Raw genomic sequence first — 56,123 nt, 5'->3', positions numbered from 1 at the left:
TCACCTCGCGCGGGGTGCGTTGCGCCGGTGCGACCGGTACGGCCCCGGTCGCGGGCTTGTCTGCCACTGAAGTCACGGTGTTTCCTTACGTCTTGCGCGTTTCACAAAGTTGATATTCAACAACTATATATTTTTGGTTGCATTGAGTCAACTTTGGACATCGGTCAACTATTCCCGCGTTCCGCGAATTCGATCCCGGATGCCGCGCGCCGGCGCTCCGCGGGTGAGGCCTAGTGCCTGCGGGGCGCGGCCAGTAGGCTTTCAGCCAGTCGAGCTGGGGGGCAAGATGGCGCGAGGTGGGTCGACCCGTCACGGCGGTCGATCGCGCGGCGCGCGCTCCCTGAACCTCCTCCGGCTCGCTCTCGCCGCCCTCGCCGTCACCGGCGCCGGGGCCGCGATCACCATGGCGGCCTGGACCGACAGCACGACGTTCACCACGACGGTCTCCTCCGGCACGATCAACCTGCAGGGCGGCGTCGAGTTCCTGGGCGGCGCGGAGACCGGCGCCGTGCCCGACGAGGTCGACTGGCAGGAGTTCCCCGGACCGGATCCCGCGAACAGCGGGGAGGTGGTGCGCTTCGTGCCGCCCGCCATCGACTTCCAGAACCTGGGTCCCGGCCAGACGCGGAGCGCGACGGTCTGGCTCCGCAACCAGGGCTCGCTGCCGCTCGGCCTGCTGTTCGACACGGCCGATGCATCCGACGTGTCCTGGTCGGGCGCCAACCTGTTCCCCGACCCGCCCGCCGTCGCCGTCTCGGCGATCGACCGGAACGGCACGGCGGTCCCCTCGGTCGACGGGTGGGTGCTCCGCGGCGGCGACTGGCTCACCGTCACGATCACCGTGACCACGCCCGAGGACTGGCCCCAGCAGAACGCCGGCCGCTCCGGGCGACTCGACCTCGTCTTCGAGGCGACCACCGAAGGGGTGACGGTCGACTGACCGACGGACTCCGGATGCCGCGGCATCCGCTCGATCACAACTGAACAACCACAGGCGGCCGCCCAGCCGGGCGGAGGCCGCGAACCTCGGCCGAACGGTCGGAGACGAAGGGAAATGCCATGTCAACGCGTACTCCCGAGCAGGCGCGCAAGCGTCGGCTCATCACCGGAATCTCACTCGCGGCCGTCGCCGTCCTCGGCGTCGGTGCTGCGATCACCACCGCGGCCTGGACGGATAACGTCTGGTTCAGCGCCACGGCGAACACCTCGGCCATCGAACTGTACGGGGCGGTCGGGGACACCGCGCCGGCCCCGGGCGACGCGGCCTGGGAAGAGGCAGACGAGCTGGGCACCGCGGTCGTGATCCCGGCCGCGTCCTTCGCCGACCTCGTGCCCGAGGAGACGCGCGCGGTGCAGATCTGGCTCTGGAACGACTCGGACGTCGACCTGAGCGTGGAGCTGGCCACCCTCAACCTGACCGGCAACCCGCTCTTCGACCCCTTGGTGACCGCCCCATCGTCGCCCGCGGCGATCGGCGTCTTCACCGACGAAGCCGGTACGGCCGCGTACGCGACGACGGTCATCCCGGCGAACTCGACGCTCGGCCTGTGGGTCGTGGTGCAGACGCCCGACTGGGTCTCGCCCGATGACGACCTGATGCAGAACGTGACCTCGCCCGCCGTGCCACTGCAGTTCATCGGTTCCACGGTCGCCCCGTAAGAGGAGACTCCTCGCCGCATCATTCGAGCTTGGATGTCGCGGCCGGCTGAGACGAGATCGCATGACGAGCATCCGCGCGCACCGCGGCGCCCTCACCTGGGCCGCCGCGATGATCGCCGTGCTCGCCGGGTCGCTCCTGCTCGCCGTCGGAGCGGCCGGTCCCTCGCGTGCGGCCGAGTCGGTCGAGTTCACGCTCGTCTTCGAGGACCTCGTGCCCGGTGAGCTCCGCACGCAAGCCGCGGAGGCCACGCTGGAACGCGACGCGACCCTCACGTCGATCGAGTGGGTGGAGCGCACCGGGCTGCTCGCCGACGGCTCCCTCGATGTGACGGTCTGCAGGGGAGGTGCGTGCACCGCCCTCTCGACCTTCGCGGAGACGCCCATGCCTGCGGGCGTCATCGAGGTGTCGGTCACGGTCGGCGTCGACGCGGACGCGCCGCGCGGGGTGGACGGAACGGCGCTCGGACGGCTCACCTTCGTCGCCGACGACGCCGCGCCCGGAGGCGTGCCCGGCGACGGCGGCGGCGACGGCGGGCTCCCCACCACCGGCGCGTCCCTCGTCGCGCTCGTGTGGGGAACCGCGCTGCTGGCCACCGGCGCCCTGCTGGCCGGCGTCGCCGCGAGCCGGTCGCGTGCGCGACGACCGGAGCGTCGCTCATGAGGGTGCTGCGCGGCATCGGGAGCGCCGCGCTCTGGATCCTGGCGGGGGTCGGCGTGCTGTCGGGCCTGATGTGGGGGGCGAGCGCGGCCGGGCTGCTGCATCCGCTCATCGTGGTCTCGGGGTCGATGCAGCCGGGCATCCGCACGGGCGACCTCATCGTGGGCGTGCCACGGGCCATCGAGGAGGTCGCCCCGGGCGACGTGATCACCCTGATGAGCACGCACACGCAGAAGCTCGTGACGCACCGGGTCGTGGCGATCGAACCCGCCCACGGCGGCTTCGCGGTCGTGATGAAGGGCGACGCGAACGACTCCGCGGACGGCGAGGCGTACCGGGTCCCTGCCGGCACCAGCGTGCCCACCCCGCTGTTCGTCGTCGCCGGGGGCGGATACGTCGTCGAGACGATCAGCCGTCCGCCCGTGGCGATCCCGCTGCTGATCGCCATCGCCGCCCTCGTGGGGCTCGCGATGCTGCCGTCGGGGCGCCGGGATGACGAGGACGAGGCGGATGCCGCGGCATCCGCCGAGGCGGCCGCGCCGGTCGCCGGCGGCGGCACGTGACCGCCCGGTCGCGCGTGTGGCGGGCGGTCGCCACGCTCGCCGCGGCTGCGCTGATGATCGGCGGGGCCGGGACGGTCGCGGAGACCACCGCGGCCTGGGTCGACGAGACGCGGTTCCACGCCGATGCGACGTCGCTCGCCTCGTTCCCTGCAGTGGCCGACACCTCGCACGACCCGATCGCGATGTCCCCGGGGCTCGAGTTCTCGCTCTCCGAACCCAGCCAGTCGCCGAACGATGCGGACATCTGCATCATGCAGATGTCCGTGACGAACACGACCGCGACGCCGCTCGAGTGGTGGGTCGAGTTCGACGTCGACCTGCCTCCGTTGTGGGGGTACGACCCCACGGTGCCGGGCGCCTTCGGCCTGTCCCGCATCGCGACGATCTCGTTCGACGCGGCGACCGGCGTCTGGCGCATCGGGGGAACCGCGAATGACACGGCTGTGCTCGCGCCAGGCGACACCAAGTCGGGTCTCGGATACTGCTCCATCGACAGCGGACCGCAACTTCCCGACGATCCCTCCCTTTACGAGGTCGAGGTGTTCAGGGACCCCCTCGGGATCGAGTCGTGCGTCTCGATCCACGTGGCGACGACCTTCCCATGGGCGATCGTCTGGAGCACTCGGGTCGACATGCTCGACTTCTACACCGAGGCCGAACTCGCCGGACGGACCACTCTCACCACGTCTCAGGCCGTGGCGACGCCCGTCAGCGACGAGCCGTACATCTACGACGTCATCGGCGACGACTCGTCGCGCATGATCGCCGCGCCATGGGGCGACCGCGATCTCGTTCGTGCGGTGTGCCTGCAGGCGCCGGTGACGCCGCTCCCGCTGTAGAGCGCCCGCTGGCCTCGATTTGGCCGTGCCCGCGGCATCCGGTAGTGTGTTCCGAAGCCGAAGACCGCTGGTTGTCGTGCGCATCGAAAGATGTGCCGACCGAAGTCTTGCGAAAGCAAGGGCCCGCGCAGGTGTGACGAAGACTTTCCGATGAGAATCGGGCCAGGCTCCGCGCAACTGCGCCGGAGCCTTTTTGCTGTCCGCATCACCTCGCCAGCTGCGATCCGAAGCCGTGCACCGCCACCGCGATGCACGTTGAGTACACAAGGAGTGGCCATGGCGAACAAGGAAGCCTCGGTTGCCGAACTCACGAACCTGTTCGAGAGCTCGACCGCCGTTCTGCTGACCGAATACCGCGGCCTGACGGTTGCCCAGCTCAAGCAGCTGCGCAACAACATCCGTCAGGACGCGTCCTACGCCGTGGTGAAGAACACGCTGACCAAGATCGCCGCGAACAACGCGGGTATCTCGACGCTGGACGACGACCTCAACGGTCCGTCCGCCGTCGCCTTCGTGCACGGTGACTTCGTCGCCACCGCCAAGGCCGTTCGTGACTTCGCCAAGGCAAACCCGAATCTTGTGATCAAGGGCGGCGTCTTCGAGGGCAAGTCCCTCGACGCCGACGAGGTCAACAAGTACGCCTCGCTCGAGAGCCGTGAGGTTCTGCTGGCGAAGGCAGCGGGAATGATGAAGGCGACGATGGGCAAGGCTGCCGCCACCATCGACGCGCTTCGCGAAAAGCTGGAGACCGCCGAGGCCGCGTAAGCGCCCGACGTTCTCGTTCTACAACCACAAAATATCTAGGAGATACATCATGGCGAAGCTCACCACTGAAGAGCTGCTCGAGCAGTTTGCCGGTCTGACGCTTGTCGAGCTCAGCGAGTTCGTGAAGGCGTTCGAGGAGAAGTTCGAGGTCACCGCGGCCGCTCCCGTCGCCGCCGCCGGTGGCGCTGGCGCTGCTGTCGAAGAGGTTGAGGAGAAGGATTCCTTCGACGTCATCCTCGAGGCTGCCGGCGACAAGAAGATCCAGGTCATCAAGACCGTCCGCGAGCTCACCTCGCTCGGCCTCGGCGAGGCCAAGGCCGTCGTCGACGGTGCTCCCAAGGCCGTGCTCGAGGGCGCGAACAAGGAGACCGCCGAGAAGGCGAAGGCTGCCCTCGAGGAAGCCGGCGCGACCGTCACCCTCAAGTAGTCGCCGCCCTCGCGAGAGGGTCGCAGCTTGAGGTGACCTGCGTCACCTGAACGAAAACGGATGCCCCGTGGCTCGTCATGAGCCACGGGGCATCCGTCGTTCGCGGAGCTCAGTCGTGCTCGCTCCGCAGGAGGAGGGCGGCCAGCCCGGCGTAGGTGTTCGGGCCGGCGACGCCGTCGATCGGCCCCGTGTATCCGCCGCGGACCGCGATGCGCTGCAGCGTTTTCCACGTGTTCGGGCCTTCGATGCCGTCGATGGGGCCGGTGTACCCGGCGCCCGTGAGCACGGTCTGCACGCCCTTCCAGGAGTTCGGCCCGAGGACGCCGTCGTAGGGGCCGAAGTAGCCGCCGATGCGGGCCAGCACCTGGAACGCCCGGTTCGTGTCCGGTCCCGGTGCGCCGTCGATCGGACCGGCGTAGCCGAAGCCCTCGAGGACGGTCTGCACGCCCCTCCACGAGGCGGTCCCCATGACGCCGTCGACGGGGCCGGTGTAGCCGCCGAGGGCGGCCAGTCGTTGGAGGGCGCGGAACGTGCCGGGTCCCGGCAGGCCGTCGACGGTGCCGGTGTAGCCGTAGCCCTTGGCGGCCTGCTGGAGGCCCCTCCAGGTGTTCGGCCCCGGAGCGCCGTCGTTCGGGCCGTCGTACCCGCCGGCCCGTGCGAGCCGCTGGAGGGTGATGCCGTCGGCCGATGAGATCGGAACGGTGGCGGCATGCTCGGTGGTCATGGTGTGCTCCTTCATCGGGGCATGCGACAGGGGGCCGCCGATCCGGATCCTACGACTCGGCGGCCGGGGCCGCCAGTGCCGCGGCGGTCGGTGTCGTTGGTGACCAAGGAAATTGCATAGCCAAGCTATGTATACTGGAGGCATGCCACAAGACCTCCGCACCGTGCTCGGCGACCTCGTCGCGGTGAACAGCCGACTCACCCGCCTCGCGGCATCCGCCAGCGGCAACACCGAGTCTCCCGCCATCTGGCGCACCCTCGCGGTGCTCCGCGACCTCGGTCCGGTGCGCCTCGGCGAGCTCGCCCGCGCCAGCCGCGTGAGCCAGCCGACGATGACCAAGCTCGTGCACACGCTCGACGAGCGCGGGTGGATCCGGCGCATCGCCGACGCGGGCGACGCCCGGGCCTGGCTCATCTCGGCAGACGCGAGCGGCGTCGCCGCGCTAACCGCGTGGCGCGACGAGATCGCCTCGGTGCTCGAGCCCACGTTCGACGACCTCACCGACGACGAGATCGCCACGCTCGCGGCATCCGTCGAGATCGTGCGAACGCGGCTCGAGCGCGCCCGTGCCGCGATGCAGGCCGGAGAGGTCGCGTGAGCGCCGGGCACGGCGCATCCGGGTCGATCCTGAAGCAGCCGAAGGCGGTCTGGGCCGTCGCGTTCGCGAGCGTGATCGCGTTCATGGGCATCGGGCTCGTCGACCCGATCCTCCCGGCCATCGCCGAGGGCCTGGAGGCCACGCCCACCGAGACCGAGATGCTGTTCACGAGCTACCTGCTCGTGACCGGCGTCGCGATGCTCGGCACCAGCTACATCTCGAGCCGCATCGGGGCGAAGAAGACCCTGCTCATCGGACTCGGCATCATCGTCGTGTTCGCGGCGGCGGCGGGCCTCTCGCAGAACGTCGAGTCGATCATCGGCTTCCGTGCGGGCTGGGGCCTCGGCAACGCCCTCTTCATCTCGACCGCGCTCGCGACCATCGTCGGCGCCGCCTCGGGCGGCTCGGGCGCGGCCATCATCCTCTACGAGGCCGCCCTCGGACTCGGCATCGCGATCGGCCCGCTCCTCGGCGGACTGCTCGGCAATCTCAGCTGGCGGGGCCCGTTCTTCGGCACCGCCGTGCTCATGGCCGTCGGCTTCATCGCCATCGTGGTGCTGCTGAAGGGCGCGCCCGACGACCCGCGACCAGAACCGACGCGGCTCTCGGCGCCGATCCGCGCGCTCGGCCAGCCGGCCCTCGCCGTGCTCGCCGCCACGGCGCTGTTCTACAACATCGGCTTCTTCGTGCTGCTCGCCTACTCGCCGTTCCCGCTCGGATTCGACGCCCTCGGCCTCGGCTTCACGTTCTTCGGGTGGGGGGTCGCGCTCGCGATCACCTCGGTCTTCGTCGCGCCGCTGCTCACCGCACGGATGCCGCGCACGCTCGTGCTGCGCATCGCACTGCCGCTCCTCGCGGTCGTGCTCGTCGCCGCCGGGCTCTCGATCGAGTCGCAGGCCTGGCTCGTGGTCTGGATCATCGTGGGCGGACTCGTGCTCGGCGTGCTGAACACCGTGCTCACCGAGTGCGTCATGGAGGCGACCGACCTGCAACGCTCGGTGGCGTCGAGCGCGTACTCGGCCGTGCGGTTCCTCGGCGGGGCGATGGCGCCGCCCGCCGCAGCGGAGCTCGCGCGGCTCATCTCGCCGCAGGCTCCGTACTACGCGGCGGCGGGTTCCGTGCTCGTCGCGACGCTCATCGTCGTGATCGGGCATCGCGCGCTCCGGCGGGTCGACCGGCCGGAGTCCGAGCCCGCGCTCGTCGAGGCCGAGGCGATCTCGGTGGGCGACGCGGCGTAGCGCTCAGGCCGTGGGCGGCTCGGCCGTCCACGGCGCGCCGAGCTCGCGGAAGGTCCTGCCTTCGAGCACCACGCGCTCCGACCACGCCTCGAGGTCCCGCACGACGCGGTGATCGCCGTCGGCGTCGGTCGTCCGGTCGACGTGCCGCGGATCGATCGGACGGGCGGCCTCGCCCGTGCGCACCGCCTCGAGCACGCGCATGAACGCCCCGGTGGCCGAGACGGGCACCAGCAGGGGCGTGCCGAGGCGCACGTGGTCGACGAGGTTCTCGAGCAGCCCGGTCCGCGCATGCGCCGTCGTCGTGGGCAGTGCGCTTCCGGGGCGGAACACCTGCACGAGGTCGAGCGTGTACCAGAGCACGAGTCGAGCCTCCGTGCCGCGCACGACGACGCACGGCTCGGCCCGGGCCCCGGCCGTGAGGCTCAGGGCGCCGGCCACCCGCGCCCCGTCGACCAGGTCGACGATGAGGGACGACGTGTCGTCGGCCTCGATGTCGTTCGCGCGGTAGAGGTCGAGTCGCACGTCGGCGACATCCGCCGTCGTGGTCGCACCGGCGACCGCCAGCGAGGTCGCCACGGCGTGCGCGAGCGGATTCGTCACCGCGCCGTCGACGACCGGCAGGCCGTCGAGCGTGCGGCGTCCGGCCCACGGTGCGCGCCGCCAGTACTGCTCGGTGCGCGGCCACGTGCCGAGCGCGCCGTACCCGACGGGTTCGCCGACCGCACCCGCGACGACCAGGTCGCGCACGGCGCCGATCGCCGATGACCCGAGGCTCTGGAAGCCGATCTGCACCGACCTCCCGGTCTCGGCGGATGCCGCGACGAGGCGTTCGAAGTCCGCCAGCGTCGGCGTCGGCGGCTTCTCGAGCAGCACGTGGGCGCCGGCCCGCAGCGCCGCGTGGGCGAGCGGGAGGTGCGTGTGCATGGGCGTGGACAGCACGACGACGTCGAGCGCCTCGCGGTCGATCATCTCCAGCGCGTCCGCATGCGCGACGACGCCCTCGAGCCCGCTCTCGGGCGGCCGGGGGTCGGCGACGGCGGCGAGCTGGATGCTCCCGGTGCGCTCGAGGGCGATCGCCGCGGCGACGTGGCTCGCGCCGTGTCCGTGGATGCCGGCGATGCCGACCCTGAGCGGAGCGTCGCTCATGCGCGCCCTGAGTCGACTGTCGCGCCCGTGGCCGCAGCGGGCGTGCGGATGCCGTTGGGATTCGCGAGCGCCGGCTTGAGGTCGAGGCCGGGGATGTCCGCGTTCGCCTCGGTCGCGAGGCGTTCGGCGAGCCGCTCGAGTTCGGCCGGGTCGGTGATGATCCGGTCGACGATGAGCGCGTCGATGCCGAGCTCGAGTCGCCCGCCCTCGGCCACGTGCACCTCGTCGTCCCACGCGATCGCCGGTCCGATGCCGAGGTACTCCGAGACCCTGGCGAACCATGCGAGCGGCTCTCGATCGGCCGGCTGCGCGAGCAACACGGTGATGCGACGCTGCGAGTCGACGACCGCGAGCCAGGGCGAGCGCGAGCCGTGCGCGGCGGCCTCGCCGACGCCGTCGCGCGTCACGACCGTCGCCTCCCACTTCGGGAAGCGCCAGAACAGTCCGCCGTATCCGGCGCCGTCGCGGCCGTTCGTCGCCGGCGAGCCGAGGCGGAGCGCCCCGAAGTTCGCGGCGAGGCTCGACCGCCATCCGAGCATCCACGCGTCGCGCTCGCCGACCCTCGTCGGCCGGCCGGTGATGCGACGCACCTCGCTGAGCTGCGCGACCTCGCGTTCGTCGATCCAGGTGAGGCGTTCGACGAAGGCGTCGCCGACGAGCTCGAGGTCGTCGCGGCGCTGCAGGCCCTGGTTCTCGAGCATGACCGATCCGACGCCCTGCACGTAGGTGCGACCGCCCCAGTAGGAGGTGCCGTTCACGTCGGGCAGGGCGATGCCGATGCCGTAGTGGTGCAGGTGGTCGGTCGGGTGCACGTCGGTGACGCGCACGCCGCCGAGCGACTCCACGGGGTGCAGGTAGGGGCGAGGCGAGAGCACCGAGTCGATGGTGCGTCCCTCCTCGTACCGGGCGACCACGCGGTCGCCGATGCGCAGGATCGGGCGGCCGGGCGAGAGCCATCCGGTCGCCTCGGGAGCGGGACCGGTGCTGCCACGGGCCTCCAGGATCGCTCGATAGGAGAGCGGATGCGTCGCCGGCGTGCCGGCCATCTCGTCGCGGAGGCGCCGCCAGGCCTGCGCGCCGAGCTCCACGCGCGGCACCGACATGGTCGTCAGCGGGGGAGCGGCGAACCTGGCGAGCGGCACGTCGTCGATGCCGGCGACCGACAGCTCACCGGGCACGTCGACGCCGAGCTCGCGGAGCCGTGCGAGCAGGCCGAGCGCGATGAGGTCGTTGAACGCGACGATCGCGGTGGCGCCGGAGGAGAGCACGTGCTCGGCCGCGCGATAGCCGTCTTCGATCTGGGAGCCGCCCGCGATGTCCTCGACCTGCACGTCGGCGTGGTGGGCGACGAACTCGGCGAGCCCGCGGCGGCGCAGCCCGTCGGCGTAGGACTGCGGCGGGCCGGCGACGTAGGCGAGCCGGGTGTGACCGAGTGAGAAGAGGTGCTCGGCGATCGCCCCGGCCGCATGGGCGTAGTCGATGGAGAGCTCGGCGGCGGGGTTGCTCGCGACGGGCCGGTTCACGACCACGATCGGCCCCGATCGGGCGAGGAGCGCCTCGAGGCGCTCGGCCGGCATGCGGGGGGAGACGAGCACGAGCGCGTCGCAGCGGGACCTCGCCTCGGCGGCGATCTCCTCCTCGTCGGCGACGCGCTCGGCGGTGTCGGCGACGAGCACGCGGTATCCGTCGCGCTCGGCTTCGCGGCTGAGGCCCTTGAGCACGCCCTGGAACATGGGGTTCTCGAGGTCGGGCACGACGAGGGCGACGGTGTTGCTGCGACCGCGCACGAGGTTGCGCGCCATCTGGCTGGGGGAGTAGTTGAGCTTGTCGATCGCGTCGAGCACCTTGGCCGCGATCGAGGGGTCGACCGTCGTGTTGCGGTTCAGCACTCGCGACACGGAGGCCTGCGAGACGCCCGCGTACTCGGCCACCTGGGCGATGGTGACCTGCCGGTGGGGCGGGTTCGGCACGTGGACCTCCGTCGGATGGTGATTCGATACTGCACCCGATGACGCGGGCGCACGGTTCCGGGCCGAGCGAGTCTCGGGCCGGGGGTGGAGGAGCGGTGGAGAGGACCACCGCCCCTCCGGGCGGATCGGATGCCGCGGCAGGCAGGTCGCGGCATCCGTTCCCTTGCGGGGACTGACGGTCCGGGAGGGCCGTCGGGGGTGGGGCGGGTCGCGAGGAGTTCCGTCTCACGACCCGCCCACATCTGCGGTGCGGGCGGGATGCCCGCGGATCAGATGGCTGCGTCGTCGAGGGAGCGCTGGAGCTCCTCGATGAACGACGTCGCCGCCTCTTCGGGCGTGAGTTCGCCGAACAGCACCTTCTGGGTGTGCTGGTCGATGATGGCCTCGATCGCGCCACCGCCCGGGGGCGTCGCCGGCGGTGCGGCGCCGATCTCGGGAGCGAGGTCATCGAGGAATCCGACGACCGTCTGGTTGGCCTCGTCGAGCTTCGGCGTGATGTACTCGCGGATCGCCTCGTTCGCCGGAACGCCGCGCTCGGCGAGCAGCAGGTCGGCCGCCTCCTCGCTGTTCGAGAGGAAGTCGAGGAACGTGGCGACCTCGGCCTGGTGCTCGGTCTTGGCCGAGGCCGACCAGAACATCGAGGGCTTGTAGTAGGCCCAGCCGTCGGACGCCTCCGCATCGGCGGGGACTCGCAGTGCGACGAGGTCCTGGCCGCTCGCGTCGCGCAGGGCCTGCACCTGGTTCGACCACCACGGGCCGAACGCCGAGGCGTTCGTCGCGGTGAACGACTCGGCGAGGCCGCCGGACTCGCGCTCGATCGTGGCGGCGGGGTCGGGCGTGGCACCAGACTCCGTCGCGTCGAGCAGGAACTGCCACCAGCTCGCGAGGCCCTCCTCGGTCGCGGCGACCTTGCCGTCGGCGGAGTAGAGGGATTCGCCCTGCTGACGGAGCCAGTTGTTCAGGCCGCCGTCCTCGAAGCCCCACGACTGCGTGCCGATCGTCGCACCGCCGGAGGCCTCGGCGACCTCCTGGGCGGTGGCGATGAAGTCGTCCCAGGTCCAGGTCGTGTCGTCGGGGAGCTCGACGCCGTACTGGGCGAGCAGGTCCTTGTTGGCCATGATCGTGTACGAGTTGATGCCGACGGGTACGCCGTACTGGGTGCCGTCGAGGGCGCCCGTGTCGAGGATGGTCTCGGGGAACTCCTCGGTCGAGAGGATCGACGAGAGCCCGGAGAGGTCGGCGAGGACGCCGTTGGACGCGTAGGTCGAGAGCTGCTTCTCGTCCATCTGGATGATGTCGGGGATGTCGCCGGCGGCGACCGACGTCGAGAGCTTGTCCCAGTAGCCGGCCCAGTCGGTGTACTGCGGCTCGATGGTGATGTTCGGGTGCTCGGCCTCGAACGCCGCGATGAGCTCCTCGGTGATCGCGTGGCGGGTGTCGTTGCCCCACCACGTGAACGAGAGGGTCACGGGCTCGTCGCTGAGCTCGAGTTCGGGGGCTGCGGCCTCGCCGCCGCCGGCGTCGTTGCCGGCGCACGCCGTGAGGAGAAGCGTCGCGGCGCCGATGGCTGCGACGAACCCGGCACGGCGTCGTGTGATGCCTCGCATGGTCGGATCCTTCCTGGTGCTGTCATGGATGTGCTCGGTGATGAGCGTGGTGCTGGTGGTGATGGTGGTGCGACCGGTGGGGCCGGTCACTTGATCCCCGTCGTGGCGATGCCCTTGATGAGGAATCGCTGGCCGAAGAGGAAGATCAGGAAGATCGGGATGAGCGAGACCACGCTCATCGCGAACAACTCGCCGAAGTCGGTCGAGCTCTGCGCGTCCTGGAACGCGTTGAGGGCGAGCGGCACGGTGTAGAGGCTCGGCTTCGTCAGGAAGATGAGCTGGCTGAAGAAGTCGTTCCAGGTCCAGATGAAGGTGAAGATCGTGGTCGTCGCGAGGGCGGGCACCATGAGCGGGAGGATGATCTGCAGGAAGATGCGCGGATGCCCCGCCCCGTCGATGCGCGCGGCCTCGTCGAGTTCGCGCGGGATGCCGCGGATGAACTGCACCATCAGGAAGATGAAGAAGGCATCGGTCGCGAGCAGCTTCGGCACGATGAGCGGCAGGAAGGTGTTGACCCATCCGAGCTGCGAGAACAGCACGTACTGCGGAACGATGATCACGTGGATCGGGAGCATGATGCTCAGCAGCATGATCGCGAACCAGAACCTCTTGCCCGTGAACTCGAGCCGCGCGAAGGCGTACGCCGCGAGCGAGCACGAGACGAGGTTGCCGATGATCGAGCCGATCACGACGAGTCCCGAGTTCACCAGGTACACGTTGAACGGGTACGTCAGGGCGTTCCATCCGTCGACGTAGTTCGAGATCTCGAAGCTGTCGAAGACGAGTCCCGCCTCGCGGAAGATCAGGTCGGTCGGCCGGAACGAGCTGACGACCATCCAGATCACCGGATACAGCATGAGCACTGCGGCGGTGATGAGGATCACGTGCCGCACGAGGCTCGTGAGGGGCTTGCGGAACACGCGGCGCCGGCGGCGCTGCTCCCGGACCGCGTCGGGACCGAGCCCCGTCACGACCGACTCGGTGAGCGGTGCGGTCCCCATGGTCGGTTCAGTCTTGGTCATCGTAGAACACCCAATACTTCGAGGCCCAGAAATTGACGGCGGTGAGCGCGGCGATGATCACCAGGAGCAGCCAGGCCATGGCGGAGGCGTACCCCATGTTGAGGTTCGTGAACCCCTGCTGGTAGAGGTACAGCGTGTAGAAGAGGGTCGAGTCCACCGGGCCGCCCGTGCCGCCCGAGACGACGAACGCCTGGGTGAACGACTGGAACGCCCCGATGAGCTGCAGGATCAGGTTGAAGAAGATGATCGGCGTGAGCATCGGCAGCGTGATGTGCCAGAACTGCTGCCGGCGGTTCGCGCCGTCGACCGCTGCCGCCTCGTAGTACATCGTCGGGATCTGACGGAGCCCGGCGAGGAAGATCACCATCGGCGCGCCGAACGTCCAGACGTTGAGGACCATGAGGGTGCCGAGGGCGGTCTCGGGGTTGGAGATCCAGCCCTGACCCTCGATGCCGAACCAGCCGAGCACGACGTTCACGAGGCCGTCGACGCCGAAGAGCTGGCGCCACAGGATGGCGATCGCGACGCTTCCGCCGAGCAGCGACGGCAGGTAGAACGCCGATCGGTACAGCGCGAGTCCGCGCAGGCCCCGGTCGAGGACGAGCGCGAGCAGGAGTGCGAGTCCGAGCTGCAGCGGCACCGAGATGAACACGTACTGGAAGGTCACGGCGAGGGCCGTGTGCAGCCGCTCGTCCTGGAACATGCGGACGTAGTTCTCGAAGCCGATGAATCGCGGCGGGCTCAGCAGGTTGTACCTGGTGAACGACAGCGCGAACGACGCGACCATCGGCCCGACGGTGATGAGCGCGAGTCCGATGAACCAGGGGAGCAGGAACAGGAAGGCCGCCTTGTTCTGCTTGCGCTGCTTCACCGCGGGCTGGGCCTTCACGCGGCGGAGTTCGCCGAGCGCGCTCATCGAGCAGCCTCGGGTGCGCCTCGGCCCGCGTGGCGGGCTCCGGTTCGGGTTGGGGAAACCACAGTGTCTCCAGTCATCGACGTTGATCACTCCGTTTTGAGAAAGCGCTATCTCAGCGCTTCGAGATGTTTCTACACGACGATTCAGCGGGGACGCAAGCGCTTTCCGAAGATTGGTGCCCGAAACGAGATGAAAATCGAGAAAGCGCTTTATCGGTCCGGCCCACCTCATCCGGGCAGGCCGTGACCGCCCCGCGGTCGAGCAGACGCAGGCGCGCCTCCGCAGCCTCGGCGCCACGGCAGCCGCGGTCGAGACCGCTCCGAATCAGACCGCGGTGGCGCGGGCCGTGCTGCCGCGGACCACGAGGCGGGTCGCCATCGGGGCGCCCGAGTCGGGCAGGGGATCGGCGAGCGCCTCGTCGCCCAGCATCCGCAGGGCCACCTCGACGGCGAGGCGGCCCTGCTCGGCCGGGGTCTGCGCGATCGTCGTGAGGTCGAAGAGCGCCGCGTGCTCGTGGTCGTCGACACCGATCACGGAGAGGTCGCGGGGGACCGACAGGCCGAGGCGTTCGGCGGCGCGGATCACGCCGAAGGCGATCTCGTCGGTCGCCGCGAACACCGCCGTCGGCCGGTGCGCGGGGTGCCCCAGCAGCTGCAGGCCGGCCTCGAACCCGCCGGGCATGCTCATGCGGGTCTCGAACACGCTCGCGTCGACGGGATGGGCGTCGCCGATGCTCGCCTCGACCGCGTCCCGGAAGCCGGCCGCGCGCAGGCCGGGCACGCTCCACGGATACGTCGCGGCACCGAGGCCCGCGAGGTGCGCGATGCGCGTGTGCCCGAGGTGCAGCAGGTGCTCGGTCGCGAGCAGTCCCACCGCCCGGTCGTCGATCGAGAGGCGGGCCGTGGCGTCGCCGCTGCCGCCGATGCACACGATCGGCTTCTCCCGCCGTTCGAGGCCCCGCACCTCGCCCTCCGACAGGTCGACCGCGATCACGATCACGGCGTCGACGCGCTTGCGGGCGAGGAAGAAGTCGAACACCCTGGCCCGGGCGGGCCCCTCCTCGGGCAGGTTGTAGAGCGTGAGGTCGTATCCGGCGCCGAGCAGCGTGCGCTCGATGCCCTCGAGCATCTCGCCGAAGAACCAGCTGTTCACGAACGGGATCACGACGCCGACGTTCTTCGTGCGCCCGGTGACGAGGCTCGCGGCATCCGGCGAGGCGATGTACCCGATCTCGGATGCCGCCTGCACGACCCTCATGCGGGTCTGCTCGGCGACGTGGCCGCGGCCCGACAGCGCGCGCGATGCGGTGGCCTTGGAGACGCCGGCGAGTCGCGCGACATCGCTGATCGCGGGCATCGCGCCTCCCTTCGTCGGGCAGCATCCGTACCCGATCGTAGTCGTCGCGTCGCGCACGTGTGGAACCGGTTCCGGCCCGGGCCCCCGCACGGGGGTGTCGGCGAGAGAGCGTTCTCATCCCGTGTCGGTGCGGAACCGAGCATGTGGCCGGATCGTGACCGCGGACGGGTTGTGCGCCTTCGCAGGCGTCCCCTACCGTGGACGATGGAACCGGTTCCGGCTTCCGACTGCGTCACAGTTCGCACTCAATGAGGAGATGACATGAGAAACACACGGCATCGTCGTTGGACGGCGTCGATCGTGGCGGCCGCAGCGCTCGGCCTCACGCTCACGGCCTGCACGGGTGACATCGCAGAAGAAGACGCCGGCGACGTCGACTGCTCCGACTACGAGGCGTACGGCACGTTCGACGGCGCCGAGGTCACCGTCGCGGGCACCATCCTCGACCTCGAGGCCGACCGCCTCAACGAATCGTGGGCCGACTTCGAGAACTGCACCGGCATCTCCGTCGAGTACCAGGGCTCGAGCGAGTTCGAGGCTCAGATCGCCGTGCTGGCCGAGGGCGGCAACGCCCCCGACGTCGGCATCGTGCCGCAGCCGGGCCTGCTCGCCCGACTGGCCGATGGCGGCTGGCTGATCCCGGCGTCCCAGGAGGTCGAGGCGAACATCGACGAGTTCTGGTCCGAGGACTGGAAGCAGTACGGCACCTACGACGACACCTTCTACGCGGCCCCGCTCATGGCGAGCATCAAGGGCTACGTCTGGTACTCGCCGGCCGAGTTCGAGGAGAAGGGCTACGAGATCCCGAAGACCCTCGACGAGCTCACCACGCTCTCCGAGACCATCGCGGCCGAGGGCGATCACAAGCCCTGGTGCGTCGGCCTCGAGTCCGGTGAGGCCACCGGCTGGCCCGGCACCGACTGGGTCGAGGACTACATGCTCCGCCTGAACGGCGCCGACGCCTACGACCAGTGGGTCACGCACGAGATCCCGTTCAACGACCCTCAGGTCGCTGCGGCGTTCGACGCGGTCGGCGGCTACCTCAAGAACGAGGACATGGTCAACGGCGGCATCGGCGACGTGTCGACGCAGGTCACCGAGGCGTTCCAGACCGCAGGTCTGCCGATCGTCGACGGCGAGTGCTCGCTGCACCACCAGGCCTCGTTCTACGAGACCTTCTGGAACCCCGACGGCGGCGACGCGGTGAAGGTCGCGTCCGACGGCGACGTGTTCGGCTTCCTGCTCCCGCCCGCCAACGCCGACGACCCGCTGTCGGTCACCGGCGGCGGCGAGTTCCCGGTCGCGTTCCGCGACGCCGAAGAGGTCGAGGCGTTCCGCGCCTACCTCTCCAGTGACACGTGGGCCAACAACCGCGTCAGCCTCGGCGGCGTGGTCAGCGCGAACAAGGGCGTCGACCCCGAGAACGCCTCGAGCGAGCTGCTCGTGCAGTCCATCGAGATCCTCCAGGATCCCGAGACGACGTTCCGGTTCGACGGGTCCGACCTGATGCCCGGTGCCGTCGGCGCCGACTCCTTCTGGAAGGGCATCGTCTCGTGGGTCGGCGGCGAGAGCACCACGCAGGTGCTCGACACCATCGAGTCCACCTGGCCGACCAGCTGATCGTCCTCGTGTCGGGCCCGGTGCACGCCGGGTTTGCGGCATAGTCGAGGGGTGGGGTTCTTCGAGCCCCACCCCTCGGCAACCCAGCTTCAACGTAGAACCCGGGAGGCACGATGACCACGGCCGATCTGCTCGGCAAGATCCTGCAGGTGGTGATGGGGCTCGCGGTCTTCGCCGCCATCGTCGGCCTCCTCATCTTCTTCATCGACAAGGCGCCCAAGAAGGGCCGCGACTACTGGCAGCTGGTGGGCTTCCTCGCACCGGCGCTGATCCTCGTGAGCGTCGGCCTCATCTATCCGGCCATCCGCACGAGCATCCTCGCGTTCCAGACCAATGACGGCGCCTGGACGTTCGACAACTTCGTCTGGGCGTTCACGCAGCCCGCAGCCATCCGCACGCTCATCAACACGGTCATCTGGGTGCTCCTGGTACCGACGTTCGCGACGGCGGTCGGACTCGCGTACGCGGTCTTCATCGACCGTTCTCGCGGGGAGAAGTTCTACAAGGCGATCCTGTTCATGCCGATCGCCATCTCGTTCGTCGGCGCCAGCGTGATCTGGAAGTTCGTCTACGAGTACCGCTCGGGTGACCGGGAGCAGATCGGCCTCCTGAACGCCATCGTCGTCGCATTCGGCGGCGAACCGGTGCAGTGGCTGCAGACCGACCCGATCAACACCATCCTCCTCATCGTCGTGATGATCTGGGTGCAGACCGGATTCGCGATGGTCGTGCTGAGCGCGGCGATCAAGGGCATCGCGACCGAGCAGCTCGAAGCGGCCCAGCTCGACGGCACCAACGGGTGGCAGCGCTTCACGAACGTGATCGTGCCCGGCATCCGCGGCTCGCTCGTCGTCGTGCTGACGACCATCTCGATCGCGACCCTCAAGGTGTTCGACATCGTGCGCACGATGACCGCCGGAAACTTCAACACCAGCATCGTGGCCAACGAGATGTACACCCAGGCGTTCCGGGCGAGCGAGATCGGTCGAGGTTCGGCCCTCGCGCTCATCCTCTTCGTCATGGTGCTGCCGATCGTGATCTACAACGTCAACGTGCTCCGCAAGCAGAGGGAGATCCGATGAGCATCGCCCCGCCCGACCTGCCGGTCGGCAAGAACCGAGGCGCGATCGACGCGACCACCGACGCCGAGGCTTCCGGGTACGCGGAGTCGAAGACGATGCGGGTCAAGAAGCGGCTCACGTCGCGCACGGCCACGGTCGCGTCGCTCATCATCGCGCTGCTCTGGACGATCCCGACGTTCGGCCTGTTCATCTCGTCGTTCCGGCCCGCCGAGCTGATTCGCACCACGGGCTGGTGGACCATCTTCACCAACCCCGGCTTCACGCTCGAGAACTACCAGAACGTGCTGCTGTCGACGTCCGCGTCCTCGCCGCAGCTCGGTTCCTACATCGTGAACTCGATCGCGATCGCGTTGCTCGCCACGATCATCCCGCTCGTGTTCGCCTCGATGGCGGCCTACGCGTTCGCGTGGATGCGGTTCCGCGGTGTGGGCGTGCTGTTCGTCATCATCTTCGCGCTGCAGATCATCCCGTTGCAGATGGCCCTCGTGCCCCTGCTGCAGATCTTCTCGACCGTGCTGCGGCCGATGCAGGCGTGGCTGCACGACATGATCCCGATCATCCCCGAGCAGAACTACCTGCCGCTGTGGGTCGCGCACTCGATCTTCGGGTTGCCGCTCGCGATCTTCCTGCTGCACAACTTCATCTCCGAGATCCCGGCCGACGTGATCGAGGCCGCGAGGGTCGACGGCGCGACGCACGGGCAGATCTTCTTCCGCATCGTGCTGCCGCTCTCGGTTCCGGCGATCGCGTCGTTCGCGATCTTCCAGTTCATCTGGGTGTGGAACGACCTGCTCGTGGCGTTGATCTTCTCCGGTGGCACGCAGGACGTCGCGCCACTGACCCAACGATTGGCGGAGCTCACCGGCACGCGCGGGCAGGACTGGCAGCTGTTGACCGCGGCAGCGTTCATCTCGATCATCATTCCGCTCATCGTCTTCTTCAGCCTCCAGCGCTACTTCGTGCGCGGGCTGCTCGCGGGATCGACCAAGGGGTAGGGCCGGTCGACCCCGGGTGGGGGAACGGATGCCGCGGGCTGGGGGGCCCGTGGCATCCGCTCTGCCGCGCCCCTGCCGGCGCCTTCCGGAGCCGACGTAGGGTTGGCCCATGAGCATGCACGGAGCGGGTGACGGGCCTCCCGGCGCCCAGACGGGGAAGTTCGGCAAGCCGCGGACCCGCATCTCGGCCGCCGACGAGTCGGCGCAGCGCGCCGCGAACGCCGATGCGCCCGTGATCCCGAACCTGCTCGGCCGCATCGCCGAGCTGTTCGCGCCGCACCGCGCGGCGCTGACGCTCACGGTGGTGCTCGTGCTGGTGGCCGCGGCGCTCAGCGTCATCCCGCCGCTGCTGACGCAGCGCGCGTTCGACGACGGGCTCTTCCCGGTCGACCCGTCGGGCGAGATCACCGCGCCGAACCTCTCCGTGCTCGCCTGGACCGTCGGCGCGATGATCGCGGTCTACCTCATCTCGGCGCTGCTCGCGGTGTGGCAGACGTGGCTCACCTCGACCATCGGCAACAAGGTGATGGGCGCGCTCCGCGTGCGCATGTTCACGCACCTGCAGTCGATGGAGCTCAGCTTCTTCACGCGCACGAAGACCGGCGTCATCCAGTCGCGCCTGCAGAACGACGTCGGCGGCGTGGCATCCGTGCTCACGAACACCGTGTCGAGCGTGCTCGGCAACACCGTCACCGTGATCTCCGCGTTCATCGCGATGTGGCTGCTCAACTGGCAGCTCACGCTCGTCGCGCTGGTGCTCATGCCGTTCATGGTCATCGCGCAGCGCCGGGTCGGCAAGGTCCGGGCGCGCATCGCGGGCCAGACGCAGGAGTCGCTGTCGGAGATGACCGCGATCACGCAGGAGACGCTGAGCGTCTCGGGCATCCTGCTCTCGAAGTCGTTCACCCGCCAGCAGAACGAGATCGACCGCTACGCCGACGAGAACCGCAACCAGATCGGCCTGCAGGTGCGCCAGCAGATGACCGGCCAGTGGTTCTTCGCGATGGTGAACATCTTCATGTCCTCGATCCCGGCGATCGTCTACCTCGTGGCCGGCCTGCTCATCGCGAACGGAGCGCCGGATGTCACGGCCGGCACGATCGTCGCCTTCACGACCGTGCAGGCGCGCCTGCTGTTCCCGCTCATGGCCCTCATGCGGGTCTCGCTCGACCTGCAGACCTCGAGCGCGCTGTTCGCGCGCATCTTCGAGTACCTCGACCTTCGCCCCGCGATCACGGATGCCCCGACCGCCCGCGACGTGGCATCCGGCCCGCTGCTCGGTCGGGTGGAGTTCGAGGACGTGACCTTCCGGTATCCCGACGCGACGGATGAGGCGACGCCGACGCTCGACGGTGTCAGCTTCGCGATCGAGCCGGGCCAGTACGCGGCGTTCGTGGGCCCGTCGGGCGCGGGCAAGACGACGGTGTCGTACCTGGTGCCGCGCCTGTACGAGGCGACGGGCGGCACGGTGCGCTTCGCCGGCGACGACGTGCGCGAGCTCCGGCACGGCTCGCTCGTGGACAGCATCGGCATCGTGAGCCAGGAGACGTACCTGTTCCACGCGACGATCGCCGAGAACCTGCGGTACGCGAAGCCCGATGCGACGGATGCCGAGCTCGAGGCGGCGGCGCGCGCGGCGAACATCCACGAGACGATCGTGTCCTTCCCCGACGGCTACGACACGACCGTGGGCGAGCGCGGGTACCGGCTCTCGGGCGGCGAGAAGCAGCGCATCGCGATCGCGCGGGTGCTGCTGAAGGACCCGCCCGTGCTGGTGCTCGACGAGGCGACGAGCGCGCTCGACACGATCTCGGAGCGGGTCGTGCAGCAGGCGCTCGACGATGCCGCGCGGGGTCGCACGACGATCGCGATCGCGCACCGGCTCTCGACGGTCGTCGCCGCCGACGTCATCTTCGTGGTCGTCGCGGGACGCATCGTCGAGCAGGGCACGCACGGCGAGCTCGTCGGCGCGAACGGCGTGTACGCGTCGCTCTACCGGCAGCAGGAGCACGTGCCGGTCCTGTCCGGCCCGTCCGCCGACGGCTGACCGCGGGTCGGTGCGTCGATCTCCGCGGGGTCGCGGTGCGCCGTGTCCCTCCTTCGGGGTTGGCGGTAGGCTCGGCAGGACGGCCGGGGAACGCCGATGAGGGCGAGGGGGATCCGATGAGTGGTGCGAAGAACGATGCGCAGCAGTTGCCGAAGGGCGTGAACCGGAAGGTCATCGGGCTCGCCGCGGCGGGCGCCGTCGGCGGCTTCCTCTTCGGGTTCGACTCCTCGGTGGTCAACGGTGCGGTCGACGCCATCCAAGACGAGTTCGCCCTCTCCGCGGCGGTGACCGGGTTCGCGGTCGCGAGCGCCCTGCTCGGCTGCGCGCTCGGTGCAGAACTCGCCGGTCGCCTGGCCGATCGCTTCGGCCGCATCCCGGTGATGATCATCGGCGCGGTGCTCTTCCTCGTCTCCTCGCTCGGCGCCGGTTTCGCCTTCGGCGTCGTCGACCTGATCTTCTGGCGCGTGCTCGGCGGCGTGGGCATCGGCATCGCGTCGGTCGTGGCGCCCGCCTACATCGCCGAGATCTCGCCGAGCGCGATCCGCGGCCGGCTCGCGTCGCTGCAGCAGCTCGCGATCGTCTTCGGCATCTTCGCCGCCCTGCTCTCCGACGCGCTGTTCGCCGCGGCCGCGGGCGGCGCCGACCAGCCGTTCTGGTTCGGGCTCGAGGCGTGGCGGTGGATGTTCATCGCGTGCGCCGTGCCGTCGATCGTCTACGGCGTGATCGCCCTGCTGCTGCCCGAGTCGCCGCGCTACCTGGTCAAGGCGGGTCGGGAGAAGCAGGCCGAAGAGGTGCTCGAGCGCATCGGCACACCCGACCCGGCGAAGGCCGTCGCCGACATCACCGGGTCCCTGCACAAGGACCAGGTCGCCGAGTCGCAGGGCACGCTGCGCGGCCCCGTGCTGGGCCTCAAGGGCATCGTGTGGATCGGCATCCTGCTGTCGGTGTTCCAGCAGTTCGTCGGCATCAACGTGATCTTCTACTACTCGACGACCCTCTGGAAGGCCGTCGGGTTCGACGAGTCCGACTCCTTCACGATCAGCGTGTTCACGTCGGTGACGAACATCGTGGTGACCTTCATCGCGATCGCCCTCGTCGACAAGGTCGGCCGGCGTCCGTTGCTGCTCATCGGCTCCACGGGCATGGCGGTGACGCTCGCCACGATGGCGATCGCGTTCGCGAACTCGGTCACCGTCGACGGCGAGGTGAGCCTTCCGGGCGCCTGGGGTCCGATCGCGCTCGTCGCGGCGAACCTCTTCGTGGTCGCGTTCGGCTTCTCGTGGGGGCCGCTCGTGTGGGTGCTGCTCGGCGAGATCTTCCCGAACAGCATCCGCGGGCGCGCGCTCGGCCTCGCGGCCGCGGCGCAGTGGATCGCGAACTTCCTCATCACGGTCTCGTTCCCGGCGTTGTCGGAGTTCTCGCTGTTCTGGACCTACTCCATGTACGCGGGATTCGCGGTGCTCTCGTTCATCTTCGTGCTCTGGAAGGTGCCCGAGACGAAGGGCATGGCCCTCGAGGACTCCGAGGCCGTGTTCGCGGCCGGCACGGCGCGCGACAAACGTCGGCGAGCGAGCCAGTCCGCCGCAGGGTAGGGTGTCTCTCGTGCTGCTCACGTGTTGTTGTTGTCGTCGCTCAGACCGACCATGACCTCTCGCGCCCTGCGCCCGCTGAGCGGGCCCTGCACGGCGCACCACGATGACGACACCCAGGGGAGAACCCTCCAATGAAGTACGCAGATTCCATCGTCGACCTCGTCGGCAACACGCCGCTCGTGAAGCTCAACCACGTGGTCGAGGGCGCCACCGAGGCGAGCGTGCTCGTGAAGCTCGAGTACCTGAACCCCGGCGGGTCGGTCAAGGACCGCATCGCCTCGCGCATGATCGAGGCGGCCGAGCGCGACGGCCTGCTGAAGCCGGGCGGCACGATCGTCGAGCCGACGTCGGGCAACACGGGCGTGGGCCTCGCGCTCGTCGCGCAGCAGCGCGGCTACCGCTGCATCTTCGTCGTGCCCGACAAGTTCGGCGAGGAGAAGCGCAACGTGCTCACGGCGTACGGCGCCGAGGTCGTCGTGACGCCGACGTCGGTCGCCCCTGACGGCCCCGAGTCGTACTACAGCGTCTCCGACCGCATCGTGCGCGAGACGCCGGGCGCCTACAAGCCGAACCAGTTCGCGAACCCGAACGGTCCGCGCTCGCACTACGAGACCACGGGCCCCGAGATCTGGGAGGACACCGAGGGTCGCGTCACGCACTTCGTGGCCGGCATCGGCACGGGCGGCACGATCACCGGCACCGGTCGCTACCTGCGCGAGGTGTCGGGCGACCGGGTGCGCGTGATCGGCGCCGACCCCGAGGGCTCGGTCTACTCGGGCGGCACGGGCCGGCCGTACTTCGTCGAGGGCGTCGGCGAGGACATGTGGCCCGACACGTTCGACCCCGCAGTGCCGCACGAGGTGCTCGCCGTCTCCGACCGCGATGCGTTCGAGATGACCAGGCGCCTGGCTCGCGAGGAAGGGCTGCTCGTCGGCGGCTCGAGCGGCATGGCGGTGGTCGCCGCGCTCCGCGCCGCGAAGGACGCCTCGCCCGATGACGTGTTCGTCGTGCTCCTGCCCGACGGCGGTCGCGGCTACCTCGGCAAGATCTTCAACGACAAGTGGATGCGCGCCTACGGCTTCTCGAACGCGCCCGAGGGGCACACCATCGCCGAGGTGCTCGCCACGAAGGCCGACCGCACCGCGCCGCTCGTCTACGTGCACCCCAGCGACAGCGTTCGCGAGGCGATCGACGTGATGGCCACGACCGGCGTCTCGCAGGTGCTGGTGCTCTCCGCCGAACCGCCCGTCGTGCTCGGCGAGGTGAAGGGCACCATCAGCGAAGACGTGCTGCTCGACCTCGTGTTCACCGGCAAGGTGAAGCTCACCGACGAGGTCGCGGGCGTCGTGGGCGACCAGCTGCCGCTCATCGGCGTCAACGAGCCGGTCTCGGTCGCGCGCGCCGCCTTCGCCGACGCGCAGGCGATGCTCGTCACCGACGGCGGCAAGGCGCTCGGCGTCATCACCCGCACCGACCTGCTCACCTACCTCTCGGCGTAGCCGCCGGCATCCGCGGCTCCTGAATCGACGGATGCCGCGAGCCGCGAACCTCGCCGAAACCGCAAGACCTTCCAGACGTCACTCGAACCAGAAACGGATGTCACGATGAACATCTCCGACCACGCCGGCTTCGACACCCTCGCGATCCACGCCGGCCAGGCGTTCGACCCCACCACGGGCGCGGTGATCCCGCCCGTGTACCTGACCTCGACCTACGTGCAGGACGGCATCGGCGGTCTCCGCGGCGGGTACGAGTACTCGCGCGGCGGCAACCCGACCCGCACGGGCCTCGAGGTGCAGCTCGCGGCGCTGGAGGGCGGCATCCGCGCGCTCTCGTTCGCGTCGGGGCTCGCCGCTGAAGACGCGCTGCTGCGCACGGTGCTCGTGCCGGGCGGCCACGTGGTCGTCGGCAACGACGTGTACGGCGGCACGCACCGGCTCATCCGCAAGGTGCACGGCGCCTGGGGCGTGCGGCACTCCACCGTCGACATGAGCGACCTCGACGCCGTGCGCGCCGCGATCGAGCCCGGCGTCACGAAGGTGCTGTGGGTCGAGACACCGTCGAACCCGCTCATGAAGATCTCGGATGTCGCGGCGCTGGCCGCGCTCGGACGCGAGGCGGGGGCGCTCGTCGTCGTCGACAACACCTTCGCGTCGCCGGCCCTGCAGCAGCCGATCGCGCTCGGCGCCGACGTCGTCGTGCACTCGACGACGAAGTACCTGGGCGGCCACTCCGACGTGGTGGGCGGCGCGCTCGTCTTCGCCGCCGGGCAGGAGGAGTTGGCCGAGCAGGTCACGTTCACGCAGTTCGCGGCGGGCGCGGTCTCGGGGCCGTTCGACGCGTTCCTCACCACGCGCGGCATCAAGACGCTCGGCATCCGCATGGAGCGCCACAGCAGCAACGCGCTCGCGATCGCCGAGCGGCTGTCGGAGCACGCCGGCATCGAGCGGGTCTACTACCCGGGCCTGTCGACGCACCCGGGCCACGAGCTCGCGGCGCGCCAGATGTCCGGCTTCGGCGGCATGATCTCGCTCGCGCTCGCCGGCGGCGGCGAGGCGGCGCACCGGTTCGCGGAGTCGACGACGCTGTTCCAGCTCGCGGAGTCGCTCGGCGGCGTCGAGTCGCTCGTGAACCACCCGTGGTCGATGACGCACGCGTCGGTGCGCGGCACCGAGGCCGAGGTGCCCGAGTCGATCGTGCGCCTCTCGGTGGGCATCGAGGACCCGGCCGACCTGCTCGCCGACATCGACGAGGCGCTCGCGCGCCTGTAGGGCGACGGATGCCGCGAGCGACTGCCGCGGCATCCGCTCGGCTCGCGCCGGCCGGGCATCGCCGGGTTCGCGGCGACCTCGCGGCGACCTCGCGGTCTCGCGGTGGGAGAATGGGAGCAGGCGCGCGGCACGTCACCGGCGCCCCGGGAGATGAGCTCTCATGGTTGCTCTCATCGTGACCCTGATCATCGTGGGCGTCCTCGTGATCGTCCTCTTCTTCATGTCGGTCAAGATCGTGAAGCAGTACGAGCGGGGCGTCGTGCTTCGCTTCGGCCGACTGCAGAGCGTGCGCGAGCCGGGAATCCGGTTCATCATCCCGATCGTCGACGTGATGACCAAGGTGTCGCTGCGCATCGTGACGCTCCCGATCCAGTCGCAGGGCATCATCACGAAGGACAACGTCACCGTCGGGGTGTCGGCCGTGGCCTACTACCGGGTGGCGGATGCCGTGAAGTCGGTGATCGCGATCGAGAACGTGAAGTCCGCGATCGAGCAGATCGCCCAGACCACGCTGCGGCGGGTCGTCGGGCAGCACCACCTCGACGAGACGCTCGCGGACACCGCCGCGCTGAACGCGAACATCCGCGAGATCCTGGATGTCACGACGCTCGACTGGGGCGTCGAGGTCACGCTCGTCGAGCTGAAGGACATCCTCCTGCCCGACTCGATGAAGCGGGCCATGGCCAAGCAGGCGGAGGCCGAGCGGGAGAAGCGGGCGAAGATCATCGCCGCCGAGGGCGAGTCGCTCGCGGCCGTGCAGCTCGGCGTCGCGAGCGACACGATGATGTCGCATCCGCTCGCCCTGCAGCTGCGCACCCTGCAGACGCTCGTCGAGGTCGGGGTGGACAAGAACACGCTCGTCGTGTTCCCCGCGCCGCTCATGAGCTCGATCGGCGAGCTCACGAACTTCCTCGATCGGGAGGCCGCGGTCGCACAGGTTCGGGGGGTGTGAGGCTTTGGCACGAAATCGATGAAGTGTGTCATGGCTGCCAGCGGCGCGTGTCGGGCGGATGCTCCAGAATGAGCGGGTGACTTCGAACCAGACGACCGTGGCGACCTCCGCCGCACCTGCCGCGAGCAGGGCTTCCGACGCCGCGGCGGGAGAACGGCAGCCTCACCACGGACGCCTCGGGCTCGTGCAGGGCACGGCGCTCTACATCGCGAGCGTGCTCGGCACCGGCATCCTCGTGCTGCCGGGGCTCGCCGCCGCGGCCGCCGGCCCGGCCTCGATCGTCGCGGTGGCCGTCGTGCTCGTGCTCTCCATCCCGCTCGCCGGCACCTTCGCCGCACTCGCATCGCGCTACCCCGACGCCGGCGGCGTCGCGAGCTACGTGCGCCGGGCCCTCGGCGACACCGCCGCGCGCATGGCCGGGTACTGGTTCTACTTCGGCGTCTGCATCGGCGCCCCCGTGCTCGCGGTCCTCGGCGGCGAATACGTGGTGGCGGTGCTCGGCGTCGACCGCTCGGCCGTGCCGATCATCGGCTTCGCGGTCTTCGTGCCGCCGTTCATCGTCAACTGGTTCGGCGTGCGCGTCGCCGGGTGGGTGCAGTTCGTGCTCACCGGGCTGCTCGTCGCGGTCGTGGTCGGCGTGGTCGCGGTCACCGTGCCCGCCGTCGAGGCGTCCAACTTCCAGCCGTTCCTGCCGAACGGATGGGGCGGGGTCGGCGTGGCGATCAGCCTCTTCGTGTGGGCGTTCGCCGGCTGGGAGGTCGGCACGCACATCGCGGGGGAGTTCACGAACCCGCGCAAGATCATCCCGCTCGCCACCGGCATCGCCGTCGTCGTGGTCGGTGCGAGCTACCTCGCGCTGCAGTTCGTCACCGTCGCCGTGCTCGGCGACCGTGCGGGCGACAGCCAGGTGCCGTTGCTCGACCTCGTCGAGTCGACCGCGCCCGGCATCGGGCCCGTGCTCGTCGCCATCGTCGCGGCGATCGTCACCCTCGGGGTCATGAACGCCTACCTGCCGGCGTTCGGCAAGCTCGGCGCCGCGCTCGGCCGCGACGGCGACCTCCCGAGGTTCTTCGCCAAGGGCGCCGCCGACGGCGAGGTTCCGCGCCGGGCGCTCGCCCTCACCGGGGTGCTCATCCTCGGCTACTTCGGCCTCATGCTGTTGAACGACCTCGACCTCTCGGGCTTCATCCTCATCCACACGAGCAACATGGTGGCCATCTACGCCGCGGGCATGCTCGCCGCGACCCTGCTCCTGAAGCGCTGGTCGTTCGGCTGGTGGCTCGCGGTCGTCGCGACGATCATGACCGCCGGGCTCCTCGTGCTCGCCTGGGCGAACCTCCTGGTGCCGCTCGTGCTCGCCGCCGCGGCCGTGCTCGTGACGATCGTGCGCCGCATCCGCGGCCGGCGTGTCACCACCTCAACCAGCGCCACCGACCCGAAGGACACCGAGTGACCGAGTACCGCGCCCACTTCGACGCCGACATCGCGTTCGCGAACGGGGGCGGGCTGCACGCCGAGGCCTTCCGCCTCGACCTGCCGTCGGCCGGCCTCACCGAGGCCGAGATCGGCGCGCTGCTCGTGCGCCACCTCGGACTCGCGCTCGTCGGCAGCGTCGAGCTCTCGAACCTCGAGATCGTCGAGGAGGCGCACAAGGGCTCGCGCGGCGTCGCGCCCGCACCGTCGCACAGCGCCGGGCGCGGCCGCATCGTCGATCTCAGCCACCCGATCCGCGCGGGCCTCGTCACGTATCCCGGCCTGCCGGTTCCCGAGATCACGCCGCACCTCACGCGCGAGGCGTCGCGCGGGGTCTACGCGCCGGGCACCGAGTTCGAGATCGACGTGATCCACATGGCCGGCAACACGGGCACCTACCTCGACAGCCCGTTCCACCGCTACGCCGACGGCGGCGACCTCGCGAGCCTCACCCTCGAGACCCTCGTGGGGCTGCCGGCCGAGGTGTTCCGGTTGACGGATGCCACGGAGCGCGGCATCCCGGCCGAGGTGTTCCTCGACCGCGAGCTCGCGGGCACGGCGGTGCTCCTGCACACCGGGTGGGACCGGCACTTCGGCACGCCCGAGTACGGCGCCGGGTCGCCGTTCCTCACCGAGGCCGGCGCCCGGCACCTCGTCGAGGCGGGCGTCGCGCTCGTGGGCATCGACTCGCTGAACATCGACGACACCGAGTCGGGCGGCACGCGCCCGGCGCACTCGCTGCTGCTCGAGGCCGGCGTCCACGTGGTCGAGCACCTCACCGCGCTCGAGTGGGTGCCCGTGCGCGGCGCGACCTTCACGGCCGTGCCGCCGCGCGTCGAGGGGTTCGGCACGTTCCCCGTGCGCGCCTTCGCCGAGGTGCCCTCGGCCTGAGCGCGCGGATGCGGCGGGCGCGAGGTCGATTCGAGCCCCGCCCGCACCGCGGCATCCGCTTGCCGAAGGCGCGCCGTTCGGCGCGTGCCGGTGGCTTCAGCAGCCGCGGTGCGTGAGGATGGGGGGATGACGCCCGAATACCCCCTGCTCGACGGAAACACCCTCCCAGCGATCGGGCTCGGAACCTACGGGCTCAACGAGCAGAGCGGCATCGAGGCGATCTCCACGGCCATCGTCGACGGGTACCGGCTGATCGACACCGCCTACAACTACGGCAATGAAGACGTCGTCGGCGAGGCGGTGCGACGCTCCGGCATCGATCGCAGCGATCTCGTGGTCGCCACGAAGCTCCCGGGCCGCCATCACGGGTTCGAGGAGACGCTCGCGAGCTTCGAGGAGTCGCGCGCGAAGCTCGACCTCGACTGGCTCGACCTCTACCTCATCCACTGGCCGAACCCCCGCATCGACAAGTACGTCGACAGCTGGAAGGCCATGATCCGGCTGCGCGAGAAGGGCCTCGCCCGGTCGATCGGCGTCTCGAACTTCACCGCGCCCATGCTCGAGCGGCTCCGTACCGAGACCGGCGTCGTCCCCGTCGTGAACCAGGTCGAGCTGCACCCGTACTTCCCGCAGGGCGAGCTTCGCGCCTATCACGCGGAGCACGGCATCCGCACCGAGAGCTGGAGCCCGCTGGGGCGCAAGAGCAACCTCCTCGAGGAGCCCGTGCTCGCTGAGATCGCGGCTGCGCGCGGGCTCACGGTGCCCCAGGTCGTGCTGCGCTGGCACGTGCAGCTCGGGTCCGTCCCGATCCCCAAGTCGTCGGATGCCGCGCGCCGGCGCGCGAACCTCGACGTGTTCTCCTTCGAGCTCGGCGAGGCCGAGACGACCGCGATCTCGGCTCTCGAGCAGGGCCGCATCTGGGGTGCCGACCCCGACACGCACGAGGAGCTCTGACCTCCGGCCCTCGACGTCGGCGGCACCACGTAGGCTCGATCGGGTGATGCGAGGCGACGGGGCGGCGAAAGACGAGATCGAGACGAGCGACCACTCGCTGGCACCGGCGGCCGAGGCGTACGTGTCGGCCGAGGCATCCGCTCACGAGTCGGCCGTTCACGAGGCCGCCGTTCACGAGGTCGCCGCGCACGGGGTCGCCGTGAACGAGGCGCCGGTGCACGAGGCATCCGTGGGCGATTCGGGCTCGAGTCCGCTCGATCGGCTGCCCGCCGCGAGGAGCCCGCTCTCCAAGCCGTACACGTGGCTCTCGATCGGCATGTTCGCGACGATCTTCCTCGCCGCGTTCGAGGCCATGGCCGTCACGACGATCATGCCGCTCGTCGTCGAGGACCTCGACGGGGTGTCGCTGTTCGCGCTCGCCTTCGCCGTGCCCCTCGCCGCGGGCATCATCGGCATGGTGCTCGCCGGCAACTGGACCGATCGCTCGGGCCCGCTCCCGTCGCTCATCACCGCGGCCGTGCTGTTCGTCGTGGGCCTCGTGATCGCGGGCACCGCGACCGACATGACGACCTTCATCATCGGCCGGTTCGTGCACGGCCTCAGCGGTGCGGCGGTCATCGTGCCGCTGTACGTCATCGTCGCCCGCGCGTATCCCGAGGCCCTGCGCGCCCGCGTGTTCGCCGGGTTCGCGGCGGCCTGGGTGATCCCCTCGATCGTCGGTCCCGCCCTCGCGGGCGTCGTGGCCGAGGCCTTCAGCTGGCATTGGGTCTTCCTCGGCGTCATCGTGATCGTCGTCCCGGCGGCCGCCATGATGGTGCCGCCGATCCTCCGCGTGCGCGACCTGGTGCAGGGGGACGCCTCCGTGCCCTGGAGCCTGGGCCGTGTCGGCTGGGCGGTCCTCACCGCCGCCGCGGCGCTGGTCGTCTCGCTGTCCAAGGAGCTCGACGACCCCTGGCGATGGGTGGCCGCCGGCGCGGGCATCGTCGTCGCGGCGGTCGCCGCGCGGCCGCTCCTGCCGCCGGGCACGCTGCATGCCGCGAGGGGCATGCCGGCGACGGTCGCCGTCAAGTTCGTCGTCGCGGGCGCCTTCTTCGGCAGCGAGGTGTACCTGCCGTACCTCTTCATCGAGCACTACGACATGTCGCCGAGCCTCGCCGGCGTCGTGCTCACGGGCGCGGGCATCACGTGGGCCGCGGCGTCCTGGCTGCAGGGCCGGCTCACCGACTCGATCAGCGACACGCGCGCCGTCCAGATCGGCGTTTGCACGCTCGTCATCGCCCTCGCGGTCGTGCTCGTCGTCGCGTGGCTCATGCTCTCGCCCGTCATCGCCTTCGTCGCATGGGCGCTCGCCGGCGGCTCGATGGGCTTCATGTACCCGCGGTTCTCGGTCTCGGTGCTGGCGCAGTCGCGGCGCGACGAGCAGGGGTTCAACAGTGCCGCGCTCACGATCTCCGAGTCCCTCGGCGCGTCGATCGCCCTCGCGGTCACGGCCCTCGTGTCGGCGTCGTTCGGTGCGGATGCGTTCACCGCCGACTTCGCGGTGACCCTCGGCATCGCGATCGTCGCGATGCTCATCGCGAGCCGCGTGCGGCCTCCCGCGAGGCTCGCCGGCTGAGGGTCAGAACGCCGGAGCGCCCGTCGAGGAGCGCACGATGAGCTCGGGCACGATCGATCCGCGGTGCTCGAGCGTCGAGGAATCGATGGTGCCGAGCAGCAGCGCGACGCAGCGGCGCCCGAGTTCGGCGAAGTCCTGGCGCACCGTCGTGAGGGGCGGCCAGAAGTGCGCCGCCTCCGGGATGTCGTCGAAGCCGATGATCGACACGTCGCGCGGGATCTCGAGCCCGGCGTCGCGGATCGCGTGCATGAGGCCGAGGGCCATCTGGTCGTTCGAGGAGAAGATCGCCGTGAAGTCGCGGATCGTCAGGAGCTCGCGACCGGCGTAGTAGCCGAAGTCGGCCGTCCAGTCGCCGAGGATCGGCGCCGTCGTCGGCACGTCGCTCGCGCTCATCTCGTCGAGGAAGCCGCGCATGCGGGCCTCCGCCTCGATCCAGTCCTGTGGACCCGCGAGGTGGTAGATGCTACGGTGCCCGAGTTCGATCAGGTGCCGGGTCGCGAGGCGGGCGCCGGCGATCTGGTCGACGGAGAGCGTGTGCTCGGGGTCGCGCCCCGTGGACTGCAGGCTCACGTACGGCACGTCGATGGAGCGCTCGGCGAGCGTGTCGAACACGCGCACCTGCGGCGCGATGACGACGAGGCCCTCGATGCCCTGGGCGATGAGGTGCGCGAGTCCGTCGGCGATCGAGCGATCGTCGGCCGCGTCGATGTTCGCGGTGCTGACCCAGTAGCCGGCCTCACGTGCTGCGGCCTCGATGGCGGCGATGCTCGAGGCTGGTCCGTACTGCGTGCTCGAGTCCGAGAGGACGCCGATGGTGTGCGATCGGCTCGTGACGAGCGCACGGGCGGCGCGGTTCGGCTGGTACTGCACCTCGGCCATCACGTCGAGCACGCGCTGCTTGGTCTCGGGCCGGATGCTCGGGTGGTGGTTGAGCACACGGGAGACGGTCTGGTGCGAGACCCCCGCCAGGCGGGCGACGTCTCGGATGCTCGGCGCGCGGCCCTTCGGGGTCTCCTCTGACACGGCCACGTCCTTGTTTGCGATCTCGGGCATGTGCACGGTCACACGCCTCCCTGCCCCTCATTATGCACGGGTGGGCCCGGATGTGACCGTCACATGTGTGACGGTCACATGACGGCACCCGCGCCGGCGACGGGTCCGTGGCCGTCAGGGAGGGCGCCATTCGTCAGGACTCCGAACGGTGCTGACGACCTCGCACGGCCTCGGTGGGCCGTCATCTCGCGGGATTTCGGGCCACTCGCCCGGTGGCCCCCGATCGGGGAGGGGTACCAGCGACGTTCGGGCCGGTCGTCGGCAACATGTCGGGGGCGTTACCGATCCGTGACCCGTGCGAGTTGACAGGCTCGGTCAACGTGGGGCTAACATGAGTGTCGCCATGTGAACGGTCACATCGACCGGCACATCGAGCAGGGATCGAGACCGGCGCAACCGCGCCAGCACCATCGACGAGGGAGTCAGTACCGTGAGCCGAGGCGAGCAGCGCGTCACCGGGGCCGATCTCGGCCTGTCCGGCGACCGGGTGCACCAGGTCCGCGCGATCGGTGCATCCCGCCTTTCGAGCCTCCCGGCGGTGGCCGCATGAGCTCGTACGGACCCCAGGCCGAAGTCGCCATCGCGCGTGTGCGTACCGAGGTGGCGAAGTTGCATGCGGAGTTGACGCGGTATGGCCTGGTGGTGTGGACGGGCGGCAATGTGTCGGGTCGGGTTCCGGGTGCGGATCTGTTCGTGATCAAGCCGTCGGGTGTCTCGTATGACGATCTGGCGCCGGAGAACATGATCCTGTGCGATCTGGATGGCCATGTGATCGCGGGCACGCCGGGTTCTGATCGGGCTCCGTCGTCGGATACGGCGGCGCATGCGTACGTGTATCGGAACATGCCCGAGGTCGGTGGTGTGGTGCACACGCATTCGACGTATGCGGTGGCGTGGGCGGCGCGGGGTGAGGAGATCCCGTGTGTGATCACGGCGATGGCCGATGAGTTCGGTGGTCCGATTCCGGTGGGTCCGTTCGCGATCATCGGGGATGACTCGATCGGTCGGGGCATCGTGGAGACGCTGTCCGGGCATCGCAGCCGTGCGGTGTTGATGGCCAATCATGGGCCGTTCACGATCGGTGCGTCGGCGAAGGATGCGGTCAAGGCTGCGGTCATGGTCGAGGATGTCGCGCGCACGGTGCATCTGGCGCGTGAGGCGGGCCCTCTGGTCCCGATCCCGCAGGACTCGATCGACCGGTTGTACGACCGGTACCAGAACGTCTACGGACAGGCGAAGGACGCACGTCGGGCCCCCACGGGCGCGACGGGCTGACAACTCAACAACACAAGCTTGCGGCGTCCGATCATCGGGTGTCGCGGGGGAGCGGCGTACATGGACACCGTCGCTCCGACTGTCACCAAGACGATGACGTCCATGAATGACACAGTGAAAGGAAACACCGTGAAGAACACGAAGAAGGTGCTTCTCGCTACGATGGCGGCAGCTTCCATGCTCGCGCTCGCGGCGTGCTCGGGCGGCTCCGGCGATGGCGGCAGCGGCGATGGCGGCGGCGACGGCGGCCTGGTCGGCGTGGCGATGCCGACGAAGAGCTCCGAGCGCTGGATCCAGGACGGCGACGCCGTCAAGGCGCAGCTCGAGGACCAGGGCTTCACCGTCGACCTGCAGTACGCAGAGGACGACATCCCCACCCAGGTCTCGCAGATCGAGAACATGATCACCAAGGGTGCAGAGGCCCTGATCATCGCGTCGATCGACGGCACCACGCTCTCGCAGGTGCTCCAGGACGCGGCCGACGCCGACATCCCGGTCATCGCCTACGACCGCCTCATCCGCGACTCCGAGAACGTGGACTACTACGCCTCGTTCGACAACTACGTCGTCGGCGTGCAGCAGGCCACCTCGCTGCTGAACGGCCTCGGCCTGACCGACCTCGAGGGCGCGCCGGCTGCCGACGCACCCAAGGGCCCGTTCAACATCGAGCTGTTCGCCGGTTCGCCCGACGACAACAACGCGACGTTCTTCTGGAACGGTGCGATCGACACGCTCCAGCCGCTGATCGATGACGGAACCCTCGTCGTCAAGTCGGGTCAGACCGACTTCGAGCAGGCTGCAACCCTCCGCTGGGACGGCGAGGTCGCTCAGGAGCGCATGGAGAACATCCTGACCTCCACGTACTCCGACGGCTCGACGGTCAACGCCGTGCTCTCCCCGTACGACGGCCTCTCGCGAGGCATCATCTCCGCACTCACCGACGCCGGCTACACGGTCGGCGACGGCTGGCCGATCATCTCGGGCCAGGACGCTGAGATCGACTCGGTCAAGGCGATCAACTCGGGCGAGCAGTACTCGACCATCTTCAAGGACACCCGCCAGCTCGCCGAGGTCGCCGTGAACATGGCCTCCGCGATCCTGAACGGCGAGGAGCCCGAGGTCAACAACACCGAGGACTACGACAACGGCGTGAAGGTCGTTCCCTCGTACCTCCTCGAGTCGCAGATCGTCGTCAAGGACAACATCACCGAGGTCCTGGTCGACAGCGGCTACTGGACCGAAGAGGAAATCAACGGCTGATCAACCCAACCGGGTTGACCCGCTGATGGGATGACGCGGCCGGAGCCTGATGGCGGGAGTAGTCTCGCCTCAGGTCCGGCCGCGGCATCCGCGTCCGACAGGGCACCGGCGATGAAGCAGGAGCAGATATGACCACCAACATTCTCGAGATGCGCAGCATCACGAAGACCTTCCCCGGCGTCAAGGCGCTGTCCAACGTGACCATCGAGGTCGAGCGCGGCGAAGTCCACGCCATCTGCGGTGAGAACGGTGCGGGCAAGTCGACGCTGATGAAGGTGCTTTCCGGCGTCTACCCCCATGGCACCTACGACGGTGACATCGTCTTCGAGAACGAGACGGTCGAGTTCAAGGACCTGACGGACAGCGAAGCCAAGGGCATCGTCATCATCCACCAGGAACTCGCGCTCAGCCCGTACCTGTCGATCGCCGAGAACATCTTCCTCAACAACGAGTTGAAGGGCCGCGGCGGCCTCATCGACTGGAACAAGACGAACTTCGAGGCGTCCAAGCTCCTCGCACGCGTCGGCCTCCGCGAGAACCCGACGACGAAGATCATGGACATCGGCGTCGGCAAGCAGCAGCTCGTCGAGATCGCGAAGGCGCTCTCCAAAGAGGTGAAGCTGCTCATCCTCGACGAGCCGACCGCCGCGCTGAACGACGAGGACTCCGACCACCTGCTCGACCTGATCCTGCACCTGAAGGGGCAGGGCATCACGTCGATCATCATCAGCCACAAGCTGAACGAGATCAAGAAGGTCGCCGACTCCGTCACGGTCATCCGCGACGGCAAGACGATCGAGACGATCGCGAAGCAGGAGGTGACCGAGGACCGCATCATCAAGGACATGGTGGGCCGCGACCTCGAGCACCGCTACCCCGACCACACCCCCAACCTCGGCGACGAACTGCTCCGCGTCGAGGACTGGACCGCGCACCACCCGCAGGACCCGTCCCGCGTGGTCGTCGACAACGTCAACCTCAACGTGCGCGCCGGCGAGATCGTCGGCATCGCCGGCCTCATGGGCGCCGGTCGCACCGAGTTCGCGATGAGCCTGTTCGGCCAGAGCTACGGCTCGCGCATCTCGGGCAAGGTGTTCCTCCGCGGCAAGGAGATCAAGACCCGCACGGTGGCCGAGGCCATCGAGCAGGGCATCGCCTACGCGACCGAGGACCGCAAGACCTACGGCCTCAACCTCATCGAGGACATCAAGCGCAACATCTCGATGGCGTCGCTGAAGAAGCTCGAGCGGTTCGGCCTCGTGCACGACAACGAGGAGTACAAGGTCGCCACCGAGTTCAAGAAGTCGATGAACATCAAGGCGCCGAACGTGCTGGTCAAGACCGGGAAGCTCTCGGGCGGCAACCAGCAGAAGGTCGTGCTGTCGAAGTGGATCTACTCCGACCCCGACGTGCTCATCCTCGATGAGCCGACGCGAGGCATCGACGTCGGTGCCAAGTACGAGATCTACACGATCATCAACAAGCTCGCCGCGCAGGGCAAGGGCATCATCGTCATCTCGTCCGAACTGCCCGAGCTGCTCGGCATCTGCGACCGCGTGTACGCCCTCTCCGAGGGTCGCATCACCGGCGAACTCCCCATCGCCGAGGCCACGCCAGAGTCGATGCTCAAGCTCATGACCATGGAAAAGCCGCGCTGACGCCCGGGCGCGCGCGAATCACAGGAGACCCCATGTCCAACCCCATTCAGGTACCGACCACCGAGTCGATCCAGGCCGGCGGCAACGTGAACCCGCCGAGCAACAAGTTCACCGAGCGCATCAGCCACGTGCTGTCCGACCTCGGCAAGAACGGCATCTTCATCGCGCTCATCGCGGTGGTCGTGCTGTTCGCGATCCTCACCGACGGCATCCTCCTGCGCCCGCAGAACATCTCCAACCTGGTGGTGCAGAACGGGTACATCCTCGTGCTGGCCATCGGCATGGTGATGGTCATCATCGCGGGCCACATCGACCTGTCGGTCGGTTCGGTCGCCGCATTCGTCGGTGCCTGCTCCGGCGTCTTCGCCGTGCAGTGGGGCCTGCCGTGGTGGCTGTCGGTCATCCTCTCGCTCGGCATCGGCGCGCTCGTCGGCGTCTGGCAGGGCTTCTGGATCGCGTTCGTCGGCATCCCGGCGTTCATCGTGACGCTGGCCGGCATGCTCATCTTCCGCGGCCTCGCGCTCGTCGTGCTCGGCAACGCCAACATCGGCTCGTTCCCGGCCGAGTACCGCGCCCTGGGCAACGGCTTCCTGACCGACCTGTTCGGCGAGTTCGAGATCGATCCGCTGACGCTCGGCGTCGGGGCGCTCGCGATCATCGCGCTCGTGGTGCAGCAGGTGCGCACGCGTCGTGGCCGCGCCAAGTACGGCCAGGACGTCGAGCCCATCGCCTGGTTCGTCATCAAGCTCGTGCTCATCTCGGCCGCGATCGGCTTCTTCGCGTACTCGCTTGCCTCGTACAAGGGCATCCCGATCACGCTGATCATCCTCGCCGTGCTGATCCTCGTCTACGGCATCGTGATGAACCGCACGGTCTTCGGCCGCCACATCTACGCGATCGGCGGCAACCGCCACGCGGCAGAGCTCTCGGGCATCAAGACGCGTCGCGTCGACTTCTGGCTGTTCGTCAACATGGGCACGCTGGCCGCGCTCGCGGGCCTCATCTTCACGGCCCGACTGAACCTCGCCGGCCCGAAGGCCGGTGACGGCTTCGAGCTCGAGGCGATCTCCGCGGCCTTCATCGGCGGCGCGGCGGTGCAGGGCGGTGTCGGCACCATCGGCGGCGCGATCATCGGTGGTCTGATCATCGGCGTGCTGAACAACGGCATGTCCATCATGGGCATCGGCATCGAGTGGCAGCAGGTCGTCAAGGGCCTCGTGCTGCTCCTCGCGGTCGCGTTCGACGTCTACAACCGACGTCGCAGCGGCGGTCGTTGACCTCCGGCGCGTGAACTGAACGGAAGGGCGGATGCTGCGGCATCCGCCCTTCCGTCGTCTCGCGGCTCAGGCGGCGGGGCGCGGGGCGGTGTCGCTGCGCTCGTAGAGGAAGAGCAGGATCTCGGCGGCGGTGCCCTGCAGCACCGGGCCGTGTCCGAAGCTCCAGTCGGCGTCGGTCGCGGCGAGTGTGCGCCCTCTCACGACGGCCTTGATCTCGGTCGGGGCTTCGAGCGCGCGGCGCAGGGCCACGGCTCCGGACGCGCGCTCGGGGATCGCGATCGTGAGGCCGAGCGAGGCCGCCACGTCGAGCGCGCCGATGACGGCCTCGGCGAGGGCGCCGATGCCGTTCTGGAAGGTGCCGTCGAGCCCGGTGGGCAGCGCGGTCGGTGCGGATGCATCGGATGCGGATGCGGATGCGGACGGGCGGGCGAGTGCGCTCGCCGTGTCGCGCATGGCGGCGAGGCGCCGCACCGTCGCGGACGGCGTTCCGTCGGCGGATGCCGCGGCGCGGCGCGCGATCGCCAGCTCGGCCGCGCCGGCGCTGAATCCCTGCTCGGCGAGCGAGCGGGCGCTCGTGCGCCAGCGTTCGCCGCGCGGGGTCGACAGGCGCCACGCGAGATGGGCGAGCACGTCGTGCACCGTCCAGGCGGGGCGGCGACTCGTGGTGGTCCAGTCGGCGTCGGGCAGCGGGGCGAGGGCCGTGGTCAGCGAGCCGAGCACGGCGGCGAGTTCGGCGTTCCAGGACGAGGACACGTCGGACTCGTCGTGGCGCGGCCGGTTCGAGAGCGGCAGGTAGCGCGACAGGTCGGACATGCCCTGCAGCCTACGCGTGCGGCGCGGTCGCGGCATCCGCGCGTGACCCCGGACGCGCACGGACGAGCTGTGCTGCGGCCGGGTGACCCCGCCCACCCCCCGCACCGCCGCGGGTGGGAGGCGGACGTGCTCAGGCCTGCGACCAGGCGGGGAGCTGCTGCAGGGTCCAGCGGTTGCCGTCGGGGTCCTTCAGGGTGATGAAGCGGCCCCACGCTTGCTCGTCGACGCCCTCGCATTCGACGCCCTTGGCACGCAGATCCGCGAGCACGGCGTCGGCGTCGGCGATCACCACCTGGATCACGTCGAGGGTGCCCGGCTCGAGGGTGGCGCCCAGGCCCTCGCCGATCGCGATCGAGCAGGCCGAGCCGGGCGGCGTCAGCTGGACGAAGCGCAGGTCGTCGCTGACGCGCTGGTCGTGGTCGGCGTTGAACCCGAGCTTGTCGACGTAGAACGCCTTCGCCCGGTCGACGTCGCTGACGGGCACGTGGATGAGTTCGATCTTCCAGTCCATGGGTTCGCTCCTCGGTAGGGGTGTGGCACGATCCGCTCTCATCGAATCGCCATGCGTCGAGTTTCGCAACGGATGCGGTCATTTCCTGTCCGGATGGATGGAGGAGGCCGGGAGCCCTCGGCGCGACGTCTGCGACGCCCGCAACCCCCCGCGAGCCGCGGTGGGAGGATGGAGGCATGGCACTGCACATCACCGGAGACCCCGCCGCCGACGAACTGCTGAGCGATGACGCGTTCGCGCTGCTCACCGGAATGCTGCTCGACCAGCAGGTCACGATGGAGTCGGCGTTCGCCGGCCCCGTGAAGATCCGCGACCGCGTCGGCTCGATCGACCCCGTCGTCATCGCCGACGTCGCACCCGACGCGTTCGTCGAGGCGTTCAAGCAGACCCCGGCCGTGCACCGCTTCCCCGGCTCGATGGCCGAGCGCGTGCAGACGCTCGCGGCTGCCGTGCGCGACGAGTGGGGCGGCGACGCGACCGAGATCTGGACGCGCGGCGAGCCCACCGGCGCCGAGGTGCTGAAGCGGCTGAAGGCGCTGCCCGGGTTCGGCGACCAGAAGGCCCGCATCTTCCTCGCCCTCCTGGGCAAGCAGTGCGGGCTCGAGGCGCCCGGATGGCGTGACGCCGCGGGCGCCTACGGCGAGGCCGACGCGTACCGTTCGGTCGCCGACATCGTCGACCCCGAATCGCTCGCGAAGGTGCGCGCGACGAAGCAGGCGGCGAAGGCCGCCGCGAAGGCCGCGAAGGGCTGAGCGAGCCCCATACCCCGGAGGGATGCCGGAACCGCTCCGCGGAGGGATGTGCCGGCGGATGCCGCGTGCCAGAGTGAGCGACATGGTCACCTCCGCACGCCCGGGTCCGCCCGTTCCGCCTCCTCCGCCGTCGCCCGCCATGGCGCCCTCGGCGTCGGCGTCGCCTGCCAACTCGCGACGATCGGCCGCGGCATCCGCGCTCCGCTCGGCGCCCGACATGGTGGTGTGGACGCTGACCTCGTTCGTCGCGGTCGTGCTCTACTCGGTGTCGGTCCCGATCGACGCGGCCGTCTACCACGTGCACGTCGCGATCGCGTTCGGCATCGCGCTGCTGCAGGTCGGCAGCCTGCTGCTGGCGATGTGGCAGGGCTGGGCGGCCGTCGCGGCCTTCCTCCTGGGGCAGGCGCTCTTCGGCGTGTTCGGATCGGTCGACCCCGGGCTGCCATGGCCGGTCACCGTGCCCCAGCTCATCGTGCTGTGCGCACTGCTCGTGCTGCTGGCGCTCCGCGGTCGTGCCCGGTGGGCGATGGTGCTCTGGGTGGGCGCGATCGTCGTCCCGCTCGCCGTCGCCTTCCTCCCCGACCGCGGCGCGACCCCCGACGGCGTCGTCGCGAACCTCGTGACGAGCGCTGCGGTGAGCGCCCTCGTGCTCGGCGCCGCGCTCGCGGTCACGGCTGGGCGGGCGAAGCTGTCGGAGCAGCTCGACGAGCAGCGCGCCACGACCGCGGCCGAGTACGAGCGGCGCCTGGTCGCCGAGGAGCGCACCCGCATCGCGCGCGAGATGCACGACGTGGTCGCCCACAGCATGTCGATCATCCAGGTGCAGGCGGCGAGTGCGCCGTACCGGCTCAGCGGCCTCGACGAGGCGACGACGGCCGAGTTCGCCGAGATCGCGGCATCCGCCCGGTCGGCCATGGCCGAGATGCGCGAGCTGCTGACCGTCCTGCGCGATCCTGCCGGCGAGGCCGAGACGGCGCCGCAGCCCGGGCTGGCCCAGCTGCCCGAACTCGTCGCGAGCGTCGAGCGGGCGGGCGTGCCGATCACGCTCGACGTGGCGGCGGGCGCGGTCGACGGCGGCCTCGCCGCGCGCGCGGCGTATCGCATCGTGCAGGAGTCGCTGAGCAACGTGCTGCGGCACGCCCCCGGTGCCCCGACCCTCGTGACGGTGCGCCCGGCGACGGCCGGGAGTGCCGGGCTCGACGTGACGGTGCGCAACCAGGCGTCATCGGATGCCGCGGCTGCGGGTTCGCCCGACGCGGCGACGCCCGCCGCCGCTGTCGGCCCCGTCCTCGATGGAAGTGCCGCCGCCGGCACTGAGCCGCGTGCCGGGCACGGGCTCGTCGGCATCCGCGAGCGCGCCCGCCTCCTGGGTGGCAGGATCGAGAGCGGCGCAACCGCCGATGGCGGTTTCGAGGTGCATGCCGTGCTGCCGCAAGCCGGTGCGGCCGGCACTGCTTCCGTCGCCCACGAGGAGGCCGAATGACGATCACCGTGTTCATCGCCGACGACCAGGCGATGGTCCGGGCGGGCTTCGCGGCCGTGCTCGGCGCTCAGGACGGCATCAGCGTCGTCGGCCAGGCCGCCGACGGCGCCGAGGCGGTGCGGCTGGCGCACGAGCTCCGCCCCGACGTCGTCGTCATGGACGTGCGCATGCCCGTCATGAACGGAATCGAGGCGACGCAGGCGCTGCAGACGCCGCCGCGCTCGAGCGACTACGTGCCGCGCGTGCTCATGCTCACGACGTTCGACATCGACGACTACGTCTACGCGGCCCTGCGCGCCGGAGCGAGCGGGTTCCTGCTGAAGGACGCCCTGCCCGCCGAGGTCGTGAACGCCGTGAGGGTCATCGCCGAGGGCGACGCCCTGCTCGCGCCGAGCGTCACGCGCCGACTCATCGAGCAGGTCGCCCGCCAGGCGCCAGCTCCCCGCGTCGACGACCACCTGATCTCGGCGCTCACCGCGCGCGAGCGCGAGGTGCTCGTGCTCATCGCCCGCGGACGCTCCAACCAGGAGATCGCATCCGACCTGTTCATCGCCGAGCAGACCGTGAAGACGCACGTCGGCAAGATCCTCTCCAAGCTCGCCCTGCGCGACCGCGTGCACGCCGTCGTGCTCGCCTACGACATCGGGCTGGTGCAGCCCGCCCGCTGAACGGATGCCGCGCCGGGCGGCCGTGCTGCGCCGCCGTGCCGCCGGCCGCGTGACGTGCTGCGATACCGCCGTGCCGCACGTGCCCGGCGTGTGGTGTTCCTCCCGGAGACGTGCGCCCCTTCTCTACTTCTCTACTTCTCTACTCCCGCGCTCCCGCGCTCCCGCGTGGACGCATCGTTGCGTCCGCGGCATCCGTATCTCAAAGGGAGGCGGCCCCGCCGCATCCGCAGCCCAGAGGCGCGGTCCGCGGCATCCGCCCGCCATCGCGCCGGTGGGTGTGGCACGGGAGCCAGTACCGGGGTAGGGGGTCGGAACCGCTCCGGCGGGTGATGCTCCCGGGGGCACCGCGTTCCTAACCTGCCGGCACGGGCGGAGACGCCGCCCCGGGGAGGAGCGTCATCGTGACGCTGAACGCAGAACGCATCGCCGTGGCCCGGCCGGCACTGACGACCGGGCCGGCGCCGACGACCCGTCCTGCGACGGGCCGACGCCCGAGTGCCGAGCGCACCGCGGCCGGTGGCCGCGACGCGGCGATCGACGCGGCCCGGGCCGGATGCCTCGTGGTGGTCTTCCTGCTGCACGCGATGATGGTCGGGGTCAGCGTCGGCGCCGACGGCCCCGTGCTCGAGAACGCGCTCGAGGGCTGGGCGTGGTTCGCTCCCGCGACCTGGGTCGTGCAGGTCATGCCGCTCTTCTTCGTGATCGGCGGCTTCGCGGGGTGGACCAGCTGGCGTCGCATGCAGCAGCGCGGACAGGCTGCCGCAGACTTCGTGCGCGGGCGCCTCGCGCGCCTCGTGCGTCCGGCGATCGCGCTGGTCGCGGTCGTCGCGACGGCGCTCGCGGCGCTCGCCATGGCCGGCCTGCCCGCCGAGACGGTCGCGACGGCGGGCTATCGCATCGGCCAGCCGCTGTGGTTCCTCGCCGTGTACATCGCCTGCTCGTCGCTCGTCCCGGTGATGGCCCGGCTGCACGCGCGGCATCCGCTCGCGACGATCGCGGGCCTGCTCGCGGTGGTGGTCGCGGTGGACGCGGTGCGGTTCGCGACCGGCATCGACGCGATCGGATTCGCCAACCTGCTCGCCGTGTGGCTGCTCGTGCAGCAGGGCGGCTTCTTCCTGGCCGACGGCAGCATCGAGCGGATGCCGCGTGGCACACGACTCGGCGCGACGCTCGCGGCGTTCGGGGTGCTGCTCGCGCTCACGGTCGCCGGGCCGTACTCGCCGGACCTGCTCATGAACCTCAATCCGCCGACGGTCTGCCTCGTGGTGCTCGGCGTCGCCCAGCTCGCGCTCTTCTCGCTCGCCCGTCCGACGCTGCGGCGGTGGGCCGATCGCCCGCGCCCGGCGCGTGCAATCGCGAGCTTCGGGGAGTGGGGCATGACGCTCTACCTGTGGCACATGCCCGCGTTCGTGGCGATCGCCGGCGTGCTGCTCGTGCTGCACGAGGTCGCGGGGCTGTCGCTGCCCGTGCCGCTCACCGAGGAGTGGTGGGGGAGCAGGCCGCTCTGGCTCGTCGTCGCGGCGCTCGGCACGGCCGCGCTCGTGCGCGTGTTCGGGCGCTTCGAGCGCCAGCCGGTGCACCGGCCGGTGCACCCGCCGGCAGCGGCGGCGTCGCCCGATCGGGGCATCCGTGGGCTCCGGGCCCTCGTTCCCGCACGGCTCGTCGTGCCGCTCTGGCTCGCGCTGCCGGCGGCCGTGGCCGGGGTAGGCGTCGCGCTCGTCGTCGGGTTCGCGCCGCTGCCGGCCCTCGTCGCGCTGACCCTGCTGGGCATCGCGTTGGCCGGGTCGCGACCGGCGTCCACGCCCGTGGGAGGCAGCGCCGTGCAGCTCAGTCGACCAGGAACTCCGTGATGACGAGTGCCAGGCGCTTCGGTTCCCATTGGTGGTCGGATGCCTCGAGCTCCCGCCGCTCCGCGTGCGGGAGGGTATCGACCAGGGAACGGGCGGCGACCTCCATCACGTCCTGTGTCTGGGAGCCGACGAGCACGAGGGTGCGGGCGTCGATGTCGGCCCAGAGTTCGGCGCGCGGCGCCGACTGGGTCCAGGCGAGGGCCTCCGCGTCGGGTTCGAGGCTCGGGGCCATCGCGGTCATGATGGGCCATCCGCCGCTCGCCCTCGCACCGGCGAGCCATTCGGGCGGCATGTCCTTCATGAAGTACTCGACGGTCGCATCCCCGTCGGCGTCGCGGATGCGCTCGCGCAGGCCGGCCAGGAACTCGGCGCCGCCCGCGCCCCGTTCCTCATCGAGGGGCACCTCGAACAGCACGAGCGCCGAGACCGGGAGGCCGGCGTCGGCAGCGGCGAGAGCGATCGCGCCACCCGAGGAGTTGCCGAAGAGGGCGACGGCGTCGTCGGCGCCCTCGGTGAGCAGGTCGGTGAGGGCTCGCAGGTCGGCGATGGTCTGGGCGAGCGTGATCGGCTGGTCGGCAGGGCTCTCGCCGCGACCGCGGCGGTCGTAGTGCACGACGTCGAAGCCGTGCTCGGCGAGTGCGTTCGCGAGCTCGACGGTCGCCGGGTCGAAGCCGCGGAACTGCATGGCGCCGCCCACGAGGATCACCGGTGGACCCGAGCCGACGCGGTCGAAGGCGATGCGGGTGCCGTCGGCACTCGTTGCGAACGCGGTCATCGACGCCCCCGATCCGAGTCGGGCGGCCGGTGGTGCCGTCCGAACGGCTCCAGCGTAGGCGGTCCCCGCGACACGCGACCAGCCCCCGTCCCGATGTCGGTGGGTGGTGGCAGCATGGGAGTCACAACACCATATGTAGGGGTCGCAGCTTCTCGAACCCCCCAAGTGTCGTAGTTCGCGACACGCCCGGGGGTTCATCCACAAGCGGGAATTCGATCTGGTTACCGGTTGTGGATAACCTCGGCCGGCACCGCGAGAATCCGCGGGTCACCGGGGCATCCGATTGGGGATGGACTGTGGATGAAGCGGTGGAAAACTACAGTGATGTAACTACAGCATGTTGTGGCGGTTCAGTTCGACAGCCACTAGATGTAGTATTGAACTCGCTAGAAATCACGGGGGCGGGCTCCTCCGGAGCCCGAGAAGAACAGGGGAGAACATGACGGTCACGGTCTACACCAAGCCTTCCTGCGTCCAGTGCAACGCCACCTACCGGGCGCTCGACAGCAAGGGCATCGAGTACGAAGTGCTCGACGTCTCGACTGACGAGACGGCACTCGCACAGGTCAAGGAGCTGGGCTACCTGCAGGCCCCGGTCGTCATCACCGACGAAGACCACTGGTCGGGCTTCCGCCCCGACAAAATCGCTGAGCTCGCCTCGCGCCTGGGCTGATCCTCGACCCGCATGGCACCGGTGAGCTCCACGGAGTGAACCGAAGCCGCGGAGGGAGAGCACCCAGCATGACGAACCTCGTCTACTTCTCGAGCGTGTCGGGCAACACCGCGCGCTTCATCGAGAAACTCGGTCGTCCGGCAGATCGCATCCCGCTCCACGCGAAGGATGCCCCGCTTCGTGCGTCCGAACCGTTCGTCCTCGTCCTGCCGACCTACGGCGGCGGCGACGGCAACGGCGCCGTGCCCAAGCAGGTCATCCGGTTCCTCAACGACGAGCACAACCGGTCGCTGATCCGCGGGGTCGTCGGCGCCGGCAACACCAACTTCGGCACGGGCTACTGCCTGGCCGCAGACATCATCGCGGCCAAATGCCATGTGCCGCTCATGTATCGCTTCGAAGTATTCGGAACACCTGACGACGTCAACGCCGTCAACGAGGGATTGGACGCATTTTGGTCAACGCAGCAGCTTCTGACAGCGGTGTAGCCGTGATCGACGCACCGCGCGTGGGTATGGACTACCACTCGCTCAACGCGATGCTGAACCTCTACGGCGACGACGGACAGATCCAGTTCGACAAAGATCGCGAGGCCGCGCGCGAGTACTTCCTCCAGCACGTCAACCAGAACACCGTCTTCTTCCACTCGCTGAAGGAGCGGCTCGACTACCTCGTCGAGAAGGAGTACTACGAGCAGGCCGTGCTCGACCAGTACTCGTTCGAGTTCATCACCAAGCTCAACGACCTCGCCTACTCGAAGAAGTTCCGCTTCGAGACGTTCCTCGGCGCGTTCAAGTACTACACGAGCTACACGCTCAAGACGTTCGACGGCAAGCGCTACCTCGAGCGCTTCGAGGACCGCGTCGTCATGACCGCCCTCGGCCTCGCCCAGGGCGACGAAGAACTCGCGATCAACCTCGTCGAGGAGATCATCGGCGGCCGCTTCCAGCCGGCCACGCCGACGTTCCTCAACACGGGCAAGGCGCAGCGCGGCGAACTCGTCTCCTGCTTCCTGCTCCGCATCGAAGACAACATGGAGTCGATCTCGCGCGGCATCAACTCCGCCCTGCAGCTCTCCAAGCGCGGCGGCGGCGTGGCGCTCTCGCTCTCGAACATCCGCGAGGCCGGTGCCCCGATCAAGCAGATCGAGAACCAGTCCTCCGGCATCATCCCCGTGATGAAGCTCCTCGAAGACAGCTTCAGCTACGCCAACCAGCTCGGTGCCCGCCAGGGCGCCGGCGCGGTGTACCTCAACGCGCACCACCCCGACATCATGAAGTTCCTCGACACCAAGCGTGAGAACGCCGACGAGAAGATCCGCATCAAGACGCTGTCGCTCGGCGTCGTGGTGCCCGACATCACGTTCGAGCTCGCCAAGAACGGCGAGGACATGTACCTCTTCTCGCCGTACGACGTCGAGAAGGTCTACGGCAAGCCGTTCGGCGACATCTCGGTCACCGAGAAGTACCGCGAGATGGTCGACAACCCGCGCATCAAGAAGACCAAGATCAACGCGCGCGAGTTCTTCCAGACCATCGCCGAGATCCAGTTCGAGAGCGGATACCCCTACATCGTGTTCGAGGACACGGTGAACAAGGCGAACCCCATCAAGGGCCGCATCAATATGTCGAACCTCTGCAGCGAGATCCTGCAGGTGAACACCCCGACCACGTACAACGAGGACCTCTCGTACAACGAGATCGGCAAGGACATCAGCTGCAACCTCGGTTCGCTGAACATCGCCCTCACCATGGACTCGCCCGACTTCGGCAAGACCATCGAGACCGCCATCCGCGGCCTCACCGCGGTGTCGAACATGAGCCACATCACCTCGGTGCGCTCGATCGAAGACGGCAACGACAAGTCGCACGCCATCGGCCTCGGCCAGATGAACCTGCACGGCTACCTCGCCCGTGAGCGTGTCTTCTACGGCAGCGAAGAGGGCATCGACTTCACGAACATCTACTTCTACACGGTGCTCTTCCACGCCCTGCGCGCGTCGAACGCTATCGCCACGGAACGCGGCGAGACCTTCGTCGGCTTCGAAGACAGCAAGTACGCGTCGGGCGAGTTCTTCGACAAGTACACGGATGCCGCGTGGGTGCCCGCGACCGCCAAGGTCACGCAGCTCTTCGCCGACTCGAACGTGCACATCCCCACGCAGGAGGACTGGAAGGCGCTGAAGGCGTCGATCCAGGAGCACGGCATCTACAACCAGAACCTGCAGGCCGTGCCGCCCACCGGGTCGATCTCGTACATCAACAACTCGACGTCGTCGATCCACCCGATCGCGGCGAAGATCGAGATCCGCAAGGAAGGCAAGCTCGGTCGCGTGTACTACCCGGCTGCGTTCATGACGAACGACAACCTCGAGTACTACCAGGACGCCTACGAGATCGGCTACGAGAAGGTCATCGACACGTACGCCGCGGCGACGCAGCACGTCGACCAGGGTCTCTCGCTCACCCTGTTCTTCAAGGACACCGCGACCACGCGCGACATCAACAAGGCGCAGATCTACGCATGGCGCAAGGGCATCAAGACCATCTACTACATCCGCCTGCGGCAGATGGCCCTCGAGGGCACCGACATGTCCGAGTGCGTCTCGTGCATGCTCTGACGCCGGGTGAGTAGGCGCGTCAGCGCCGTATCGAGACCCGCCCGCCCCGCGACATCCGTCATCTGAGAGAAGCCGAGAACATGACCCCTCCCGAGAAGCTCAAGCTGGTCGACCACGTGCAGGCGATCAACTGGAACCGCATCCAGGACGACAAGGACCTCGAGGTCTGGAACCGTCTGGTGAACAACTTCTGGCTGCCCGAGAAGATCCCGCTGTCGAACGACATCCAGTCGTGGAACACGCTGACGCCCGAAGAGCAGACGCTCACGATGCGCGTGTTCACGGGGCTCACCCTGCTCGACACGATCCAGGGCACCGTCGGTGCGGTCTCGCTCATTCCCGACGCGATCACCCCGCACGAAGAGGCCGTCTACACGAACATCGCCTTCATGGAGTCGGTGCACGCGAAGAGCTACTCGTCGATCTTCTCGACGCTCTGCTCGACGAAGGACATCGACGAGGCGTTCCGCTGGTCGGTCGAGAACCCGAACCTGCAGAAGAAGGCCTCCATCGTCATGGAGTACTACCAGGGCGACTCCCCGCTGAAGCGCAAGGTCGCCTCGACGCTGCTCGAGAGCTTCCTCTTCTACTCGGGCTTCTACCTGCCGATGTACTGGTCGTCGCGGGCGAAGCTCACCAACACGGCCGACCTCATTCGCCTCATCATCCGCGACGAGGCCGTGCACGGGTACTACATCGGCTACAAGTTCCAGAAGGGCCTCGAGAAGGTCACGCAGGAAGAGCGCGACGACATCAAGGACTACACGTTCTCGTTGCTCTACGAGCTCTACGACAACGAGGTGCAGTACACGCAAGACCTCTACGACGGCGTCGGCCTGACCGAAGATGTCAAGAAGTTCCTGCACTACAACGCCAACAAGGCCCTCATGAACCTCGGCTACGAGGCGATGTTCCCGAAGACCGTCACCGACGTGAACCCGGCGATCCTCTCGGCCCTCTCGCCGAATGCCGACGAGAACCACGACTTCTTCTCGGGGTCGGGCTCCTCGTACGTCATCGGCAAGGCCGTCTCGACCGAAGACGAGGACTGGGACTTCTAGTACGTCTCGGGGCAAGATCCGAATGGCTCCGGACCGCACCTGCGGTCCGGAGCCATTCGCCGTTCGGGCGGGGGCACCTCGTTCACGGGCGCGCGGCGGCTATCGGCTGAGGATGGCGCTCGCGATCGCGTCGACCTCCTGCTCGATGGTCGTCGGCCAGGGCAACGTCGGCTTGTGGAGGCGCAGCGAGGTCAGCCCGTGCAGCGCGGCCCAGGCGCGGGTCGCCAAGACCATGGATGATTCCCGCCCGCCGCGGCGGAGCCAGTCCGCGACATCCTCGAGCAGCGTGTATCCGGGTGTGCCGGGACCCACCGGGATCTCGTAGCGTTCCGCGCTCTCGAACAGGAGTTGGTACGCGCCGGGGTTCGCGAGCCCCCACTGCACGTAGCGAAGGCCGAACCGCGCGAAGGCGTCGGTCGTCACGTCGCCGGCGGGCACCCCCACGGCCGCTCGGAGCAGGACGTTCTGGTCGTCGATCACCGTCGTGACGAGTTCTTCGGCGGAGCCGAAGTGACGGTAGACCGCTGTGGGCGACACGCCAACGGTTCGGGCAAGGGCTCGCAGCGAGAACGGCGGCCCCGCGCGTGGAACGAGGAGGAGCTCACGCGCAGCCGCCACCAGTTCGGCGCGGAGGAGGTCGCCTGATCCGCGCGGATGCTGCACCCGGGGTTGCGTCGTCACGTCGATCAGTGTACACCTGTAAACCAACGAAGGTTTACGGGTGTTAACCCGTTCCCGCAGCCAGGAGGTCTCCATGCCGTTCGCCCCCACCCGTTCGCTCGTCACCGGGGCGAGCTCCGGCATCGGTGCCGCCTTCGCGCGAGCACTCGCCGAGCGCGGATCCGACCTCGTGCTCGTCGCCCGCCGCGAAGATCGCCTGCGGGCGCTCGCGGATGAACTGACCTCACGGCACGGCATCCGGGCCGAGGTCGTGGCAGCGGATCTCGCCGAGGCGAGCATCGGCACTCGACTTCGCGCGCAGACCGGCCCAGTGGACCTGCTCGTGAACAACGCGGGCTTCGCGACGCACGGCCCGCTCGCCGAGTCCGACCCCGAGCGTCTCGAAGAGGAGATCGGCGTCGACGTTCGAGCGCTCGTCTCGCTGACGCGCGCGTACCTGCCCGACCAGCTCGCCGCAGGCCGCGGCGGCATCGTCAACGTCGCGAGCACCGCGGCGTTCCAGCCCGTTCCCGGCATGGCGGTCTACGGAGCCGCGAAGGCGTTCGTCCGCAGCTTCACCGAAGCGGTCTGGCACGAGGCCCGACCGCACGGCGTGAAGGTGCTCTCCCTCTCGCCCGGCTCGACCCGCACCGAGTTCTTCGACGTGGTCGGAACCAGGTCAGCCGCGGTCGGCAGGTTCCAAACCCCCGAGACGGTCGTCGCGATCGCGCTGCGCGCGCTCGAAGCTCGCCGACCGGGACCCGGCGTCGTCTGCGGCGCGGCGAACGCGACGACCGCCTGGCTCACGCGGTTCATGCCCCGACGAATGCTGATCGACCTCAGCGCGCGGATGGTGCGCTGATGAGCATCGCCTTCCTGCTGACCACCCTCGTCGTGGTCGCGACCCCCGGCACCGGGGCCGTGTACTCGATCGCGGCGGGCCTGTCGCGCGGAGCACGGGCCGGCATCGTCGCCGCGCTCGGATGCACGATCGGCGTCGTCCCCCACATGGTCGCCGCGATCACCGGGCTCGCCGCGATCCTGAACTCCTCCGCGGTGGCGTTCCAGACGATCAAGTGGCTCGGCGTCGCGTACCTGCTCCTCCTCGCATGGCAGACCCTGCGCGACCGGTCGGTGATTCAGGTGGACGCCGATTCCCGGCCCATCTCCTCCTGGCGCGTCATCCGCACGGCCGTGCTCATCAACCTGCTGAACCCGAAGTTGACCATCTTCTTCTTCGCCTTCCTTCCCCAGTTCGTTCCCGCGGGGAGTCCGGGTGGCGCGTGGCAGATGACGGGGCTCAGCCTCGTGTTCATGGCACTCACGTTCATCGTGTTCGCGCTCTACGGGGTGTTCGCCGCCACGATGCGCAACCGCGTCATCAGTCGCCCCGGCGTCATGGCCTGGCTGCGCCGCACCTTCGCGGGCACCTATGTGCTGCTCGCCGGACGCCTGGCCTTCGAGCGGCAGTAGCCGCGGCATCCGGGTCGTGGACCCGACGGGTGTCGGCCGCACGAGGGGCTCCGGACTAGGCCGGATCGACCCGCCACCGCATCAGCACGTTGCCCGACTCCGGCCAGGCGCGCGTCTCGAGGAGCTTCAGCGCGACGGGCGGGCGTGAGTCGAACAGCGGGACTCCGCCGCCTGCGATCAGGGGGAACGTGACGAGGTGGAGCTCGTCGACGAGTCCGGCGTGCATCAGGTCGTTCCACAGGACACGCCCCAAGAGGACCAGGATGCCGCGGCCGTCGGCCCGCTTGAGTGCGGCGACCTCGCTTCGGGCATCTGCGACGCTGACGATCCTCGTGCGCGGGTAGGGTGCGAGGTCGTCAGGCGTGATGGTGTCGGACACGATCACCTTCTCGACCTGGTCGAAGAGTTCGGCGAACCGGCGACGGATCGCCGTCGCACCGGGATCCTCGCGGACGCCCGCCCAGTACCCGAGGTTGCCGAGGGATGAGCGCCGCCCCGACAGCAGGAGCGTGTCGGCCTCGGCGAGCAGGCTCGTCGTGCAGAAGTCGAAGCTGTCGGCACCGTGGTAGTCGGGATGCTGATGCTCGAAGAACGAGGCGATGTCGTGATCGTCGTCTTCGTACCGACCGTCGACCGTGACGAAGTTGCAGACCGTGAGCGTGCGCATGGCGCAACGCTAGACCGGCACCGCGGTGCGTGTCAGGTGGTTTCCCGCGGCGGGTTGAACATGAACTCGATGCGGATGCCGTTGTCGTCCTCGACGAAGGCCGCGTAGTAGCGGTCGCTGAACCGTGTGAACACCTTCGGTCCGCTGACCGCCGTCCAGCCCGCGTCGATCGCGATCGCGTGCAGGCGATCGACCTCGGCGCGCGAGTCGACGGGAAAGGCGAGGTGCTGCCAGCCGACGCGGCCGTGCCGGTGCGGTCCGGTGCCCGGTTCGCGGGCGGGGAAGAGGATCAGCTCATCCTCGCCCTTGTACCAGGACACTCCGTTGTCGGCATCCTGTCGCGTGCAACCGAGCGCCGTCATCACCGGGTCGAACTGGGCGATCGAGCGGGGCAGGTCGTCGACGGAGATGCCGATGTGGTCGAAGAGACGCATCCGGACATCCTATTCAGGAGCTGATCGCCGGTGCCTGGCCGTCGACTTCGGAACGCCACGATCGAGCGGATGCAGCTCCCGTGTCGGCACATGCGACCAGAATCGAATGGTGACGACACCCGCCGCCGACTTCATCGACCGCACCCTCCGGGCGGAGGGGTCCGAGGAGCGCGCGAGCGCGGATGCCGCGCGCATCGGCGGCGGGCTGCGGTTCACCGGCGCCTCGGTGGGGGCCGTTCGGGGCGCGGTGCGAGACGCCCGCCGGCGGCATCCGGAACTGACGCATGACGAGGTCACCGCGCTCGCATCGGACCTGTGGTCGGAGCCGGTGTACGAGCGTCGGCTCGCCGCGGTCGTGCTGCTCCAGGGCCAGGTGCAGACCCTGCTCGTCAGTGACTTCACCCGCCTCGAGCAGATGCTCCGCTCGGCCGGCGTGCGAGAACTCGTCGACCCGCTCATGACGGATGTCGCGCTGCCACTGCTCGACCGACTCGAGTCGGTCGACGCGGTTCGCGCTCGACGCATCGTCGAGCGGTGGGAGGGCGAAGGCCTGGTGGGCGCGGAACACCGCGGCTGAATGTCCCGTGTCGAGGGCTCCCCGGTGCCATGATGTGAGCACGTTTCAGCTCACGATCGGGGGATATTCGTGAAGACAGATCGCGCGAGGATGCCGGGGCGCCTCGCAATCGCCGTCACCTCGATCGCCGTCGTGGTGGCCCTCGCCGGATGCGCCGAGGGGGCCGACAGCGTCGACCGGGCCAAGGCGCAGGTCGCCGCCAAGGAGAAGGCCGTGGCCGGCGCCCAGTCGGAGTTCGACGCCGCGTCGAAGGAGTTCTGCGGCGCGAGCCGCGACTACATCGACGCGCTCGACCGGTACGGCGACGTGCTGAACGACACCGCGCCCACCGTCGGCGACGTGCGCGTGGCGGGTGCCGACCTGTCGGATCCCCGCGATGACGCGTTCGACGGCGCCGAAGCCGCGGTCGACGCGCAGCAGGCCCTCGTGGTCGCCCAGCAGGAGCTCGTCGAAGCGCAGGCCGCCCTGGCCGCAGCCGAGGCCGGGCCCTCGGGCACGCCATCGGTCGCGGAACCGACCGAGCCGCCGACCAGCACGCCGCTGGCGCCGGCATCCACCGTCGATCGGGTGAAGCAGGCGGATGCCGACTTCGCTGACGCGCAGGACGCCGTCACCGAGCAGACGACCCTGACCGACGCATCCGAGCAGTTCAACAGCGCGGTCGTCGCGCTCGAGATGGCGTGGCTCCGGCTCTTCGCGGATGCCGGATGCCTCACCGACGACCAGCAGGTGGAGGCCGAGGCCGCCGTCGGCGCATACACGTTCGCGCTGCAGCAGGACCTCGCCACGGCCGGCTACTACGGCGGAGCCGTCGACGGCGTGTCGGGCCCGCTGACGGTGCAGGCGATCGAGGACCTCCAGGAGGCGAACGGGTTGCCGGTCACGGGCACGGTCGACAAGGCGACGGCCGCGGCGCTGCAGGCCGAGCTGGTCGCGCTCGGGGGCGCTGCCGCGCAGGACTCGCTGGCCTCGACGGCCGCCGTGCAGCAGACGCTGAAGCTCGCCGGCTTCTGGGACGGGCCGGTCGACGGGGTATGGAGCGATGAGCTCACCGCCGCGGTGCAGGCCTTCCAGACCGAGCTCGGCGTCGAGCCGACCGGTGCGGTCGACGCCGCGACGATCGCCGCCTTCGAACACGCGATCGCCGAGCTCACCGCACCGGATGCCGAGCCGAGCCCGACCGAGACCCCGGAGAGCCCGCCCCCGACGTCGTGATCAAGTTCGGGAGCATGGCGCCTCGGGCAGGCGCGCGAAGGCCCGGTGGGAGGATGAGGCATGGCTGACGCGCTGGCCGACATCGCGAACGAGCTGTACGAGCTGCCGCCCGACGAGTTCACCGCGGCCCGCAACGCCCGCACGAAGGAGCTGCGGGGGAGCGATCGCGCCCTCGCCGACGTGGTGGGCGAGCTCCGCCGCCCCTCGGCCGCGGCGTGGCTCGTGAACCAGCTCACGCGACGTCGGGCCGACGAGCTGGCGCAGCTGCTCGACCTCGGCGGGCAGCTCCGTGAGGCGCAGGCCGAGGTCGACGCATCCGCCCTGGTCGCCCTCGCGAAGGAGCGAAGAAAGGTCGTCCGCGCGCTCGCGAACGATGCGGGCACGCTCGCCGAGGAGCTGGGGCATCCGGTGCGCGGGCCGGTGCTCGACGACGTCGCCGCGACATTGCAGGCCGCGATGACGGATGCCGCGGCATCCGATGCCGTGCTCACGGGCCGGCTCACCCGCAGCCTGGAGGCGATCGGCACCGAGGTCGACCTGACCGACGCGGTGGCCGCGTGGTCGGCCGCCGAGGGGACGACCCGGTCGGGCGGGCCGGCGCCGCGCGATGAGGTCGGCGAACGTCGCGCGAAGAAGCAACGGCAGGCCGACGAGGTCGAGGCTGAGAAGCGGGCCGCCGAACTCGCGAAGGCCGAGAAGTCGGCACAGGCTGCGGAGGGGGCTGCCGACGAGGCATCCGCTCGACTCGGCGATGCGCGTGCCGAGGTCGAGCAGGCGACGTCGACCAGGGACGAGCTGCGGGAGGCCCTGCGGGAGCTCGAAGCGCGTCTCGCCGACGCCGAGCACGCGCTCGCCGAGGCCGAAGGCGAGGCGCACGAGCGCGAGGATGAGCGCGACGCCGCGGTTCGTGCGGCCGAGGCTGCCCGGACGGTGGCCGACGGGCTTCGCAGCCCGCGCGACTGACGCGACACATCGTTCGTGCGACCGCGCGCGGTTCGTCCGACCACGCGGGGTTCGCGCGACCACGCGTCGGTTCGTGCGACCACGCGTCGGAACACCTGTGGGCCCACCGAACACACCGGCTGGCGTGCTCCTCCCGGAGAACCGTGTTCGTGTGCGCGCCACGTCGGAGGGGCGTGCGAGACTGCCTCGGTGACGGACATCGAGATGGCGCGCATCGACGGCGGCACCGTCGCGCTGCACGACGCGCGGCGCAAGGTGCGCTGGAGCGTCGAGCTCGAGCCGTTCGAGCTCGGGGTGTACCCGGTGACGCAGGAGCAGCTCGCCGAGCTGCTGGGCGAGACCGCGACGCATCCGCGGCGGCCGGCGACCGACGTGAGCTGGCTGCGGGCCATTCGGTTCTGCAACGCGGCATCCGAATGGGAGGGCCTCGAGCCCGCCTACACGTACGACGGTGAAGACGTCACGTGGCACGTCGACGCCGACGGGTTCCGCCTGCCGACCGAGGCCGAGTGGGAGTTCGCGTGCCGGGCAGGCTCGACGCGCCCGCACTACGGCCCGCTCGACGAGGTCGCCTGGACGAGCGCCGACGGCGTGACCGCTCCTCAAGACGTCGGCGGCAAGCATCCGAATCTCAATGGCTTGTTCGACACGCTCGGCAACGTCTGGGAGTGGTGCTGGGACCTGCTCGACCCGGCGCGCTACGACGCGTACCGGGTGTTCCGCGGCGGCGGATACGCCGACGACGCGTGGAGCGTGCGCGCCTCGGTGCGCCGCGGGGGAGCGCCGCGCATGCACCACGAAGACGTCGGGTTCCGGGTCGCGCGCGGCGGCTTCGACACGACGGATGCCGCGCAGGGTTGGTCTGCGGCGGCAGACCTCGAGCGGGCCGAGGTCGACGGGCCGCTGCCGCCGGGGTGGACGCCGC

General features: G+C 69.5%; 53 protein-coding genes (1 of these 53 only partly in view). 39 read left to right on the top strand and 14 right to left on the bottom strand.

Going from position 1 to position 56,123, the window contains the following annotated elements:
• Positions 1 to 286 precede the first annotated feature (286 nt).
• The 7 genes from ACR3IO_RS07405 to rplL all read left to right on the top strand — a co-directional run bounded on the left by ACR3IO_RS07405 (position 287) and on the right by rplL (position 4,911).
• Entirely contained in the window at positions 287 to 940 is a 654-nt protein-coding gene (locus ACR3IO_RS07405; RefSeq protein WP_434070527.1) for a hypothetical protein, read from the top strand.
• A 119-nt stretch (positions 941 to 1,059) separates the two neighbouring features.
• Entirely contained in the window at positions 1,060 to 1,659 is a 600-nt protein-coding gene (locus tag ACR3IO_RS07400) for a hypothetical protein (RefSeq protein ID WP_434070526.1), read from the top strand.
• Positions 1,660 to 1,720: 61 nt separating this feature from the next.
• On the top strand, positions 1,721 to 2,320 hold the full coding sequence (locus ACR3IO_RS07395) for a hypothetical protein (protein ID WP_434070525.1): 600 nt from the start codon (positions 1,721 to 1,723) through the stop codon (positions 2,318 to 2,320).
• Positions 2,317 to 2,880 (top strand): signal peptidase I, encoded by a 564-nt coding sequence (locus ACR3IO_RS07390; protein WP_434070524.1) that lies wholly within the window; start codon positions 2,317 to 2,319, stop codon positions 2,878 to 2,880. The genes ACR3IO_RS07395 and ACR3IO_RS07390 overlap by 4 nt, the downstream gene beginning before the upstream one ends.
• Positions 2,877 to 3,719: a hypothetical protein gene (locus tag ACR3IO_RS07385; RefSeq protein WP_434070523.1), complete on the top strand. Its 843-nt coding sequence runs from the start codon at positions 2,877 to 2,879 to the stop codon at positions 3,717 to 3,719. The genes ACR3IO_RS07390 and ACR3IO_RS07385 overlap by 4 nt, the downstream gene beginning before the upstream one ends.
• Before the next feature lie 276 nt (positions 3,720 to 3,995).
• Complete coding sequence (rplJ, locus tag ACR3IO_RS07380) at positions 3,996 to 4,484, top strand: 50S ribosomal protein L10 (protein WP_434070522.1); 489 nt, start codon at positions 3,996 to 3,998, stop codon at positions 4,482 to 4,484.
• Positions 4,485 to 4,533: 49 nt separating this feature from the next.
• Positions 4,534 to 4,911: a 50S ribosomal protein L7/L12 gene (gene rplL, locus ACR3IO_RS07375; RefSeq protein WP_434070521.1), complete on the top strand. Its 378-nt coding sequence runs from the start codon at positions 4,534 to 4,536 to the stop codon at positions 4,909 to 4,911.
• 109 nt (positions 4,912 to 5,020) lie between these two features.
• Here the strand turns inward: rplL and ACR3IO_RS07370 are convergent, their stop codons facing one another.
• Positions 5,021 to 5,635 (bottom strand): hypothetical protein, encoded by a 615-nt coding sequence (locus ACR3IO_RS07370; RefSeq protein WP_434070520.1) that lies wholly within the window; start codon positions 5,633 to 5,635, stop codon positions 5,021 to 5,023.
• Positions 5,636 to 5,777: 142 nt separating this feature from the next.
• Between ACR3IO_RS07370 and ACR3IO_RS07365 the strand changes: the two genes are divergently transcribed.
• Together ACR3IO_RS07365 and ACR3IO_RS07360 are read left to right on the top strand one after the other, a co-directional pair.
• Positions 5,778 to 6,233 carry a MarR family winged helix-turn-helix transcriptional regulator gene (locus ACR3IO_RS07365; protein ID WP_434070519.1) on the top strand — a complete coding sequence of 152 codons (456 nt, stop codon included), beginning with the start codon at positions 5,778 to 5,780 and terminating at the stop codon, positions 6,231 to 6,233.
• On the top strand, positions 6,230 to 7,471 hold the full coding sequence (locus tag ACR3IO_RS07360; RefSeq protein WP_434070518.1) for an MFS transporter: 1,242 nt from the start codon (positions 6,230 to 6,232) through the stop codon (positions 7,469 to 7,471). Before ACR3IO_RS07365 ends, ACR3IO_RS07360 begins: the two co-directional genes overlap by 4 nt.
• 3 nt (positions 7,472 to 7,474) lie before the next feature.
• On the opposite strand, the gene ACR3IO_RS07355 is transcribed toward ACR3IO_RS07360, so the two are convergent.
• The 6 genes from ACR3IO_RS07355 to ACR3IO_RS07330 all read right to left on the bottom strand — a co-directional run bounded on the left by ACR3IO_RS07355 (position 7,475) and on the right by ACR3IO_RS07330 (position 15,488).
• Entirely contained in the window at positions 7,475 to 8,617 is a 1,143-nt protein-coding gene (locus tag ACR3IO_RS07355) for a Gfo/Idh/MocA family protein (RefSeq protein ID WP_434070517.1), read from the bottom strand.
• Positions 8,614 to 10,587 carry a DUF6807 family protein gene (locus ACR3IO_RS07350; protein WP_434070516.1) on the bottom strand — a complete coding sequence of 658 codons (1,974 nt, stop codon included), beginning with the start codon at positions 10,585 to 10,587 and terminating at the stop codon, positions 8,614 to 8,616. Before ACR3IO_RS07350 ends, ACR3IO_RS07355 begins: the two co-directional genes overlap by 4 nt.
• 269 nt (positions 10,588 to 10,856) lie before the next feature.
• Positions 10,857 to 12,284: an ABC transporter substrate-binding protein gene (locus ACR3IO_RS07345; protein WP_434070515.1), complete on the bottom strand. Its 1,428-nt coding sequence runs from the start codon at positions 12,282 to 12,284 to the stop codon at positions 10,857 to 10,859.
• Complete coding sequence (locus ACR3IO_RS07340; protein ID WP_434070581.1) at positions 12,281 to 13,051, bottom strand: carbohydrate ABC transporter permease; 771 nt, start codon at positions 13,049 to 13,051, stop codon at positions 12,281 to 12,283. Before ACR3IO_RS07340 ends, ACR3IO_RS07345 begins: the two co-directional genes overlap by 4 nt.
• 151 nt (positions 13,052 to 13,202) lie before the next feature.
• A complete protein-coding gene (locus ACR3IO_RS07335) occupies positions 13,203 to 14,132 on the bottom strand; it encodes a carbohydrate ABC transporter permease (protein WP_434070514.1) in 930 nt (309 codons plus the stop codon).
• Between the two features lie 324 nt (positions 14,133 to 14,456).
• Positions 14,457 to 15,488, bottom strand: coding sequence for a LacI family DNA-binding transcriptional regulator (locus ACR3IO_RS07330; RefSeq protein ID WP_434070513.1), 1,032 nt, complete (start codon positions 15,486 to 15,488; stop codon positions 14,457 to 14,459).
• A 261-nt stretch (positions 15,489 to 15,749) separates the two neighbouring features.
• On the opposite strand from ACR3IO_RS07330, the gene ACR3IO_RS07325 reads away from it, so the two are divergent.
• From ACR3IO_RS07325 to ACR3IO_RS07270, 12 genes are all read left to right on the top strand, one after another.
• Positions 15,750 to 17,108 (top strand): ABC transporter substrate-binding protein, encoded by a 1,359-nt coding sequence (locus tag ACR3IO_RS07325; protein WP_434070512.1) that lies wholly within the window; start codon positions 15,750 to 15,752, stop codon positions 17,106 to 17,108.
• Positions 17,109 to 17,221: 113 nt separating this feature from the next.
• Positions 17,222 to 18,190, top strand: coding sequence for a carbohydrate ABC transporter permease (locus ACR3IO_RS07320; RefSeq protein ID WP_434070511.1), 969 nt, complete (start codon positions 17,222 to 17,224; stop codon positions 18,188 to 18,190).
• A complete protein-coding gene (locus ACR3IO_RS07315; RefSeq protein WP_434070510.1) occupies positions 18,187 to 19,185 on the top strand; it encodes a carbohydrate ABC transporter permease in 999 nt (332 codons plus the stop codon). The genes ACR3IO_RS07320 and ACR3IO_RS07315 overlap by 4 nt, the downstream gene beginning before the upstream one ends.
• A gap of 109 nt (positions 19,186 to 19,294) precedes the next feature.
• On the top strand, positions 19,295 to 21,232 hold the full coding sequence (locus ACR3IO_RS07310) for an ABC transporter ATP-binding protein (protein ID WP_434070509.1): 1,938 nt from the start codon (positions 19,295 to 19,297) through the stop codon (positions 21,230 to 21,232).
• A gap of 116 nt (positions 21,233 to 21,348) precedes the next feature.
• Complete coding sequence (locus ACR3IO_RS07305; protein WP_434070508.1) at positions 21,349 to 22,824, top strand: sugar porter family MFS transporter; 1,476 nt, start codon at positions 21,349 to 21,351, stop codon at positions 22,822 to 22,824.
• 131 nt (positions 22,825 to 22,955) lie between these two features.
• The gene (locus ACR3IO_RS07300) at positions 22,956 to 24,323 is read left to right on the top strand and encodes a cystathionine beta-synthase (protein ID WP_434070507.1); all 1,368 of its coding nucleotides are present in this window, start codon (positions 22,956 to 22,958) and stop codon (positions 24,321 to 24,323) included.
• Between the two features lie 105 nt (positions 24,324 to 24,428).
• On the top strand, positions 24,429 to 25,595 hold the full coding sequence (locus ACR3IO_RS07295; RefSeq protein ID WP_434070506.1) for a cystathionine gamma-synthase: 1,167 nt from the start codon (positions 24,429 to 24,431) through the stop codon (positions 25,593 to 25,595).
• Between the two features lie 160 nt (positions 25,596 to 25,755).
• Positions 25,756 to 26,547, top strand: a complete 792-nt coding sequence (locus ACR3IO_RS07290; RefSeq protein WP_434070505.1) for an SPFH domain-containing protein — start codon at positions 25,756 to 25,758, stop codon at positions 26,545 to 26,547.
• Between the two features lie 76 nt (positions 26,548 to 26,623).
• A complete protein-coding gene (locus ACR3IO_RS07285) occupies positions 26,624 to 28,000 on the top strand; it encodes an APC family permease (RefSeq protein WP_434070504.1) in 1,377 nt (458 codons plus the stop codon).
• Entirely contained in the window at positions 27,997 to 28,911 is a 915-nt protein-coding gene (locus tag ACR3IO_RS07280) for a cyclase family protein (protein WP_434070503.1), read from the top strand. Before ACR3IO_RS07285 ends, ACR3IO_RS07280 begins: the two co-directional genes overlap by 4 nt.
• A 126-nt stretch (positions 28,912 to 29,037) precedes the next feature.
• The gene (locus tag ACR3IO_RS07275) at positions 29,038 to 29,865 is read left to right on the top strand and encodes an aldo/keto reductase (RefSeq protein ID WP_434070502.1); all 828 of its coding nucleotides are present in this window, start codon (positions 29,038 to 29,040) and stop codon (positions 29,863 to 29,865) included.
• Positions 29,866 to 29,911: 46 nt separating this feature from the next.
• The gene (locus ACR3IO_RS07270; protein ID WP_434070580.1) at positions 29,912 to 31,480 is read left to right on the top strand and encodes an MFS transporter; all 1,569 of its coding nucleotides are present in this window, start codon (positions 29,912 to 29,914) and stop codon (positions 31,478 to 31,480) included.
• Positions 31,481 to 31,483: 3 nt separating this feature from the next.
• Here ACR3IO_RS07270 and ACR3IO_RS07265 read toward each other — a convergent pair whose 3' ends face one another.
• Positions 31,484 to 32,533 carry a LacI family DNA-binding transcriptional regulator gene (locus tag ACR3IO_RS07265; RefSeq protein ID WP_434070501.1) on the bottom strand — a complete coding sequence of 350 codons (1,050 nt, stop codon included), beginning with the start codon at positions 32,531 to 32,533 and terminating at the stop codon, positions 31,484 to 31,486.
• A 546-nt stretch (positions 32,534 to 33,079) separates the two neighbouring features.
• Between ACR3IO_RS07265 and ACR3IO_RS07260 the strand changes: the two genes are divergently transcribed.
• The 4 genes from ACR3IO_RS07260 (at position 33,080) to mmsB (ending at position 38,003) form a co-directional block, all read left to right on the top strand.
• On the top strand, positions 33,080 to 33,808 hold the full coding sequence (locus ACR3IO_RS07260; protein WP_434070500.1) for an L-ribulose-5-phosphate 4-epimerase: 729 nt from the start codon (positions 33,080 to 33,082) through the stop codon (positions 33,806 to 33,808).
• Positions 33,809 to 33,970: 162 nt separating this feature from the next.
• Entirely contained in the window at positions 33,971 to 35,068 is a 1,098-nt protein-coding gene (gene chvE / locus ACR3IO_RS07255) for a multiple monosaccharide ABC transporter substrate-binding protein (protein ID WP_434070579.1), read from the top strand.
• A gap of 128 nt (positions 35,069 to 35,196) precedes the next feature.
• The gene (mmsA, locus tag ACR3IO_RS07250; protein ID WP_434070499.1) at positions 35,197 to 36,726 is read left to right on the top strand and encodes a multiple monosaccharide ABC transporter ATP-binding protein; all 1,530 of its coding nucleotides are present in this window, start codon (positions 35,197 to 35,199) and stop codon (positions 36,724 to 36,726) included.
• A gap of 32 nt (positions 36,727 to 36,758) precedes the next feature.
• The gene (mmsB, locus tag ACR3IO_RS07245) at positions 36,759 to 38,003 is read left to right on the top strand and encodes a multiple monosaccharide ABC transporter permease (RefSeq protein WP_434070498.1); all 1,245 of its coding nucleotides are present in this window, start codon (positions 36,759 to 36,761) and stop codon (positions 38,001 to 38,003) included.
• A gap of 66 nt (positions 38,004 to 38,069) precedes the next feature.
• On the opposite strand, the gene ACR3IO_RS07240 is transcribed toward mmsB, so the two are convergent.
• Positions 38,070 to 38,816: a maleylpyruvate isomerase family mycothiol-dependent enzyme gene (locus tag ACR3IO_RS07240; RefSeq protein ID WP_434070497.1), complete on the bottom strand. Its 747-nt coding sequence runs from the start codon at positions 38,814 to 38,816 to the stop codon at positions 38,070 to 38,072.
• 130 nt (positions 38,817 to 38,946) lie between these two features.
• Positions 38,947 to 39,327, bottom strand: a complete 381-nt coding sequence (locus ACR3IO_RS07235) for a glyoxalase superfamily protein (protein WP_434070496.1) — start codon at positions 39,325 to 39,327, stop codon at positions 38,947 to 38,949.
• 176 nt (positions 39,328 to 39,503) lie between these two features.
• Here ACR3IO_RS07235 and ACR3IO_RS07230 point away from each other — a divergent pair, with 176 nt between their 5' ends.
• The 4 genes from ACR3IO_RS07230 (at position 39,504) to ACR3IO_RS07215 (ending at position 44,080) form a co-directional block, all read left to right on the top strand.
• On the top strand, positions 39,504 to 40,079 hold the full coding sequence (locus tag ACR3IO_RS07230) for an HhH-GPD-type base excision DNA repair protein (RefSeq protein WP_434070495.1): 576 nt from the start codon (positions 39,504 to 39,506) through the stop codon (positions 40,077 to 40,079).
• An 82-nt stretch (positions 40,080 to 40,161) separates the two neighbouring features.
• Positions 40,162 to 41,562 (top strand): sensor histidine kinase, encoded by a 1,401-nt coding sequence (locus ACR3IO_RS07225; RefSeq protein WP_434070494.1) that lies wholly within the window; start codon positions 40,162 to 40,164, stop codon positions 41,560 to 41,562.
• A complete protein-coding gene (locus ACR3IO_RS07220; protein ID WP_434070493.1) occupies positions 41,559 to 42,230 on the top strand; it encodes a response regulator in 672 nt (223 codons plus the stop codon). The genes ACR3IO_RS07225 and ACR3IO_RS07220 overlap by 4 nt, the downstream gene beginning before the upstream one ends.
• A 401-nt stretch (positions 42,231 to 42,631) precedes the next feature.
• A complete protein-coding gene (locus tag ACR3IO_RS07215) occupies positions 42,632 to 44,080 on the top strand; it encodes an acyltransferase family protein (protein WP_434070492.1) in 1,449 nt (482 codons plus the stop codon).
• Here the strand turns inward: ACR3IO_RS07215 and ACR3IO_RS07210 are convergent.
• Complete coding sequence (locus ACR3IO_RS07210) at positions 44,058 to 44,855, bottom strand: alpha/beta fold hydrolase (RefSeq protein ID WP_434070491.1); 798 nt, start codon at positions 44,853 to 44,855, stop codon at positions 44,058 to 44,060. The genes ACR3IO_RS07215 and ACR3IO_RS07210 overlap by 23 nt on opposite strands.
• 439 nt (positions 44,856 to 45,294) lie before the next feature.
• On the opposite strand from ACR3IO_RS07210, the gene nrdH reads away from it, so the two are divergent.
• The 4 genes from nrdH (at position 45,295) to nrdF (ending at position 49,209) form a co-directional block, all read left to right on the top strand.
• The gene (nrdH, locus tag ACR3IO_RS07205) at positions 45,295 to 45,528 is read left to right on the top strand and encodes a glutaredoxin-like protein NrdH (protein ID WP_157425962.1); all 234 of its coding nucleotides are present in this window, start codon (positions 45,295 to 45,297) and stop codon (positions 45,526 to 45,528) included.
• Between the two features lie 68 nt (positions 45,529 to 45,596).
• Positions 45,597 to 46,016 carry a class Ib ribonucleoside-diphosphate reductase assembly flavoprotein NrdI gene (nrdI, locus tag ACR3IO_RS07200; protein ID WP_434070490.1) on the top strand — a complete coding sequence of 140 codons (420 nt, stop codon included), beginning with the start codon at positions 45,597 to 45,599 and terminating at the stop codon, positions 46,014 to 46,016.
• A 26-nt stretch (positions 46,017 to 46,042) separates the two neighbouring features.
• Entirely contained in the window at positions 46,043 to 48,148 is a 2,106-nt protein-coding gene (nrdE, locus tag ACR3IO_RS07195; protein WP_434070578.1) for a class 1b ribonucleoside-diphosphate reductase subunit alpha, read from the top strand.
• Between the two features lie 80 nt (positions 48,149 to 48,228).
• Positions 48,229 to 49,209, top strand: a complete 981-nt coding sequence (gene nrdF / locus ACR3IO_RS07190) for a class 1b ribonucleoside-diphosphate reductase subunit beta (RefSeq protein ID WP_434070489.1) — start codon at positions 48,229 to 48,231, stop codon at positions 49,207 to 49,209.
• Between the two features lie 99 nt (positions 49,210 to 49,308).
• Here the strand turns inward: nrdF and ACR3IO_RS07185 are convergent, their stop codons facing one another.
• Positions 49,309 to 49,890, bottom strand: a complete 582-nt coding sequence (locus ACR3IO_RS07185) for a TetR/AcrR family transcriptional regulator (RefSeq protein ID WP_434070488.1) — start codon at positions 49,888 to 49,890, stop codon at positions 49,309 to 49,311.
• A 73-nt stretch (positions 49,891 to 49,963) separates the two neighbouring features.
• Between ACR3IO_RS07185 and ACR3IO_RS07180 the strand changes: the two genes are divergently transcribed.
• Both ACR3IO_RS07180 and ACR3IO_RS07175 read left to right on the top strand, forming a co-directional pair.
• A complete protein-coding gene (locus ACR3IO_RS07180; RefSeq protein WP_434070487.1) occupies positions 49,964 to 50,731 on the top strand; it encodes an SDR family NAD(P)-dependent oxidoreductase in 768 nt (255 codons plus the stop codon).
• Complete coding sequence (locus tag ACR3IO_RS07175) at positions 50,731 to 51,342, top strand: LysE family translocator (RefSeq protein WP_434070486.1); 612 nt, start codon at positions 50,731 to 50,733, stop codon at positions 51,340 to 51,342. The genes ACR3IO_RS07180 and ACR3IO_RS07175 overlap by 1 nt, the downstream gene beginning before the upstream one ends.
• 55 nt (positions 51,343 to 51,397) lie before the next feature.
• Here the strand turns inward: ACR3IO_RS07175 and ACR3IO_RS07170 are convergent, their stop codons facing one another.
• Both ACR3IO_RS07170 and ACR3IO_RS07165 read right to left on the bottom strand, forming a co-directional pair.
• Entirely contained in the window at positions 51,398 to 52,009 is a 612-nt protein-coding gene (locus tag ACR3IO_RS07170; RefSeq protein ID WP_434070485.1) for a dihydrofolate reductase family protein, read from the bottom strand.
• Positions 52,010 to 52,041: 32 nt separating this feature from the next.
• Entirely contained in the window at positions 52,042 to 52,443 is a 402-nt protein-coding gene (locus tag ACR3IO_RS07165) for a VOC family protein (protein ID WP_434070484.1), read from the bottom strand.
• A gap of 106 nt (positions 52,444 to 52,549) precedes the next feature.
• On the opposite strand from ACR3IO_RS07165, the gene ACR3IO_RS07160 reads away from it, so the two are divergent.
• The 4 genes from ACR3IO_RS07160 to ACR3IO_RS07145 all read left to right on the top strand — a co-directional run.
• The gene (locus ACR3IO_RS07160; protein WP_434070483.1) at positions 52,550 to 53,020 is read left to right on the top strand and encodes a DNA alkylation repair protein; all 471 of its coding nucleotides are present in this window, start codon (positions 52,550 to 52,552) and stop codon (positions 53,018 to 53,020) included.
• Between the two features lie 69 nt (positions 53,021 to 53,089).
• On the top strand, positions 53,090 to 54,235 hold the full coding sequence (locus ACR3IO_RS07155; RefSeq protein WP_434070482.1) for a peptidoglycan-binding domain-containing protein: 1,146 nt from the start codon (positions 53,090 to 53,092) through the stop codon (positions 54,233 to 54,235).
• 60 nt (positions 54,236 to 54,295) lie between these two features.
• Entirely contained in the window at positions 54,296 to 55,198 is a 903-nt protein-coding gene (locus ACR3IO_RS07150; protein ID WP_434070481.1) for a transposase, read from the top strand.
• A gap of 189 nt (positions 55,199 to 55,387) precedes the next feature.
• Positions 55,388 to 56,123, top strand: partial view of a formylglycine-generating enzyme family protein gene (locus tag ACR3IO_RS07145; protein WP_434070480.1) — the 5' portion only. 11 nt of this gene lie beyond the right edge of the window; 736 of the gene's 747 nt are visible here — the first part of the coding sequence; its start codon is at positions 55,388 to 55,390; the stop codon falls past the right edge of the window.

Source organism: Agromyces sp. Marseille-Q5079, from assembly GCF_051016555.1.
Taxonomy (GTDB): domain Bacteria; phylum Actinomycetota; class Actinomycetes; order Actinomycetales; family Microbacteriaceae; genus Agromyces.
Note: the sequence above shows the minus strand (reverse complement) of the source record. Positions and strands in the feature narration are given on the sequence as shown.

Bases quoted from the DNA above. Each gene is read 5' to 3' on its own strand.
- ACR3IO_RS07405 (WP_434070527.1), top strand. From the start codon at position 287: ATGGCGCGAGGTGGGTCGACCCGTCACGGCGGTCGATCGCGCGGCGCG.
- ACR3IO_RS07400 (WP_434070526.1), top strand. From the start codon at position 1,060: ATGTCAACGCGTACTCCCGAGCAGGCGCGCAAGCGTCGGCTCATCACC.
- ACR3IO_RS07395 (WP_434070525.1), top strand. From the start codon at position 1,721: ATGACGAGCATCCGCGCGCACCGCGGCGCCCTCACCTGGGCCGCCGCG.
- ACR3IO_RS07390 (WP_434070524.1), top strand. From the start codon at position 2,317: ATGAGGGTGCTGCGCGGCATCGGGAGCGCCGCGCTCTGGATCCTGGCG.
- rplJ (WP_434070522.1), top strand. From the start codon at position 3,996: ATGGCGAACAAGGAAGCCTCGGTTGCCGAACTCACGAACCTGTTCGAG.
- rplL (WP_434070521.1), top strand. From the start codon at position 4,534: ATGGCGAAGCTCACCACTGAAGAGCTGCTCGAGCAGTTTGCCGGTCTG.
- ACR3IO_RS07370 (WP_434070520.1), bottom strand. From the start codon at position 5,635: ATGACCACCGAGCATGCCGCCACCGTTCCGATCTCATCGGCCGACGGC.
- ACR3IO_RS07365 (WP_434070519.1), top strand. From the start codon at position 5,778: ATGCCACAAGACCTCCGCACCGTGCTCGGCGACCTCGTCGCGGTGAAC.
- ACR3IO_RS07355 (WP_434070517.1), bottom strand. From the start codon at position 8,617: ATGAGCGACGCTCCGCTCAGGGTCGGCATCGCCGGCATCCACGGACAC.
- ACR3IO_RS07340 (WP_434070581.1), bottom strand. From the start codon at position 13,051: ATGCTGTATCCGGTGATCTGGATGGTCGTCAGCTCGTTCCGGCCGACC.
- ACR3IO_RS07335 (WP_434070514.1), bottom strand. From the start codon at position 14,132: ATGAGCGCGCTCGGCGAACTCCGCCGCGTGAAGGCCCAGCCCGCGGTG.
- ACR3IO_RS07330 (WP_434070513.1), bottom strand. From the start codon at position 15,488: ATGCCCGCGATCAGCGATGTCGCGCGACTCGCCGGCGTCTCCAAGGCC.
- ACR3IO_RS07325 (WP_434070512.1), top strand. From the start codon at position 15,750: ATGAGAAACACACGGCATCGTCGTTGGACGGCGTCGATCGTGGCGGCC.
- ACR3IO_RS07320 (WP_434070511.1), top strand. From the start codon at position 17,222: ATGACCACGGCCGATCTGCTCGGCAAGATCCTGCAGGTGGTGATGGGG.
- ACR3IO_RS07315 (WP_434070510.1), top strand. From the start codon at position 18,187: ATGAGCATCGCCCCGCCCGACCTGCCGGTCGGCAAGAACCGAGGCGCG.
- ACR3IO_RS07310 (WP_434070509.1), top strand. From the start codon at position 19,295: ATGAGCATGCACGGAGCGGGTGACGGGCCTCCCGGCGCCCAGACGGGG.
- ACR3IO_RS07305 (WP_434070508.1), top strand. From the start codon at position 21,349: ATGAGTGGTGCGAAGAACGATGCGCAGCAGTTGCCGAAGGGCGTGAAC.
- ACR3IO_RS07300 (WP_434070507.1), top strand. From the start codon at position 22,956: ATGAAGTACGCAGATTCCATCGTCGACCTCGTCGGCAACACGCCGCTC.
- ACR3IO_RS07295 (WP_434070506.1), top strand. From the start codon at position 24,429: ATGAACATCTCCGACCACGCCGGCTTCGACACCCTCGCGATCCACGCC.
- ACR3IO_RS07290 (WP_434070505.1), top strand. From the start codon at position 25,756: ATGGTTGCTCTCATCGTGACCCTGATCATCGTGGGCGTCCTCGTGATC.
- ACR3IO_RS07275 (WP_434070502.1), top strand. From the start codon at position 29,038: ATGACGCCCGAATACCCCCTGCTCGACGGAAACACCCTCCCAGCGATC.
- ACR3IO_RS07270 (WP_434070580.1), top strand. From the start codon at position 29,912: ATGCGAGGCGACGGGGCGGCGAAAGACGAGATCGAGACGAGCGACCAC.
- ACR3IO_RS07265 (WP_434070501.1), bottom strand. From the start codon at position 32,533: ATGCCCGAGATCGCAAACAAGGACGTGGCCGTGTCAGAGGAGACCCCG.
- ACR3IO_RS07260 (WP_434070500.1), top strand. From the start codon at position 33,080: ATGAGCTCGTACGGACCCCAGGCCGAAGTCGCCATCGCGCGTGTGCGT.
- chvE (WP_434070579.1), top strand. From the start codon at position 33,971: ATGGCGGCAGCTTCCATGCTCGCGCTCGCGGCGTGCTCGGGCGGCTCC.
- mmsA (WP_434070499.1), top strand. From the start codon at position 35,197: ATGACCACCAACATTCTCGAGATGCGCAGCATCACGAAGACCTTCCCC.
- mmsB (WP_434070498.1), top strand. From the start codon at position 36,759: ATGTCCAACCCCATTCAGGTACCGACCACCGAGTCGATCCAGGCCGGC.
- ACR3IO_RS07240 (WP_434070497.1), bottom strand. From the start codon at position 38,816: ATGTCCGACCTGTCGCGCTACCTGCCGCTCTCGAACCGGCCGCGCCAC.
- ACR3IO_RS07235 (WP_434070496.1), bottom strand. From the start codon at position 39,327: ATGGACTGGAAGATCGAACTCATCCACGTGCCCGTCAGCGACGTCGAC.
- ACR3IO_RS07230 (WP_434070495.1), top strand. From the start codon at position 39,504: ATGGCACTGCACATCACCGGAGACCCCGCCGCCGACGAACTGCTGAGC.
- ACR3IO_RS07225 (WP_434070494.1), top strand. From the start codon at position 40,162: ATGGTCACCTCCGCACGCCCGGGTCCGCCCGTTCCGCCTCCTCCGCCG.
- ACR3IO_RS07220 (WP_434070493.1), top strand. From the start codon at position 41,559: ATGACGATCACCGTGTTCATCGCCGACGACCAGGCGATGGTCCGGGCG.
- ACR3IO_RS07210 (WP_434070491.1), bottom strand. From the start codon at position 44,855: ATGACCGCGTTCGCAACGAGTGCCGACGGCACCCGCATCGCCTTCGAC.
- nrdH (WP_157425962.1), top strand. From the start codon at position 45,295: ATGACGGTCACGGTCTACACCAAGCCTTCCTGCGTCCAGTGCAACGCC.
- nrdI (WP_434070490.1), top strand. From the start codon at position 45,597: ATGACGAACCTCGTCTACTTCTCGAGCGTGTCGGGCAACACCGCGCGC.
- nrdE (WP_434070578.1), top strand. From the start codon at position 46,043: ATGGACTACCACTCGCTCAACGCGATGCTGAACCTCTACGGCGACGAC.
- nrdF (WP_434070489.1), top strand. From the start codon at position 48,229: ATGACCCCTCCCGAGAAGCTCAAGCTGGTCGACCACGTGCAGGCGATC.
- ACR3IO_RS07180 (WP_434070487.1), top strand. From the start codon at position 49,964: ATGCCGTTCGCCCCCACCCGTTCGCTCGTCACCGGGGCGAGCTCCGGC.
- ACR3IO_RS07175 (WP_434070486.1), top strand. From the start codon at position 50,731: ATGAGCATCGCCTTCCTGCTGACCACCCTCGTCGTGGTCGCGACCCCC.
- ACR3IO_RS07170 (WP_434070485.1), bottom strand. From the start codon at position 52,009: ATGCGCACGCTCACGGTCTGCAACTTCGTCACGGTCGACGGTCGGTAC.
- ACR3IO_RS07165 (WP_434070484.1), bottom strand. From the start codon at position 52,443: ATGCGTCTCTTCGACCACATCGGCATCTCCGTCGACGACCTGCCCCGC.
- ACR3IO_RS07160 (WP_434070483.1), top strand. From the start codon at position 52,550: ATGGTGACGACACCCGCCGCCGACTTCATCGACCGCACCCTCCGGGCG.
- ACR3IO_RS07150 (WP_434070481.1), top strand. From the start codon at position 54,296: ATGGCTGACGCGCTGGCCGACATCGCGAACGAGCTGTACGAGCTGCCG.